The 57,671-nt window shown below is 49.8% G+C and carries 48 protein-coding genes and 2 pseudogenes (1 of these 50 running past the window's edge); 41 read left to right on the top strand and 9 right to left on the bottom strand.

Annotation, left to right across the window (positions count from 1 at the left end; translation table 11 throughout):
• Positions 1–99 precede the first annotated feature (99 nt).
• From RDW05_RS05780 to RDW05_RS05810, 7 genes and pseudogenes are all read right to left on the bottom strand, one after another.
• Positions 100–1,917: pseudogene (locus RDW05_RS05780) on the bottom strand (VirD4-like conjugal transfer protein, CD1115 family).
• Positions 1,914–2,384, bottom strand: a complete 471-nt coding sequence (locus tag RDW05_RS05785) for a PcfB family protein (protein ID WP_012741698.1) — start codon at positions 2,382–2,384, stop codon at positions 1,914–1,916. The pseudogene RDW05_RS05780 and the gene RDW05_RS05785 overlap by 4 nt, the downstream one beginning before the upstream one ends.
• A gap of 91 nt (positions 2,385–2,475) precedes the next feature.
• A complete protein-coding gene (locus RDW05_RS05790) occupies positions 2,476–3,525 on the bottom strand; it encodes a hypothetical protein (RefSeq protein ID WP_374111015.1) in 1,050 nt (349 codons plus the stop codon).
• A 14-nt stretch (positions 3,526–3,539) separates the two neighbouring features.
• Positions 3,540–4,253, bottom strand: coding sequence for an antirestriction protein ArdA (locus RDW05_RS05795; protein ID WP_307978176.1), 714 nt, complete (start codon positions 4,251–4,253; stop codon positions 3,540–3,542).
• Positions 4,254–4,257: 4 nt separating this feature from the next.
• A complete protein-coding gene (locus RDW05_RS05800; RefSeq protein ID WP_307978213.1) occupies positions 4,258–5,331 on the bottom strand; it encodes a DNA cytosine methyltransferase in 1,074 nt (357 codons plus the stop codon).
• The gene (locus RDW05_RS05805) at positions 5,318–5,674 is read right to left on the bottom strand and encodes a hypothetical protein (RefSeq protein WP_307978177.1); all 357 of its coding nucleotides are present in this window, start codon (positions 5,672–5,674) and stop codon (positions 5,318–5,320) included. The genes RDW05_RS05800 and RDW05_RS05805 overlap by 14 nt, the downstream gene beginning before the upstream one ends.
• Before the next feature lie 295 nt (positions 5,675–5,969).
• Positions 5,970–7,310: a ParB/RepB/Spo0J family partition protein gene (locus RDW05_RS05810; protein WP_374111016.1), complete on the bottom strand. Its 1,341-nt coding sequence runs from the start codon at positions 7,308–7,310 to the stop codon at positions 5,970–5,972.
• Between the two features lie 693 nt (positions 7,311–8,003).
• Between RDW05_RS05810 and RDW05_RS05815 the strand changes: the two genes are divergently transcribed.
• Together RDW05_RS05815 and RDW05_RS05820 are read left to right on the top strand one after the other, a co-directional pair.
• The gene (locus RDW05_RS05815; RefSeq protein WP_307978179.1) at positions 8,004–9,800 is read left to right on the top strand and encodes a DUF262 domain-containing protein; all 1,797 of its coding nucleotides are present in this window, start codon (positions 8,004–8,006) and stop codon (positions 9,798–9,800) included.
• A gap of 121 nt (positions 9,801–9,921) precedes the next feature.
• Positions 9,922–11,625, top strand: a complete 1,704-nt coding sequence (locus tag RDW05_RS05820; protein ID WP_307978180.1) for an AAA family ATPase — start codon at positions 9,922–9,924, stop codon at positions 11,623–11,625.
• A gap of 97 nt (positions 11,626–11,722) precedes the next feature.
• Here the strand turns inward: RDW05_RS05820 and iadA are convergent, their stop codons facing one another.
• Positions 11,723–12,892, bottom strand: coding sequence for a beta-aspartyl-peptidase (gene iadA, locus RDW05_RS05825; protein WP_307978181.1), 1,170 nt, complete (start codon positions 12,890–12,892; stop codon positions 11,723–11,725).
• Between the two features lie 171 nt (positions 12,893–13,063).
• Here iadA and RDW05_RS05830 point away from each other — a divergent pair, with 171 nt between their 5' ends.
• From RDW05_RS05830 to RDW05_RS05850, 5 genes and pseudogenes are all read left to right on the top strand, one after another.
• Positions 13,064–13,480, top strand: coding sequence for a DUF6508 domain-containing protein (locus tag RDW05_RS05830; RefSeq protein ID WP_307978214.1), 417 nt, complete (start codon positions 13,064–13,066; stop codon positions 13,478–13,480).
• Positions 13,481–13,629: 149 nt separating this feature from the next.
• Complete coding sequence (locus RDW05_RS05835; protein WP_307978182.1) at positions 13,630–14,436, top strand: SH3 domain-containing protein; 807 nt, start codon at positions 13,630–13,632, stop codon at positions 14,434–14,436.
• A gap of 58 nt (positions 14,437–14,494) precedes the next feature.
• Positions 14,495–15,280 carry a hypothetical protein gene (locus RDW05_RS05840; protein WP_307978183.1) on the top strand — a complete coding sequence of 262 codons (786 nt, stop codon included), beginning with the start codon at positions 14,495–14,497 and terminating at the stop codon, positions 15,278–15,280.
• Positions 15,281–15,461: 181 nt separating this feature from the next.
• Positions 15,462–15,893, top strand: a pseudogene (locus RDW05_RS05845) (peptidylprolyl isomerase); the annotation flags it as partial.
• Between the two features lie 116 nt (positions 15,894–16,009).
• On the top strand, positions 16,010–17,443 hold the full coding sequence (locus RDW05_RS05850; RefSeq protein WP_307978185.1) for a glucose-6-phosphate isomerase: 1,434 nt from the start codon (positions 16,010–16,012) through the stop codon (positions 17,441–17,443).
• Positions 17,444–17,514: 71 nt separating this feature from the next.
• Here RDW05_RS05850 and RDW05_RS05855 read toward each other — a convergent pair whose 3' ends face one another.
• Positions 17,515–18,828 carry an acyltransferase gene (locus tag RDW05_RS05855; RefSeq protein WP_307978186.1) on the bottom strand — a complete coding sequence of 438 codons (1,314 nt, stop codon included), beginning with the start codon at positions 18,826–18,828 and terminating at the stop codon, positions 17,515–17,517.
• Positions 18,829–19,080: 252 nt separating this feature from the next.
• Between RDW05_RS05855 and RDW05_RS05860 the strand changes: the two genes are divergently transcribed.
• The 34 genes from RDW05_RS05860 to alaS form a co-directional block, all read left to right on the top strand.
• Positions 19,081–20,037, top strand: a complete 957-nt coding sequence (locus tag RDW05_RS05860; RefSeq protein WP_040564652.1) for an aspartate carbamoyltransferase catalytic subunit — start codon at positions 19,081–19,083, stop codon at positions 20,035–20,037.
• Complete coding sequence (locus RDW05_RS05865) at positions 20,021–21,316, top strand: dihydroorotase (RefSeq protein ID WP_021719585.1); 1,296 nt, start codon at positions 20,021–20,023, stop codon at positions 21,314–21,316. The genes RDW05_RS05860 and RDW05_RS05865 overlap by 17 nt, the downstream gene beginning before the upstream one ends.
• Complete coding sequence (locus tag RDW05_RS05870; RefSeq protein WP_307978187.1) at positions 21,301–22,380, top strand: carbamoyl phosphate synthase small subunit; 1,080 nt, start codon at positions 21,301–21,303, stop codon at positions 22,378–22,380. Before RDW05_RS05865 ends, RDW05_RS05870 begins: the two co-directional genes overlap by 16 nt.
• A gap of 2 nt (positions 22,381–22,382) precedes the next feature.
• A complete protein-coding gene (carB, locus tag RDW05_RS05875) occupies positions 22,383–25,592 on the top strand; it encodes a carbamoyl-phosphate synthase large subunit (protein ID WP_307978188.1) in 3,210 nt (1,069 codons plus the stop codon).
• 2 nt (positions 25,593–25,594) lie between these two features.
• Complete coding sequence (locus RDW05_RS05880) at positions 25,595–26,362, top strand: dihydroorotate dehydrogenase electron transfer subunit (protein WP_307978189.1); 768 nt, start codon at positions 25,595–25,597, stop codon at positions 26,360–26,362.
• Positions 26,356–27,321 carry a dihydroorotate dehydrogenase gene (locus RDW05_RS05885; RefSeq protein WP_307978190.1) on the top strand — a complete coding sequence of 322 codons (966 nt, stop codon included), beginning with the start codon at positions 26,356–26,358 and terminating at the stop codon, positions 27,319–27,321. The genes RDW05_RS05880 and RDW05_RS05885 overlap by 7 nt, the downstream gene beginning before the upstream one ends.
• 63 nt (positions 27,322–27,384) lie before the next feature.
• Positions 27,385–28,101, top strand: coding sequence for an orotidine-5'-phosphate decarboxylase (gene pyrF, locus RDW05_RS05890; protein WP_304260589.1), 717 nt, complete (start codon positions 27,385–27,387; stop codon positions 28,099–28,101).
• Between the two features lie 4 nt (positions 28,102–28,105).
• Positions 28,106–28,687 (top strand): orotate phosphoribosyltransferase, encoded by a 582-nt coding sequence (gene pyrE / locus RDW05_RS05895; protein WP_210684238.1) that lies wholly within the window; start codon positions 28,106–28,108, stop codon positions 28,685–28,687.
• Positions 28,688–29,156: 469 nt separating this feature from the next.
• Entirely contained in the window at positions 29,157–30,038 is an 882-nt protein-coding gene (locus RDW05_RS05900) for a phosphate ABC transporter substrate-binding protein (RefSeq protein ID WP_307978191.1), read from the top strand.
• 451 nt (positions 30,039–30,489) lie between these two features.
• The gene (pstC, locus tag RDW05_RS05905) at positions 30,490–31,395 is read left to right on the top strand and encodes a phosphate ABC transporter permease subunit PstC (protein ID WP_293724627.1); all 906 of its coding nucleotides are present in this window, start codon (positions 30,490–30,492) and stop codon (positions 31,393–31,395) included.
• Entirely contained in the window at positions 31,392–32,276 is an 885-nt protein-coding gene (gene pstA, locus RDW05_RS05910) for a phosphate ABC transporter permease PstA (protein WP_307978192.1), read from the top strand. Before pstC ends, pstA begins: the two co-directional genes overlap by 4 nt.
• Positions 32,273–33,040: a phosphate ABC transporter ATP-binding protein PstB gene (gene pstB / locus RDW05_RS05915; RefSeq protein WP_298880151.1), complete on the top strand. Its 768-nt coding sequence runs from the start codon at positions 32,273–32,275 to the stop codon at positions 33,038–33,040. The genes pstA and pstB overlap by 4 nt, the downstream gene beginning before the upstream one ends.
• A gap of 310 nt (positions 33,041–33,350) precedes the next feature.
• A complete protein-coding gene (phoU, locus tag RDW05_RS05920; RefSeq protein ID WP_293828839.1) occupies positions 33,351–33,998 on the top strand; it encodes a phosphate signaling complex protein PhoU in 648 nt (215 codons plus the stop codon).
• A gap of 260 nt (positions 33,999–34,258) precedes the next feature.
• Positions 34,259–34,963, top strand: coding sequence for a class I SAM-dependent methyltransferase (locus tag RDW05_RS05925; protein WP_307978194.1), 705 nt, complete (start codon positions 34,259–34,261; stop codon positions 34,961–34,963).
• A complete protein-coding gene (locus tag RDW05_RS05930) occupies positions 34,938–35,726 on the top strand; it encodes a Nif3-like dinuclear metal center hexameric protein (RefSeq protein WP_307978195.1) in 789 nt (262 codons plus the stop codon). The genes RDW05_RS05925 and RDW05_RS05930 overlap by 26 nt, the downstream gene beginning before the upstream one ends.
• An 18-nt stretch (positions 35,727–35,744) precedes the next feature.
• Positions 35,745–36,671 (top strand): 3'-5' exoribonuclease YhaM family protein, encoded by a 927-nt coding sequence (locus tag RDW05_RS05935; protein ID WP_293828832.1) that lies wholly within the window; start codon positions 35,745–35,747, stop codon positions 36,669–36,671.
• Positions 36,668–37,405 carry a SprT family zinc-dependent metalloprotease gene (locus RDW05_RS05940; RefSeq protein ID WP_307978196.1) on the top strand — a complete coding sequence of 246 codons (738 nt, stop codon included), beginning with the start codon at positions 36,668–36,670 and terminating at the stop codon, positions 37,403–37,405. The genes RDW05_RS05935 and RDW05_RS05940 overlap by 4 nt, the downstream gene beginning before the upstream one ends.
• A gap of 208 nt (positions 37,406–37,613) precedes the next feature.
• The gene (locus tag RDW05_RS05945; RefSeq protein WP_374111017.1) at positions 37,614–38,318 is read left to right on the top strand and encodes a response regulator transcription factor; all 705 of its coding nucleotides are present in this window, start codon (positions 37,614–37,616) and stop codon (positions 38,316–38,318) included.
• A 42-nt stretch (positions 38,319–38,360) separates the two neighbouring features.
• On the top strand, positions 38,361–39,869 hold the full coding sequence (locus tag RDW05_RS05950; RefSeq protein ID WP_307978199.1) for an ATP-binding protein: 1,509 nt from the start codon (positions 38,361–38,363) through the stop codon (positions 39,867–39,869).
• Entirely contained in the window at positions 39,866–40,384 is a 519-nt protein-coding gene (locus RDW05_RS05955) for a YqeG family HAD IIIA-type phosphatase (RefSeq protein ID WP_021719567.1), read from the top strand. The genes RDW05_RS05950 and RDW05_RS05955 overlap by 4 nt, the downstream gene beginning before the upstream one ends.
• Positions 40,381–41,160, top strand: coding sequence for a carbon-nitrogen family hydrolase (locus RDW05_RS05960; protein ID WP_307978200.1), 780 nt, complete (start codon positions 40,381–40,383; stop codon positions 41,158–41,160). The genes RDW05_RS05955 and RDW05_RS05960 overlap by 4 nt, the downstream gene beginning before the upstream one ends.
• On the top strand, positions 41,160–42,218 hold the full coding sequence (locus tag RDW05_RS05965; RefSeq protein WP_307978201.1) for a M15 family metallopeptidase: 1,059 nt from the start codon (positions 41,160–41,162) through the stop codon (positions 42,216–42,218). Before RDW05_RS05960 ends, RDW05_RS05965 begins: the two co-directional genes overlap by 1 nt.
• A gap of 554 nt (positions 42,219–42,772) precedes the next feature.
• Positions 42,773–43,114, top strand: a complete 342-nt coding sequence (locus tag RDW05_RS05970) for a YlbF family regulator (RefSeq protein WP_293828821.1) — start codon at positions 42,773–42,775, stop codon at positions 43,112–43,114.
• Positions 43,114–44,016: a UDP-N-acetylmuramate dehydrogenase gene (gene murB, locus RDW05_RS05975; protein WP_307978202.1), complete on the top strand. Its 903-nt coding sequence runs from the start codon at positions 43,114–43,116 to the stop codon at positions 44,014–44,016. Before RDW05_RS05970 ends, murB begins: the two co-directional genes overlap by 1 nt.
• A 132-nt stretch (positions 44,017–44,148) precedes the next feature.
• Positions 44,149–44,547, top strand: coding sequence for a hypothetical protein (locus RDW05_RS05980; protein WP_304260561.1), 399 nt, complete (start codon positions 44,149–44,151; stop codon positions 44,545–44,547).
• Between the two features lie 9 nt (positions 44,548–44,556).
• The gene (locus tag RDW05_RS05985; protein WP_307978203.1) at positions 44,557–45,366 is read left to right on the top strand and encodes a nitroreductase family protein; all 810 of its coding nucleotides are present in this window, start codon (positions 44,557–44,559) and stop codon (positions 45,364–45,366) included.
• A gap of 203 nt (positions 45,367–45,569) precedes the next feature.
• The gene (locus RDW05_RS05990) at positions 45,570–46,403 is read left to right on the top strand and encodes an ABC transporter ATP-binding protein (RefSeq protein WP_307978204.1); all 834 of its coding nucleotides are present in this window, start codon (positions 45,570–45,572) and stop codon (positions 46,401–46,403) included.
• 7 nt (positions 46,404–46,410) lie between these two features.
• A complete protein-coding gene (locus tag RDW05_RS05995; RefSeq protein WP_307978205.1) occupies positions 46,411–48,072 on the top strand; it encodes a hypothetical protein in 1,662 nt (553 codons plus the stop codon).
• A gap of 2 nt (positions 48,073–48,074) precedes the next feature.
• Positions 48,075–49,724: an ATP-binding cassette domain-containing protein gene (locus RDW05_RS06000; RefSeq protein ID WP_307978206.1), complete on the top strand. Its 1,650-nt coding sequence runs from the start codon at positions 48,075–48,077 to the stop codon at positions 49,722–49,724.
• On the top strand, positions 49,693–50,568 hold the full coding sequence (locus RDW05_RS06005; RefSeq protein ID WP_293392908.1) for an energy-coupling factor transporter transmembrane protein EcfT: 876 nt from the start codon (positions 49,693–49,695) through the stop codon (positions 50,566–50,568). Before RDW05_RS06000 ends, RDW05_RS06005 begins: the two co-directional genes overlap by 32 nt.
• On the top strand, positions 50,565–51,974 hold the full coding sequence (locus RDW05_RS06010; RefSeq protein ID WP_307978207.1) for a PQQ-binding-like beta-propeller repeat protein: 1,410 nt from the start codon (positions 50,565–50,567) through the stop codon (positions 51,972–51,974). Before RDW05_RS06005 ends, RDW05_RS06010 begins: the two co-directional genes overlap by 4 nt.
• Entirely contained in the window at positions 51,975–53,690 is a 1,716-nt protein-coding gene (locus RDW05_RS06015) for an ABC transporter ATP-binding protein (protein WP_307978208.1), read from the top strand.
• 118 nt (positions 53,691–53,808) lie between these two features.
• On the top strand, positions 53,809–55,407 hold the full coding sequence (locus RDW05_RS06020) for an AAA family ATPase (RefSeq protein WP_307978209.1): 1,599 nt from the start codon (positions 53,809–53,811) through the stop codon (positions 55,405–55,407).
• Between the two features lie 243 nt (positions 55,408–55,650).
• A protein-coding gene (gene alaS, locus RDW05_RS06025) for an alanine--tRNA ligase (RefSeq protein ID WP_307978210.1) crosses the window boundary here: on the top strand, positions 55,651–57,671 show its 5' portion. It continues 601 nt past the right edge of the window; the window shows 2,021 of its 2,622 coding nt (coding positions 1–2,021); the start codon lies at positions 55,651–55,653; the stop codon falls past the right edge of the window.

Below are 57,671 nucleotides of genomic sequence, written 5' to 3' on the forward strand. Positions count from 1 at the left end.
ATAAGTGCGAGAGTAAAGCAACATACTTTTTCTCTTACACTTATATGGTACTAAAAAGCCGCCCACATCGGCGGCGCTTCGGGTCATCATGGCCCGAAGTTACACAAACTCGTCGCTGTCCAGATCATCGAAGTTCAACAGGTCAGCTTCTTCGTCCGTGTCAGAGCCGTCCACTTCGTACACCGTGTATTCGTCCTCTGGCTTTAGTCTCAATGGCCGGTGGCGGAACAGGCTTTCCAAGCGGAAGGCGTTTTTCTTTTTATCAAATTCGGCTGTGTACTTGTAATTCGGGTGCTTTTTCAAGTCATACTTCGGGGACAGGAAGGGCGGGAGCCCCCTAAGCTACAAGATACATTTATCCCCGGGCATGGTGGTGATCTCACTGGTGGTCATCAGTTCCCGGCCAAGCCTCTGCATATTCTGGCTGTAACTTTCAGACTGTCCACGGCTTCGGCCCTCGGTCTGCATAGAGATGGTGGCCTTGCCCAGTCAGTTTTCCGAAATATCCTTTAGGGTGGAAGCCTCCCGGCCTCCGAGGAATACGATACTGTCCATGTTGCCCATGATGGTTTCGGAATGGTCTTTGTACAATGCCTTGCACTGGCTCATTGCCTGATAAAAAAGCGTCAGGCTGATCTCACGGGAGCGGATGACGGCCACGATCTTTTCCAGCCCCGGCACCTGTCCGGTATTGGCTGCCTCGTCCCACAGCACCTGCACATGGTAGGGCAGACGCCCGCCATAGGTGTTGTCAGCCCGTTCACACAGAAGGTTGAACATCTGCGAAAAAGCGAGGGCAACCAAAAAGTTGTAGGTGGTGTCCGTGTCGCTGATAAGAAAGAACAGCGCCGATTTTTCATCCCCCAGCTTATCCAGCTCGTCATAAGACATGATCTCCCGAAGCTGGGGAATGTCAAAGGGAGCCAGCCTTGCACCGCAGGAAATCAAGATGCTTTTGGCTGTCTTGCCGCTGGCGAGCTTGTATTTCTTATACTGCCTCACGGCGAAGTGCTGGGGGCTGCGACGTTCCAACCCGTCAAACATATAGTCCAACGCATTTTTGAAGGTTTCGTCATCCTCCCGGACTTCCATGCTGTTTATCATTTCCACCAGCGTATTCATGTTGCGTTCTTCCTCCGGCCCCTCAAAGACGATGTAGGCCACAAGGGCGCAGTACAAGAGGGTTTCAGCTTTAGTCCAGAACTCGTCGCCCTCCTTGCCGTCGCCTTTGGTGTTGGCGATCAGAGCAGTAACGAATTTCAAAACATCGCTTTCCGTCTTGATATAGGCCAGCGGATTGTAGTGCATGGATTTTGAAAAGTCGATACTGTTGAACACCCGCACCCTGTATTTCTCCCGTTGCAGAAACCGCCCGCACTGGTCGAGGGTTCCGCCCTTCGGGTCTACCACCACATACGAGGAATGGGCTTGAAGGAGCTGCGGGGTCAGCCAGAACCTTGTCTTTCCCGAGCCGGACGAGCCGATGATACAGGCGTTCAGGTTGCGGGCGTTGGCGGGGATCTTCGGGCGGGTGTTCATGGTAAGGAACTCCGTCCCGGTCAGAATGACATTGTTCTGAAATTTGGGGTCTACAAACGGCTTTATATCCTCCTTTGTTCCCCAGCGGGCGGTGCCGTACTCCGCATCCCGCCGGAATTTCTTTGCCTGCTTGATTTTGGACTGTATCAGCAGATACATCCAGGCCGAACCGGCTAGGCCCACCAGCAGGTCAATGCCGCCCAGCCCCGGCCAGTAGGTTTCAAAGGCTTTGGGGAAGGTGTCGAGCATCCCCATGAGCTTTGTCCCGAAGTCTGCGCCGGGCGCGATACGGTAGGCCGTCCCGATTTTGGAGAAAAACCAGAACACGAAAAGGTACGACAGGTTGGGGAGCACATATTTTCTGATCTTGTCACTCAACGTCCGTCCTTCACCGCCTCTCTGGTCCGCTGCTTTTCCTTTGCCTGTGTCCTGATCTGCTCCGTGAATTTCCGAAGCTGGCCGAGGATGGAAGCCTTGTCCTGCTCTTTGTTCAGCACCTTTGCGCTGTACTTCTGGAAGGCCGCCGTGATAGCGTCCGCCTGATTGGCTTTGAAAAACAGCAGGTAATGACCGGGGCTCACTTTATGGAAAGCGTAGTCCACATGGAACTCCTTCGCGATCCGGTCAAAATCCTTTGGAGCTCCCACATAGGGCATGGCACTTTTGCCGCCATAGTGGTTCATCAGCTTTTTCACGCTCTGGCGTCCCTGCGGGGTCAGCGCCTTCCGGTGGTGCTTTTGCAGCGCCCGAACCACCTTGCCAAGAGCGGCAGCCAGCACTTTTCCTGTGAGCTTCGTTGTCCTGATCGAAAGGGCAACCGTTTTTTGGTTTACTTCTTCCTGCATAAAACCTCCTTTCCGTCGGGGTTCCCGCTATCCGGGAGGCCCCCGTACAGTCTCGGTGAACAGAAAACCTCGGGCCAATGTGGCCCGAGGCTTACCGCTCGGCATCCCTGCCGGACGGAGCTTTCTTTTCCGGCTCCGTCTGGACTTTTTCGCCCTGTTCCCGCATGGTTTGCAAGATAGAGGGCTTCTTTTGAAGCTGGGAGGGCTTTTCGCCGGACAGCGGCTTGATACATTCCAAGCGGTCAGCCGCCCGGATGGCGTTGTCCGTGAGCTGCCTCTGCCATGCGCCCACGCTGGGAGCCCAGCGGAAACCGTTGCTTTTCAGCTCGGCCCGGGTGTCCGCGTCAGGCTTTCCGTCAAAGAACACCTGCAAGCGGTTGTCCTCCCGGTTCATTTCCACACGGCCCCCATCGAGCTCCCAGCCGGAAAATTCCTGCTGTGCCTGTTTGGAAAGCTGTTCGATACGGGCCTTTACCCGGCGGATCTCCGCATTGTTGTTGGTAAGCTGGTAACTTTCAAAGGGCCTCGGGTCGCTCCGCCAGCTTGACGCCATGCTTGCTTTCAGCTTTTCAATCTGGTCCGGCGACAGCAGCGCACAGCCGTCCAGCTTGCCATGCTTGCGGTAATAGGCGTTGACCTCCTTCATAATGAGCTGGGAGCGTTCCAGCCCGTCCAGCTTCTTCTGGAGCTTTTCAATCGCTGTCGGGTCATCGGCGCTGATCCCGCCCATGCCGGTACTGCATATCTTATCCAGCAGCCCTTGAATATACCGCCATTCCTCCATGTTGCTGTCCCGGGCCCGGTTCTGTTTTTCCTTCTTTCCCACCGGGAAATTGGCAGGTCCGGCGATCATCACAGAGGGAACCCTTGCGTCAATGGCAAAGCCCTGGTTCATGTTTTCGGCCAGCTTGCGGGCGTAGGTGTCTAACAGATGGTCGATCTTCTCATGGTACATGGGGTCCACCCGGGATTTCTGCTGTTCCGCTATGGCGGCGGCCTTGTCCACCATTGCCCGGTATTCCGCCGTTGCGCTCCCTTCCTTGTAGTCGGAAAAGCTGTTCATTTCTTTTGCCCGGCGGGCGGCCCCTTCATTGATAGGGTAATAGTTGATGGTATGCACCTCCTTCATGCTTCGGGCCATGCTGGCCCGAAGTCTTACCGTTCTTCATGGGAAGGCTCCGCCTTGTCCTTTTTCGGAGCGGGCGGGGCTTCTTGAAACCGTTTGAGTGCAGTGAGAATGGAGTGGACAGGCTCGGCCTTTTCAGGATAGGCAAATATCCGGTGTTCCGGCGGAATGTCCTGCGGCCCGTGGTAATACTCCTTGAAGCCCTTCGGGACTGCCGAGACATACCCACCGGGAGCGAATACGCCGCCCTCGTTGATACGCACATCCCGTCCGTATGCCTCATAATCGAAGTAGTTCTGAATATGCTCCGGTATGTCGATAGTCCCAAGCTCGTCGGCGTAAAGACGGCCCAGCCCTTCATCATCAGAAATATCCGGGTAAAAGCGGTACAGGTCAAGGTTCTGCGTCAGGTTTATCAAATCCTTCACGCTCCTTGTGTAGTTTCCCAAGACAAGAGCGGCTTCAAAGGTTTCCAGTCCGCCCTTATCCCGTACTTCCAGCAGGGCGTGGCCCAGCTCGTTCAGCTCGTCGATGTTCTCACATTCGTAGAGATGATCGTAGAGCCCCAGCACATCGCTGTCAAAGCTGGTAAAGAACACTTCGCTGTACCGTTTCCCGTCTATCCCGATTTTGGCAAGGGCGGCCTGCAACTCCTGTGTCGTCGTGGGGAAATGTACCGTTGTCCCTACCTCGATCCCCATTAAGGGGTACAGGGCTGTATTGGTTATATAGGCTTCAAACATGGGCTTATTCTTCCTTTCCGGCCCGGTCAGCCAGCACCTCATAGATCCCGGCCATAATGTAATCGGCGCAAGGGAGGGCAATCGCATTTCCCAGCGCCTTGTAGCGTTGCAGAGGCCGGATCTCCATGCCGTCCGCCCCGTACTTTGTCCAACCCTCCGGCAGCCCCATCAGCCGTTCACTTTCTGTTTCCGTCAGAAAACGGATACAGCCGCCCTCATACCAGAAGGCAAAGGGCGTTACATCACTGGCTAAAAGAGTGGGAAAAGGGTCAGTTGGTAATCCGAAGCTGTTTCGGAAGGCCGTTTCTTCCTGCCTTTTTGCCGCTCCCCGCATACGGAAGCACTGAAAGGGGTGGATGACTGGTATCTGCCGCCCTGTTTCAAAAGAAGCTGTTCGATCTCCTTCGGCGGCGGCCCGCCCGCCCTCTCCACAAGGCGGAGGAAGTGGGAGCATTGGACGGGGCTTAAATAGTATGTCTGCGGCACGTCTGCCTCCAAAATCCGCCACGACGAAAATCCGCTGCCTTCGTGCCAGCCTTCGGGAGCCTGCCCAATACTGGGCGTCAATGAGCCGCCAGCACACGTCAGGCGTTCCCCCTCGCACCATTCCGGCGTTTCCCCATCTTCCCGAAGGAGGCATTGGAACTTCGGTGTTCGAGAAGGCGGATAGGACGGCTATAAAGTCCATCCGGTCATTTGTAGAAAACGCTCCCATGACGTTTTCCCAAACAGCGATAGCTGGATATAGGTTATCAGTAGCATCCCTCATTTCCTGTATGATACGAAACGCCTGATAGAACAGGCTTGATTTTGCCCCGGCAAGGCCGGAGCGGTTGCCGATCAGAGAAAGGTTCTGACAGGGAGAGCCGAAGGTTATCACATGGACCGGCGGGATTTTCCAGCCGTCCACCTTCGTAATATCCCCCAAATGCACCATGTCGGGAAAGTGCCTTTTGGTTATGGAGATGGGCGCTTTTTCAATCTCGCTGGCCCAGACCGGACGGATACCGCACCGGGAAGCAGCCAGAGGGAACACGCCAATCCCGTCGAAAAGGCTCCCCAGCTTAATGTCCGGTATGGCCCGGGGTGCCGTGTCCCTTCACGGCAAGCACCCCTTCCAGCGTTGTCGCCGCAATGCCCAGCCGTCCGGCAACCGCAATATCGTTTTTCACATCCTCGTCCACAGCGCTGCCGCAGACGATCAGGGTGTGGGAGCGCCGCAGCATATCCCGGCGCATATCGATCCCGGCCTTATGTTCCTCGGGAACGCTGTCATTCAAAAACAGCGGCAGATACAAGAGCGGGCAGATCGGGGAAAAGCCCGCCTCATAAGCAAGGCGGCAGTAGTGGACCGCCAGCTCCATATCAACATCCGGCTCACCGCTCCATGCGGCGGTCAGGTATGCTAAAGGTCGTTTCATTGGTTGAACCTCCATTTCTGTTTTGGTTTAGGGAAAAGCAAGGTATCGCCCAACCCCTCCGCCCCTTCCCCCGGGAAGGGGAACGGCTCTGGAGAATTTATATCCCCGTCGCTTGACCGGGAAAAAGCATAACCGGGAGTGCCTCCGGCACCGCCTGCGGCGGCGCTGCCCTTGACTGATTTTCCCGGCTATGCTACGGAATAACTGGCGACGGGGAATAATTTATATCTCCAGAGCTTCGGGGCGCGGGGCAGAGCCCCGCAATCCTCGGGCCATGCTGACCCGAAGTTTGGGCTTACTTTTCCTGTTCGGTTTTCTTCTCCGGCTTTTCGTGTTCCTTCTGCTGACCCTTCCAGTCGTCCAGCAACTTGATGATCTGGTCCTTCATTTCCCTCGGCGTAGTTTCCTTGCCGAAATACTTGCTCAGTTCCGCACCTGTCAAAATCACTTTGTCTACCTCCTTCTTGTCCTCCATCATAATGCCGTCGATCACATCCCCGTTGAGCAGCTTCTTTTCGTCCAACTCACGCATACGCTTTGCCTGCGCCTGTGAAGGCGAGGACTGATGGATGTCAATGGCGACGGCGATATAGTTCTGGTTCTTCTTGCCGATATAGGAAAGCTCCACCGCCGTAGTAAAACCCAGCTTTTTTTCATCCATCAGCTTCATCAGGTCGGGAACCAGTTCATTGAGCCGGATATACCGCTGCACCTGTTTGACAGCCATCTTATTGCGCTCGGCCACAATTTCGTTGGAGCGTTTTCCTGCGTCCTTCGGGTTAATCTGGCCCGAAGTGCGGGAGCCCTGGTGCTTGATAGCCTCAAGCTGCATTTTCAAGGCTTTGGCCCGCTCACTGGGTAGGATTTCTTCACGCTGGTTGAGATTGTCCTCGACCATCTGTGTGATGGCTTCATCATCCGTCAGGTTTCGGACGATACAGGGCATATCCGCATACCCGGCAAGCTCGCTGGCTTTCTGGCGGCGGTGGCCGGACACGATCTCATAGCCGCCATCCTCACGTGGACGGACAATAGCGGGCTGGGTCACGCCCTTGTCCTTAACGCTGGACACCATAGCCCGCATTTCTTCATCATCCCGGACTTCAAAGGGATGGTTCTTGAAGGCGTGGAGCTCGTTCAGCTTGATATAGACGATCTGCTCCTTGCCCCGGCGTGGTGCATCCTTCGGCTTTTCGGGTTCCTTCGGAGTGGGAGCGGTCTGCACCGTTGGAGCCGTTTTTTTCTCCAGTTCCTTTTTGACTGCCTTTTCCGGTTTCTGTGCGGGAGCTTTGGACTTCGGGGCTGCGTCCTTGTCCTTATCTGTTTTCGGGGGACGGCCCCGGCGCTTCAGCTGTTCCGGCTGCTTTTCCGGTTTCTCCACTTTTGCCGGGTCAGACTTTTCTACGCCGGGAGCTGTTGCCCGTTCCTCGGCTTTCTTTTCCTTCATAATTTCAGCGAAGTTATAGACGGAAACCTGCGGGTTCTTTACCTCCGGTTCTGTCTTTTTTTCCGGCTCTGGGGAAACGGAAACCTTCTCCGGCTCTTTTGGGGGATTAGGCGGTGTTTCCTTGCCCGGCCCGCTATCCGTTACCGGCTGTTCCGGCGTTTTTGTGGTTTTATCATCTGCCATAAGCATTTACCTCCTGTTTTTGGGCATGAAAAAAGGGGCTCAACTTTTCAGTCAAGCCCCCGTGGGAAGTTCCTCCTTTCTCCGCCATGATACAAAAATACCGCCCGTAGTCTCGTTTGGGCGGTACTTTGTGTAAGATTGGCAGTCCATTATTAAGTTTTTTATTATATTCCCTTTGTACACCGTTGCAAGAAATTCTTTTGTAATAGGATATCCAGAGCTTTCACTTATTGCAGAATCAATTCCATAATAAGGGCATAGAGCAGTGTGACCATTATCCCAATAGAGCCATTCTTTGATTTCGGATGAGTGAAATATGTCTAGGCAGTAAAAACAGCCGCATTTAGAATCTTGTTCAAGCATTTATTTATGATTAGAGCTAAATAGGTGAGCGTTAATATAATCTGCTTCATTGGGATTAATGTTGAAAAAGCTTTCTTTTTCTTCTCTAGTTAGATGATAATCTTGGTAATACTTAGACATTACTGGCCACCTGCCTCTCTTATTTTTCTATTCTTATTATACTTTTTTGGCCGGAGTTGCAATATCGCGAGAAAATAATCCTTGAAGGAGCAGAGATCGATAGAAAGAAATATATTGAAGAGTGCTTTGAGTTATGGGAAATATGATATAATATTGAAAACGACAGATATCAAAACATGACGAATTTTTAAAGTATTTTTTTGATGGGGTGTAACCATGGCTAGATATGAAGTTAACAATTATGCGGTAGAAACATTGCTTGGAAATATAAAAACCGGTGAAATAGCTATACCAGAGATGCAGAGACCATTTGTGTGGGATGCATCGAAGGTACGCGATTTGTTGGATTCATTATATAAAGGGTTTCCCGTTGGATATATTATTGTTTGGCAAAATCCGAAGGTAAAGCTAAAGGATGGGACAACTTCTATCGGAAAGAAGGTTCTTATTGATGGTCAGCAACGTATAACTGCGCTTGCAGCAGCTATTGTGGGGAAGAATGTCCTTGATGATCATTATAAATGGAAACGTATTATTATAGCATTCAATCCATTAGAGGAAAAGTTTGAAGTATCTAATTCTGCTAATCAAAAAAGTAGCAAATGGATTTCTGATGTTGCTGATGTATTTAAGGTGAGTTTTGATCCTTTCAATTTCGTGAATGAATATTGCAGAATTAATGATATTCCAGATCAAGGTTCTAGGGTAAGTGCAGTTATAACTAAACTTCGTTCAATGCAGGCAAATGCTTTGGGCGTTATTAGTTTGAATGAGGATTTGGATATTGATAGCGTAACAGATATTTTTATTCGTATAAATTCCAAAGGTGTCGTATTATCGCAGGCGGATTTTGCTATGTCTAAGATTTCGTCTAACGAAGTATATGGCGGAAATATTACGAGAAAAACGATTGATTACTTTTGCCATTTATTGGAATTGCCAGAGGACTTAAAAGATATTAGCGCGAACGATGCAGAATTTGCTTCTAGGCCGGAATTTGCTGCAATCAAGTGGGCTGCTGGAAAAGTTAAGCCGATTTACAAAACATCCTATACTGATATTTTGCGTGTAGCTTTTACATATAAGTTTAAAAGAGGTAGGTTAGCGGATTTAGTAAGTTTGCTGTCTGGCCGTGACTTCGAAACACGTGAATTCAAAATTGAAATTGAAGAGGAGTCATTCGCTAAATTGCATGATGCTGTACTACATACTATCAATCAAACAAATTATGAACGATTTCTAATGATTGTCGAGTCTGCCGGTATAGTAAAACGCTCTTTGATACGTTCGCAAAATGTATTGAATTTTGGTTATGCACTTTATTTGGCGTTGAGAGAACGTAAGGTAGAAGGTAGTAAGATAGAAAAGATTGTACGGCGTTGGATTGTGCTATCAATTTTGACAGGACGCTATTCAGGATCGCCGGAATCTATGTTTGACTATGATATCAAGAGATTCTTTGCATACGATGATCCGGCAGAGTATTTGGAAGTAACTGAAGCTGGTGATTTATCAGATGCTTTTTGGAATGTAACGCTTTTACAAAAATTGGATACATCTGTGGTAAGCAGTCCATATTTTAATATTTTCTTAGCAGCTCAAGCGAAAGAGCATGATAAGGGGTTCTTATCTGAACATATTGAAGTAGAAAGTATGCTGGAAAATCGTGGCGATATTCATCACCTTTTTCCTAAGAAGTACCTAACTAAAAACGGGCTGGCGAAGAGTATGTATAATCAAATTGCTAATTATGTATTTCTTCAGCAAGATATTAACATTAAGATTAGAGATGATGCTCCATGCTGCTATATGGAAGAGGTTTTAAATCAGTGTGAGACTAAAAATCCAGTTTATGGCGCTATTGTTGATAAGCAGATTCTCATGGAAAATCTTCAACAGAATTGTATTCCTGAAGGTTTTGCTAGTATGGACATTTCCAAGTATCAGGATTTTTTGGTTGAGAGAAGAAAATTGATGGCTGAAAAGATTCACAATTATTATATTGGGTTATGATGGGTAAATGTTGTGCAGTGACAAAATATATTGCCGTATTGGAGAATAACAATATTGGTAACAAGATTGCAGGCGATTAATGAAGAGTAGAATAATTAAGCAGAAGGGAGCGTGTTATGTAATGACTAAGCAATTAAAGCTGCCTGTAGGCATAGACAGCTTTGAGGAAATCCGCAAAAGTGAATTTTATTATGTTGATAAAACAAAGCTTGTTGAGCAGCTTTTGGAGAACTGGGGAGCAGTAAACCTTTTTACCAGACCACGTCGCTTCGGCAAGACTCTAAATATGAGCATGCTCAAATATTTTTTTGAAATAGGCACGGACAGAACTCTGTTTGATGGACTTTATATAGCTGAAAAACAGCCGCTTTGCGAGCAGTATCTGGGGAAATTCCCTGTGCTGTTTATTTCGCTCAAGGGGGTTGACGGCGAGAGCTTTGAGCAAGCAAGCTATGCATTTACTAACATTGTTGCCAATGAGGCCAGACGCTTCGCTTTTTTGCTTGCTAGTGACAAGCTTACCGAAAAGGATAAGGATGAATACCGTGCACTGATTGCTATGCGTGAGGGAATATACACTATGGATGAAAAAATCCTTGTCACCTCTTTGCAAAAGCTGTCAGAACTTTTGTGTAAGCATTATGCTAAGCAGGCTATCCTTCTTATTGATGAATACGATGTTCCTTTGGATAAGGCCTTTCAAAATGGCTATTACCGGGAAATGGTTACGCTGCTCAGAGGCATATTTGGCAATGCGTTAAAAAGTAATCCTTTTTTGAAGTTTTCTGTTTTGACAGGCTGTCTGCGCGTATCGAAGGAAAGCATTTTCACCGGCATGAATAATTTTAAGGTGCTTTCTATAACTGATCCGCGTTTTGATGAACAGTTTGGTTTTACTGAAGATGAGGTGAGCCAGCTGCTTACTGCCTATCATTTGGAGGAGCATTTACCGGAAATCAAGGAATGGTATGACGGGTACCGCTTTGGCGATGCTGATGTATATTGCCCTTGGGATGTAATCAATTACGTGGATTTGCTGCGCTATGATGCTCAGTCAAAGCCACAGGCTTACTGGATTAACACCAGCAGTAATGCTTTAGTGAAGCGTTTTGTGGATAAGGCAGATAAATCAACGAGGGATGAGCTGGAGCGTCTTGTTGCAGGCGAGCAGATAGAAAAGCATTTGCGTCTTGATTTGACATATGATGAGATTGATAATAGTATCGAGAATCTTTGGAGCGTTTTGTTTACGACTGGTTATCTGACTCAGGCAGGCATGACGGAGGATGGTGCTTATAAGCTTATTATCCCTAACGCGGAGGTTAGAGAGGTTTATAAGCTGCAAATACAGGACTGGTTTAAGCGCATTGTTTTTGCCAATACGGAGCAGCTGGAGCTTTTTTGGCAGGCTTTAGCAAAAGGTGATGCCAAGGCAGCAGAAAGATATTTAAACAAGACTTTGAGTAATACTATCAGCCTTTTTGATATCAAAGGACAAACGAAGGATAAGGAAAACAGCTATCACTTATTTTTGGCAGGCTTGCTTATCGGTAATGCTGAGTGGCTGGTGCGTTCTAATAGGGAAGCAGGCGATGGCTTTGCTGATATAATAGTAGAAACCGATGATCCTGATGCCGGACTTGTTATTGAGCTGAAGAGCGTTAGCGGGATTACGGAGCTGGACGGCGCGTGCGCGAGAGCTTTGCAGCAGATACATGAGCGCCATTATTACGAATATTTGCGTGATGAGGGACGCGAGGATATTTGGGCCTATGGCATTGCCTTTTATAAGAAAAGGTGCAGGGTTATGGCAGAGAGGATATAAGCTTCTAAAACCATAGTTTTCCAAAAAAATTAAGGATTCCGCAGCTTACCTGATGCAGGTAGTCTGGCGGAATCCTTTTTTTCAACTCACACTCTTTTTATTTTTCAAAGGTTCCTTTTACAAGTGCTTCACCTGCTGCCACCATAATCTGACCTTTGGCAATTACAGTATCTACGTCATAGGTGTCACTGTAAATAATCAGGTCAGCATCACTGTCAGGCTGCAGGCAGCCCTTTTGCGGATATAAGCCGTTCGCCTGCGCTGGATTGCTGCTGACAACCTTAGTCACAACCTCCAAGGGAACGCCTGCAAGCAGTGCGTCCTTAACCTCCTCCTGGAAGGAATCCGGCGATACAGCAAGCTGCTTTTGCCTGCCGTCAGCAAGCGTTACGCTCATGCAGCCGTTAGCATCTGAGCTCATGGTGATTCTGTCCAGTGGCACGCCTTCTTCGTAAAGAATTTTGATAGCGTCACTGGGCTTGACACAGGCAGGGAAGCCATCCTGCTCCCTGATGCCGGAGGTGATATCCACATAACCACCTAAGCGGGCAAACTCCTTGGCCTGCTCAAAAAGATGGAAAGCGCGGTTGACGTGGGTAGGAATAAAATGACGGGCAGGGATTTCCGTTTCCTTGACAATTGCCAGCAGAACATCCATGCCACGCTTGCCTACGCCCATGTGGAACTGCACAACACCGGCTTTGCCGGAAAGCATGCCGCCCAGACGAGCCTGTGTAAGCACCTTTTCCAGCTCCTCGCGTGTAGGCTGCGAGCTTCTGTGGTCGGATAAGGCAACCTCGCCGATGCCAAGGCATTCGTTAATCAGGATGATGTCGCGGCGCACATCACCGGTCATGTTATGCAGAGGAATTTCGTAGGAGCCGGTGAGCATGTAAGCGGTGATGCCTTCATGCGTCAGACCTCTGGCCTTCGCCAGCAGGCTTTCGTTGTGTCTGGAGGTGCCGTCTGTACCCAAAACGCCTACTACGGTTGTAATGCCAACCTTCGTCAGCTCGCTGAGGTTGATTTCCGGCGTACGGCTGTAGGGACCGGATTCACCGCCGCCGCCGATGATGTGTACGTGCTGGTCAACATAACCGGGGACTGCCTTGCGCTCTTGGGCGTCAAGGATTTGGCAGTCCAGGCCTTGCGGTGCTGTGAGCTGTTGGCCTATTTTGGCGATTTTATCATTGATGATCAGGAGATCGACAATTCCGAGGGGTTGCGGAGCGTAGACGTCCGCATTTTTAATGAGTAAGCATTTCATGTGAGGATTCTCCGTTTCTGAAAAATTATTTATGCTTTAATTATACACTGAATTGTTGAAAATAGCACTTGGGGGAAGAAAGTTTTTGGGTTTCACTGGTATAATAGAGATAATGAAAATGAATTTTCGTGTTATGATAGTGTGGAGAGATTGGAAGAGGGTTAAAGTGTGATGAAAAAATACTCTGCGTTGACAAGATATATCAATCTTTTGGAAAATGATAATGTTGGTGAATGGATTGTTGATAAGGAAAATGATGGGTCTTCGGAAAGACCGATGCACTTTCCTTTCGTCAGTTATTCTATAGCGGTTCATATGTTGGAAGATGATATCTATAAATTTGCCCAAGAAAGTGATGAAATAGTACCGAGTAAATATGCAAAAATTCTTCAGGCTAATGGCATAGAATGGAATTATGATTCCATGATAAAAGCCGATGCTTCTGTATTAGATGCTCAATGTATATTGGCTTTACTGATAGCTTCTTGTAGGGCAGAGCGCTTTTGTGATGGTGTGTTATTAGGCTTTATCAAAAGTGGCGCTGTTATAAGATGGTTGAAACGTTTGCAGAAGCTTGATGAAGCATAAGAAGATTTCCCTTCCTCCCCCAAAAATTTTCCCCACGTGCCCTACCCGAATTTATGCATTCGGGTGGGGCGTTTTGCTTATTTTCACGCTACAATATAATCAGAAAACAACAGCCGGGAGCGCAGACGGCAGGAATAGGAGGGATTAATATGCAAAAGAAATTATTCTTAAGCGCAGCGCTTGGATTGGCAATGTTTGCCAACACTGCCTTTGCCGAGGTTAACACAGCTTATTTAGCCAACGAGCTCAGGTCTTATCCCGGTTGGCCGCTGGAGGTATATTGCAACGCAACTGATGTTAATGTCAGAACACAGCCTAACACCGATTGTGATGTTATCACCATGCTGCAAAAGGGAGATAAATTTTATGTAAGCAGAGTTGTAGATGTAGTAAACAGTGAATACAAATGGCTTCTTGGAACTACTGAAAAGGGCCATGTTGGTTTTATGGCAAGCAAATATCTTGATACAACCCCGCAAGCTGCCAGCGCAGCAGGACGCTTTAATGCTGCCCTTGAAGCAGATTGGATTATGGATCCCGAGATTTTTGCTTCAGGTGCCTATTACCCGGGGCCTGTGGAGCAGAATAAGGACGATACTATCTCCTATGCCGATAAGAAGCTGCAGGTCGGACCGCGCTTGTTCTATATAGATTCGTCAAAAAACAGAGTTAGTGAGGTGAAAATCAATAAGCTTCATGGCATGATGGCAGGCTATGCTGTCGGCCAGCTGCTTAATACTGACGGACAGATTCATTTAGACGGTTACCTGAAAATGAACGGCTGGGAGGACGATCCTATGGGTGTGGGCATTTCGGATACGCATCATATGATCGGTTGGGTAAAATATGCATACAACGCAAGGGGGCAAAAATGCCTGCATAAGAGCTTTTATGTAAAGTTGGATGCTCGTGATGTGATTTCGGAAATTATTTACTGCGAGCATGACGTTCATTAAGCAAAGTAAAGGACAAAGCAATTTTTTGCTAAAGCATCTTTTGACAGGAGGTGGCGTAATGAAGCGGAAGCTGTTTAAGAGCATGTGTCTGGCAATGCTTCTGGTGGCGTTTGCCGGCTACGGTGCGAAGGAAAATACCGTATTACCGCAGATGAATTTGCTTAAGGTGGAGGCCGCTGCCAAAGCTGTACCGCTCTATGAGCAGAAATATGCTGAGGTTGTGGACGGCGTTTATGAATTTATCGCTGACGGTAGGAGTGATAACCTGCCGGAGCAGGGAAAAACAGGCATCTGCGAGGTGCGGGATTTCGCCAGCCGGGAGGCAGCCCTGCAGCAGCTTGGCTACACACTGCAGGATATCAGCGGCGACGGTGTTCCGGAGCTGCTTATCGGTTGGATTAGCCAAAAACGCGGCGCGGGGCATTACGGTAAGGAGATTTATGCGATTTACACCTTTGCGGACGACAGAGTGAAATACGTTGCGGAGGGCTGGAGCCGTAGCAGTCTGCAGCTTATGGCAAATGACAATCTGGTGACACGAGGTGGCACCGGCATTTCGCATCAGGTGCTTGCTGTGGAGCATTTGCAGCCTGACGGCAACCTCGGATGCTATGAGCTTTATTTTACCTGGGCGAAGGATGACGGCCTTTGCGTTTACCGCAACATGAACTGTAGAAGTGAGGCAGATGCTGCGCAGAAAACAGATATGACTGTGGAAGAGTTCAATGAAATGAGGTCTGAATACGCTAATTACAGTGTTGAAATTGAATATTTGCCGTTGAAGGACTTTAAAAAGCAGGGCTTTAAGGGCTTGATGAGGCAGTATCCTTCTGCAGGAAGGTGAATAAAAGGGCTGATGTTATGAGCCTGAAATATGATGGCAGTCGGAATTTAACCGGCTGCCGTTTTTTTGAGGTGAAATAAGGCGAATTTTATAGTATAATATACATAACTGTAACTGATATACGCTTATACCGGCTTTATATCAAATATTTTTATGAGGTGAATTAATAATGAGCAATGAATTAACCGGACGTAATGTAGGAAAAACCTGTCGTGTACACTATAAAGGTACCTTTAATGACGGCAAGCAATTTGATTCCTCCTATGACCGCGGCGAGCCGCTGGAATTTGTTTGCGGCGCAGGCCAGATGATTAAAGGCTTTGATGCAGCTGTTGCTGACCTGGAGGTCGGCGCTGAGGTTGACATCCATCTGCTGCCGGCAGAAGCATATGGCGAGGCTGACCCGCAGGCTATTTTCACCATGCCGATTGCCCAGCTGCCGGGTTCAGAAAAGCTGACCGTTGGTCAGAGAGTTTACCTGCAGAACCAATTTGGTCAGCCCGTACCTGTACTGGTAACCGAAAAGGATGATACCAATATCACCTTTGATGCTAACCATGAAATGGCTGGTAAGGAACTGAACTTCCATATTGAGCTGGTAGAGGTAAAATAAAGCTTCAGTCTTGTTTGCAACAAAATATTACTTGCTCTTATAGTCTATGGAATTTGCACCTATAATATGTTATAATAATATATTATAGGTGCAACTAATATTTGGGAGTGTATATTTTGGAATATAAAATTGTTATGCCCAGTGGTATTGTTTTTGACTTCAGCAATATGGTTGGAGCGGGCAGACTGCAAGCGCAGGAAGTGGAGCAGGCACTGCAGCAGCAGGGAGCCGCAGCCGAAAAGGCTGTGTGCGAGCTGCGAAGTACCGGTTTTTCCAAGAAGCATTTATCTAAGGACGGCACGCCGGAGCATGTTTACTTTCCGCGGATGCCATATATTGCTGACGGCAACCCCAATACGGAGCAGTCGATTATTAAGCTGATGCGCTACAGCAAGCATCTGCGCAGTAAGGATGTCGTAATCTTTTTGGGCGTTGGCGGCTCCTACCTGGGCAACAAGGTGCTGTTTGATGCCTTTGGCGGTTATCATTGGAATACCAGTGCAACACTGCGCCAAGGCCAGCCCTGCATTTATTTTTCCGGCAACAATCTTGACCCGGTGGACTGCAATTCACTGCTGTTCAAGATGCGCCGTATGGCTGGAGTAAGTGCGCAAGAAGGCAAGAAGCTAAAGATTATGCTGGTGCCGATTTCTAAATCCGGTACTACGCTGGAAACAATTTCTGCCTTTACGTATTTCTATGCTAATCTGTCTCAAAACGCAGATATCGACCTTGACTGCACGGTAGTTACTGATTTAAAGGCTCCGGTGGAAAATGCGCCGCTTTTGCAGCTGGCGGAAAAATTTGGCTGGGAGCGCTTTGATATTAAGGAAGGTATCGGCGGACGCTTCAGCATTATGACGGACCCGGGACTTGTTACAATGGCTGCCCTGGGCGGTGATATCGAGGAGTTTTTGCGCGGTGCGCGTGATATGGATATCTATTGCCAGCAGGCGAAGCCTGCGGAAAACCCGGCGCTTCTCAATGCTTTACTGAAATTCATGGCCTATGAGCGCGGACGTGATATTGAAGTGTTCATGCCGTACAGCATGCGCCTGAAATCTTTGAGCGAATGGTATGTGCAGCTGCTGGCGGAATCGCTTGGCAAGCGCTGCAATCGTGAGGGTGTAACTGTTCACTACGGCAGAACGCCGATTGTTGCTGTCGGCACAACGGATATGCATGCACAGACACAGCAGCATCAGGACGGTCGTCTGAATAAGGTGGTGCAGTTCCTGGAGGTTGCCAATCCTGAGGTTGAGGCAGTTTTGCATAATCCCTTTGCCGATGTACCGTTCTTCGATAAATACGAGGGCTTGGATATGGCGAAGGCGCTCAAGGCGGCGCTGAATGCCAATGAAGCGGCGCTGACGGGGGATAACCGTTACAATGCGCGCTTTACGCTGCCGAAGCTGAATGAATATTATCTTGGTCAGCTGATGTACTTTTTGATGCTGACGATTGCCTACGAGGGCGAGCTGGCGGATGTGGATGCATTTGACCAGCCCGGCGTTGAGGTATATAAGAAATTAATGAAGGCTCAGCTGTAAATTTTAAAAGAAAAAAATTAGACGTTGTGTGCTTGAAAAAGCACGCAACGTCTTTTTGCTTTGTATTAAATTCAGCGTTTACCGGTAAACAGCAGCTTTGCCGTACTGCATTTTTCAAATGCTTTCGTCAGCAGAATGCTGAGCGCCAACGAGCCGAGCACCAGCAGCACGTAGGAGAGCGCTACCTTTTTGACGGTCATGATAATGCCGAAATGGTTATAGGCGCTGCTGAGCCAGTCCAAAAGCAACGGATGCACAAAGTAGATGAGCATGGAGTAGGCGGAAAGGGTGCTGATGGCTTTATAGAGAAGGCTAGCGAGGGAACCCCTCTCAGTCACCTTGCGGTGACAGCTCCCCGACGCTAAGACCCAGCTTGTCGTGAGCTTGCGCGGCGACAAGCTGTTGGTCGTGCTAATGTCGCTTGCGACGACAAGGGGAGCCTCTGTATGCGATGCTGCTTGAGGGATAGCTTGCAGTGCATTGGGAGCCTCTGTATGTGCTTTTGCCTGCGCTCTGCGCTCCAGCCAGTCCAGTGCCAGGCAGAAGAAGAGCAGCGAGCCTACAGTGTAGCAGAGCCCCTGCGGGCTGAGCTGGTGATAGGTGTTGGCCAGATCAATCAGCGTGTAGCCTTTGACAGTAACTGCCTCGTAACAGCTTTGCACGTCCCAGGCAACGCTTGCAGCAAAAATTACGCATACCATGGCGCTGTAGCTGCGCAGAAGGGTGATGAATTTTTGCCAATAGCAGGCTGCCAGGCCGCCGCTCATAAAAATAAGCAGATAATGCAAGGGGAGATAGTTGAGGCGATAATCAAAGAAATTTTTAGCCAGAACACTCCAACCCGCTGTATTTAAGCCCGGATGCGTTGTCCACCAGTTGAAAGCAAGTTGGAAAACAAATAAAAGCACTAGCATAAACGGTATGTTTTGATGTATAATTATACGCAGAAGCTGTCGCCAGAGCGGATAGCTTGCATAAAACCACAGCAGGATGACCATAAAATACAAATGGTAGCAGCCAAGGCCGAAGAATAACACATAGGCCACATGCAGCGGATTCCAGCTGACGAAGCCCGGTGGCAGAATCAGCCAGAAGTAGAACATGTAAAAAAGCGACCAGCTGAGATAGGGCAGGCCTGCTCCCCGCAGACGCTTCTTCATAAAGTCGATATAGTTCAGCCGGCTGCCGCTTAATAGGCCTTTATCCGTACAGGCCAGGCCGTAGCCGGAGATAAAGAAAAAGGAGGGGACGCTGTAACGGCTTAAAATCTCCAGTAATAAGTAAAGAGTAAAGTTGTTGGGGGCAAGTGCCAGGCTGCCGATATGAATACCGATGACGCCAAGCATGCAGATGCCGCGCAGATTATCTATAATGGTGTTTCGCATAAGTACCTCGCTAATGTTTAGTCTTCTTTATTATACTATAAGTAAAAAAATCCTGCCAAGATTTTACCTCGAAATATTTGACGTATTCTTCATTAAGGTGTAAAATATATACAATCAATTTGCACCTTTAAATTGGTCCTGTGAGACTGCAAGGTATAAGTTATTATGAAACCTAAGGCCTTTTTGCACCATCATGGGACGAGAAGGCCTTTTATTATGCAATTTTATTATAAAAAACAGGAGGTAAAGCTAATGGCTAAATCAAATGTATCTCTGGGTGGCAGAGATATACTGGATCTGGAAAGCCTCAGCGTTGAGGAAATCGAGCTGGTTTTGAAAACAGCTGAGGAAATGAAGAAGATTATGAAGAGGGATATCAAAAAGGTGCCCTCACTGCGCGGTAAATCTATCATCAATCTGTTCTATGAGCCCAGTACACGTACCCGTACATCCTTCGAGCTGGCAGGCAAATATCTGGGTGCCGATGTAGTAAACATCACTACATCCTCCTCCAGTGTTGTCAAAGGTGAATGCCTGCGCGACACCATCCTGACTGTACAATCCATGGCTTGCGATGCGATTGTTATGCGTCACCCCATTGAAGGCGCTGCAGCATATGCTGCTAAGGTTGCAGACCCTGTAATCATCAACGCCGGCGATGGCGCACACGCACATCCTTCTCAAGGCTTCCTGGATATGTTTACTATCCGTGAGCAGGGCAAAAACCTGAAGGGCCTGAAAATGGCAATCATCGGCGATATTCTCTACAGCCGTGTTGCCCGCACCAATATTGCTGCCTGGACCAAAATGGGCGCTGAGGTACACGTTGCAGGTCCTATGACTCTGCTGCCGCACGACATCGCTTCTCTGGGCGTTACTGTACACAAACGCGTTGAAGAAGCAATCGAAGGCGCTGACGTAATCGATATCCTGCGTATTCAGCTGGAGCGTCAGCAAAAAGGCCTGTTCCCGTCTCCGCGTGAATATGCACGTATCTTCGGTATTAACGAAAACCGCCTGAAGCTGGCTAAGCCTGACGTAACCGTGCTGCATCCCGGCCCGATGAACCGTGGTCTGGAAATCTCCTGGGAGGTTGGTTACTGCGATAACGCCGCAATCCGTACTGAGGTACAAAACGGCGTAGCTGTACGTATGGCACTCTTATTCTTGACTTTGACAGGAGGTAAACACATTGAAAACGTTGATTAAAAACGGCAGGGTAGTAGACCCCAGCCAAAAATTAGATGCTGTAATGGATATCCTCGTTGAGGATGGCAAAATTAAAGCTTTGGGCAAGGATATTGCCGAAGCTGCTGACGAGGTTTTTGACGCAACCGGCCTCGTAGTAACTCCCGGTCTGATTGACGTACACACTCATATGCGTGAGCCCGGCCTGGAGGCTAAGGAAGATATTATCAGCGGTACCAAGGCTGCTGCTGCCGGCGGTGTAACCACCGTTGCCTGCATGCCGAATACCAAGCCTGTTATCGATACCTCTATCGTAGTAAGCGGTATCAAAGAACGCGCTCGCGAGGAAAGCTACGCTAACGTTGAAGTTATCGGCGCAATCAGCAAGGGCGAAAAGGGCGAAGAGCTGGCAGAGATGGGCGACATGGCAGAAAAAGGCGCTATGGGCTTCTCTGATGACGGCCACTATGTAAAGAGCTCCCGCCTGATGGTGCTGGCTGCCAAATATGTAACTGCTTTTGACAAACCTTTGCTGTGCCATGCGATTGATCCAGAACTGGATTCCGAAGGCTACATGCATGAAGGCGCTGTTTCCGCACGTATCGGCGTACCGGGCGTACCGGCAATCAGCGAGGATATCGCTGTTGCACGTGACTGCATCATCGCTGAATACACCGGCGCACATGTACACATCTGCCACGTTGCCTCCAAGGGTGCTATCGACATCATCCGCCAGGCTAAAAAACGCGGCGTAAATGTTACCAGCGAAGTAACCGTACATCATCTGACTCTGACTGATGAGGCTTGCGCAGATTACAATTCCGCAACCCGCGTTAACCCGCCGCTGCGCAGTGCAGACCACGTACAGGCTATGCGTGAGGCTGTTTTAGACGGCACTGTTGACGCAATCGTTACTGACCACTCTCCGCACGCACCGGAAGAAAAGGATGTTGAATTCCGCTATGCTCCGAACGGCTTCTGCGGTCTGGAAACCTCTCTGGCAGTAATGCTGACTGACTTATATCACACCCACGTATTCGACCTGAATACTATTATCAGCAAAATGAGCTGCGAGCCTGCTAAGCTGTTCAAGCTGGCCGGCGGTACTCTGAAAGAGGGCAGTGTTGCTGATATCACTATTATGGACTTAAACAAAAAATGGACTGTTGACAGCTCCAAATTCTATACCCGCGGCAAATTCACCCCGTACGAAGGCAAGGCTTGCACCGGTAAGGCTGTTGCCACTATGCTGCACGGTAATTTTGTAATGAGGGATGGTGTAGTATGCACGAAAAAGTAAGAAAAGGAAAATTAGTTTTAAAAGACGGCAGCGTTTTTGAAGGCTCTCTGTATGGAGGCAAACGCAATGCTGTAGGTGAGGTTGTATTCACCACCGGCATGAGCGGTTACCAGGAGACCTTGACCGACCCGTCCTTCTGCGGTCAGATTGTAGTAATGACCTATCCGCTGGTAGGCAACTATGGCTGCAACCCGCTGTTTAACCAAGGCAAGAAATGCTTCTTCCAGGGCTTCGTTATCGGCGAGCTGTGCGATTGCCCCAGCAACTGGCGCAATGAGCAGAGCCTGGAGGATTTCCTGATTGAACAGGATATTCCGACCTTAGCAGGTGTCGATACACGTGCTATCACCCGTAAAATCCGTAATCACGGCGTACTGCAGGGCGTAATCGTTCCGGCAGAAATGCCTGAGGAGGAAGTACAGAAGCTGCTGGCTTTACCGGCAGTACACAACCAGGTTGAGCAGGTTACCACTCCCGAGGTTTACACCATGGGCGAGGGCAAGCTGCATGTAGCTGTTATGGACTTCGGTATTAAACGCAATATCCTGAAATCCATTGAAGCCTTTGGCTGCCGCCTGACAGTATTCCCTGCTTCCGCTACCGCAGAAGAGGTACTGGCATGCGATCCGGACGGTATCTTCCTGTCCAACGGCCCTGGCGACCCGAAGGATTTGCCTGAGGTTATTGAAAACATTAAGAAATTAATCGGCAAGAAACCGATTTTCGGTATCTGCCTCGGTCATCAGCTCATGGCTTTGGCTAACGGTGCTGATACCTATAAAATGAAATTCGGCCATCGCGGTATCAACCAACCGGTAAAATACCTGGCAACCGGCCGCATCTACATCAGCGCACAAAATCACGGCTACGCTGTAGATGAAAAATCTCTGGAAGGCAAGGGCATCAACATCAGCCATATTTCTATGAACGATGGTACTATTGAAGGCCTGGAATACACCAAGCATCCTACCTTTACCGTTCAATATCATCCGGAAGCCTGCCCCGGCCCTGGTGATCATGATTATTTGTTTAAACATTTTGTTGATATGATGGAGGGTCGTTAATTATGCCGAAACTTAAAGATATTAAAAAGGTTCTCGTTATCGGCTCCGGCCCTATTATTATCGGTCAGGCAGCAGAGTTTGACTATGCAGGCACCCAGGCTTGCCGTGCTCTGAAGGAAGAAGGTCTGGAGGTTGTACTGATTAACAGTAACCCTGCAACCATTATGACTGATGTGCATGTGGCTGACCGTGTATATGTTGAACCTATCAGCGTTGAATTCATTGAAAAAATTATCAAACGTGAGCGTCCTGATTCCCTGTTGGCAACACTTGGCGGTCAGGTTGGCCTGAACATGGCTATGAAACTGGAAGAGCAAGGCATTCTTAGCAAGTACAACGTTCGTCTGCTGGGCACTCAGATCAGCGCTATCAAACGTGGTGAAGACCGCGAAATGTTCAAGGAAACTATGGAGAAAATCCATCAGCCGATTCCTGAAAGCACTATCGTAGAAACCATTGAAGCTGCTTGCGACTTCGGCAAGGAAATCGGCTATCCGCTGATTGTCCGTCCTGCGTATACCCTCGGTGGTACCGGCGGCGGCATTGCTGAAAACGAGGAAGAGCTGATTGATATCGTGCAAAAGGGCCTGGGCTACAGCCCTATCGGTCAATGCCTGATTGAACGCAGCATCGCCGGCTGGAAGGAAATCGAATACGAAGTAATCCGCGACGCTGCTGATAACTGCATCACTGTCTGCTCTATGGAAAACCTGGATCCTGTTGGCGTACACACCGGTGACTCCATCGTTGTGGCTCCGGCACAGACTCTGAGCGATAAAGAAGTACAGCTGCTGCGTCAGGCTTCTATCGATATCGTGCGTGAGCTGGGCGTAGTTGGCGGCTGTAACGTACAGCTGGCTCTCGACCCGTACTCCGAAAACTACTATGTAATCGAAGTTAACCCGCGTGTAAGCCGTTCTTCCGCACTGGCTTCCAAAGCTACCGGTTATCCGATTGCTAAGGTTACCAGCAAAATTGCTGTCGGCTACAACCTGGACGAAATCGAAAACGCTGTTACCAAAAAGACTAAGGCTTGCTTCGAGCCTACCATTGACTATATCGTACTGAAATTCCCGCGTTGGCCGTTCGATAAATTCGTAACCGCTGACCGCACCCTTGGCACTCAGATGAAGGCTACCGGTGAGGTTATGGCAATTGAGCGCAGCTTTGAAGCTTCTATGCTGAAAGCAGTACGTTGCCTGGAAATCGGCCTCAATCATCTGGAAATGCCTGAGCTGAAGGCTTTGAGCGATGAAGAAATTCATGACCGCATCAAGCGCATTGATGACGAGCGCTGCTTCGTTGTTGCTGAGGCTATCCGCCGCGGCATTACTCTGGAAGAGATTCACGATATCACCAAGATTGACATGTGGTTCCTTTCCAAAATCCAAAACATCATTAAAATGGAAAAAGCTTTGGAAACTCACGAGCTGACTCCGAGCCTGCTGCGTAAGGCTAAGAGAATGGGCTTTGCCGATGCTGTTATCGGTAAACGCGTAGGCAAGACAGAGTTCGAAATCCGTGATATGCGTAAGGCTAACGGCATTCTGCCGACCTACAAAATGGTTGATACCTGCGCTGCGGAATTTGAAGCTGCAACCCCGTACTACTATTCCTGCTACGAAACCGAGGATGAGGTTGAAGTAAGCGACAAGAAGAGAGTAGTTGTACTCGGCTCCGGTCCTATCCGTATCGGTCAGGGCGTAGAATTCGACTACTGCTCCGTACACTGCGTATGGGCGTTGAAGGAAATGGGCTATGAAACCATTATCATCAACAACAACCCGGAAACCGTTTCCACTGACTTCGATATTTCCGATAAGCTGTACTTTGAGCCGCTGACTGTTGAGGATGTACTCAACGTTATCGATAAAGAAAAACCGGAAGGCGTTATCGTTCAATTCGGTGGTCAGACCGCTATCAACCTGGCCGGCCCGCTCTCCCGCGCAGGCGTGAAGATTCTGGGCTCCTCCGTTGACAGCATCGACCGCGCTGAGGACCGTGAACGCTTCGATGAGCTGCTGACAAGCTGCAATATCCCGCGTCCGCAGGGCCACACCGTATTTGATACCGAGGGTGCGCTGGTTGCTGCACACAAGGTTGGTTATCCGACTATGGTTCGTCCTTCCTACGTACTGGGCGGCCGTGCTATGGAAATCGTTTATAATGATGACGAGCTGCGCAACTACATGACCTACGCTGTTAAGGCTTCTCACGAGCATCCGGTACTGGTTGACCATTACCTGCAGGGCACTGAGGTAGAGGTTGACGCTATCTGCGACGGCAAGGAAGTATTAATCCCCGGCATCATGGAACACGTTGAACGTGCAGGCGTACACAGCGGTGACTCCATCGCCGTATATCCGCCGCGCAGCCTGAGCGAGAGTGTTATTCGCACCATTATCGAATACACCAATAAAATGGCTCTGGGCCTGGAAGTTAAGGGCATGATTAACATTCAGTACATCGTTCGTGACGAGCATGTCTATGTAATCGAGGTTAACCCGCGTTCCTCCAGAACCGTACCGTTCCTGAGCAAGATTACCGGCATCTCCATGGTAGACGTTGCTACCAGATGCGCAATGGGCATGAGCCTCAAAGAGCAGGGCCTGCAAGCAGGCCTGCGCTTCTTCCCGGACTACTATGCTGTTAAAGCTCCTGTATTCAGCTTCAATAAGATGAGCAACGTAGATATCACCCTTGGACCTGAAATGAAATCCACCGGTGAGGTTATGGCCTGCGACTACCAGTACAGCCGTGCGCTGTATAAGGCCTGCATCGCTTCCGGTATCAATGTACCGCACGATGGTGCAATCCTGATTACTGTTGCTGATATGGATAAGCCTGAGGCAGTTGCTATTGCCCGCGGCTTTGAAGAGCTGGGCTACACCGTTATCGCAACCGACGGGACTGCGGAATATCTGCAGCAATACGGTGTAACTGTTGAGGTTGCTACCAAGGTAAGCGAAGGTCATCCGAACCTGATTGATGATATCAAGAGCGGCCGCATCGGTATGGTTATCAACACCACCAACCACGGTCGTGACGCTGAACGTGACGGCTTCAAAATCCGCCGTTCTACCGTAGAGCATGCAATTGCCTGCCTGACCTCTATGGATACTGCACGTGAGCTGCTGAACGTTATGAGCGCAATGCGTCGTCGTAGCGTTGTACGCGTTACCGCTCTGCAGGACCTGACCTGGGAGGATTGATTATGTCTAAAACTATTGCTAGTGCCAAGGTAATTGGTCAACGAGTTTTAAATAGTACGACAAAATTAATAAATGTTTATGCACCGGAAATCGCTGACGAAGCTGTCCCCGGACAGTTCGTCAACGTGAAGGTGTGCAAGAATACTGCTCCGCTGTTGCGCCGTCCCTTCGGCGTAGCGGGAGTTAACAAGGCTGAGGGCACCATCACCATGATCTATCGTATCATCGGTGAGGCTACTCATATTCTGGCTGAGGTTTGCAGCGGCGACGAGCTGAGCATCGTCGGTCCGCTGGGACACGGCTTTGATATGAGCGCCAAGAAACCGCTTTTGGTTGGCGGTGGCTTGGGCCTGGCTCCACTGCTGTTTTTGGCAGAGGGCTTCGGTGAGGGCAATACCGATATCCTGATGGGCGGCCGCAGTGCCGATGAATTGTTCTGGACCAAGCTTTATGAAAGCCTCAGCAAAAATATTTACCTGACCACCGATGACGGCAGTGTCGGCACTAAGGGTACTGTAATGGCCTTGCTGCCGCAGCTGTTAAAAGAGGGTGGCTATGACTGCGTATACGTTTGTGGTCCTGTACCGATGATGCGCGCAGTTGCCAATGCTTGCATGGAAGCCGGCGTAAAATGTCAGGTATCTCTGGAAAAATATATGGCCTGCGGTCTGGGTGCGTGCCTGTCCTGTGCCTGCGAAGGCATCGGCAAGCGCATCAAGGTCTGCAAGGACGGTCCGGTATTCTGGGCAGAGGAGGTAGGAGAATGGTAAAAGCATTGTATGATGGCCGTCTGGCAGTTGATATTGCCGGCGTGAAGATGGCTACTCCTGTTACTACCGGCTCCGGCACCTTTGGCTTTGGCCTGGAATTTACCGATTTTCTCGACCTGGAAAAGGTTGGCGCTGTTACCGTAAAGGGTACCTCTTTAGAGCCTGCAGCAGGCAATAAGGGCCAGCGTGCGGTAGAAACCCCGTCCGGTATGCTGAACTGCATCGGTCTGGAAAACCCCGGCAGCGAGTACTTCTTGGAGCACACTCTGCCTGAGCTGAAAAAATATAATGTTCCTGTTATTGTCAACATCTACGGCCATTCTCCCGAGGAGTACGGCGCTGTTGCCAAAAAGCTGGATGTAGACGGTGTTGATGCAGTAGAAATCAACATCTCCTGTCCGAATGTCAAAGAGGGCGGTATTGTTTTCGGTACTGTGCCGGAGGCAGCTGCTGAGGTTGTACGTGCTGTTAAGGCCAACACCAGCAAAATGGTTATCGCCAAGCTTTCTCCTAATGTAACGGATATCGTGGTAATGGCCAAGGCTGTAGAGGCAGCAGGTGCAGATGCAATTTCCATGATTAATACGCTGCTCGGTACCAAGATTGATATTGAGCGTCAGCGTCCTGTGCTCGGCAATGTAACCGGCGGTCTCAGCGGTCCTGCTGTACGTCCGGTAGCAGTGCGCCTGGTTTATCAGGTAGCACAGGCTGTGCATATCCCCATCATCGGCATGGGCGGCATTATGTGTGCCGAGGATGCAATTGAGTTCATGCTGGCAGGCGCAAGTGCGGTAGCAGTTGGCACCGCAAACTTTGTACAGCCTGATATTGCTGAAACCATTGCTCATGGTATGCTGGCATATCTGGACAGACACAACGCGCAGAATATTTCCGAAATTGTCGGACTTGCTTTACCGAATGGTAAGAAAAGCATGCCGTTGTTTAACGAAGCTGAATAACGACGATTTATAACGTTATTCTCCGGCGTCTTGGAAAAATATATTTAATAGGGAGATTTTCTCATGCAACATGATGATAGATTAATAGTCGCACTCGACTTTCCTACCCTGGAGCAGGCTAAGACTTGCGTTGTCGAGCTGGGTGACGCAGTAAGCTACTACAAGGTCGGCATGGAGCTTTATTATGCAGTAGGCAGCGAAATAATCCGCTTCTTAAAGGAACAGGGCAAGCATGTTTTCCTGGACCTCAAGCTGCAGGATATTCCTAACACTGTTGCTCATGCACTTACCGTACTCAGCGATTTGGGTGCAGACATGATGAACGTTCATGCTGTTGGCGGCAAAAAGATGATGGCAGAAGCTGTTAAGGCTGTGCATGAGGCTGCTGAGGCAGCTGGTCGTCCGGCACCGAAGCTGATTGCTGTAACCATTCTTACCAGCATGGATGATGAACAGTTTGCTGATTTAAATTATAAAAATACCATTGCCGAGCAGGTAATCAGCCTGGCTAAGCTGGCGAAGGAAGCAGGCATGGACGGCGTTGTTGCTTCTCCTAAGGAAGCTGCAGCTATCCGTGAGGCTTGCGGCCCCGAGTTCCTGATTGTTACCCCGGGCGTGCGTCCTGCGGGCAGCTCTCTGGATGACCAGAAGCGCGTAGCAACACCGGCAGGCGCTCTGCAAAACGGCAGCAGTCACATCGTAGTAGGCAGACCTATTACTAAGGCTGAAGCAAGACAAGCAGCAGCATTGGCAATTGTAGAAGAGATTAAAGGAGTGTAAGCAAATGGCAGTTTTAGAAGAAAAAGATGTTATGAAAATGCTCGAGGAAACCGAAGCAGTTCTCCATGGTCACTTTTTGCTGACCAGCGGTCTGCACAGCCCTATGTATGTTGAAAAATTCAACGTACTGCAGCATCCTAAATATACCGAGCGCCTGTGCCAGGAAATCGCACGTCGTTATGAAAACGACAATGTTGAACTGGTAGTTGGCCCGATGACCGGCGGTATCCTGCTGGCTCACGAGGTTGGCAAGGCTCTGGGCACCCGTGCTATCTTCACCGAGCGTGAAAACGGCAAAATGACTTTGCGTCGCGGCTTCCAAATTCCGGCAGGCACCCGCGTACTGGTTGTTGAAGACATCGTAACCACCGGCGGCAGTGTTAAAGAGGTTATGGAAGTAGTTAAAGAGCATGGCGGCGAGCTCGTAGGCGTTGGCCTGCTTGTTGACCGCAGCGGCGGCAAGGTAGACTTCGGTGTTCGCACCGAAGCTCTGCTGCACCTTAACGTAGAAACCTTTGATCCGGCAACCTGCCCGCTGTGCGCTAAAGGCGTACCGTTCACCAAACGTGGCAGAACTGGCAAATAAGGCCCGATTTGTCGCGAGTGTAACGAAGCGAGAAATCGAAAAGGCCGCGTTGTCCTCGCTTGCGACCGAATAGGGAGCAAGAAAGAGGATAAATGAGACACAGTTTGTCGCAAGCGTAGCGTCGCGAGAAACTGAATGTCGAATTATCCTCGCTTGCGACTGAATAAGGAGCAAGAAAGAGGACAAATAAGGCCCGATTTGTCGCAAGCGTAGCGCCGCGAGAAACTGAATGTCGAATTATCCTTGAAGAGGACAAGTAAGCTAATCTAACCTAAATTTCAAAGCACCTGTTTATCAGCAAATGATAGGCAGGTGCTTTTTTTGCTATTTAACATGCTCTTAACATCAGCATAATACTTCCTTAACAATGATATATTATACTAGCATCATAAACCACGAACACTACTGATAAGGCGCAGAACTTATCGGAAATAAATTATTAGACGATGGTTGAAGGAGGAAATATATTATGAAATTGAAAAAAGTCGCATGTTTAGGTCTGGCAGCTATGGTAGCACTCGGTGCTCTGGGCTGCGGCAGTGATAACAAGGCTGCTGATAACAAAGCAGGCAGCAAAATTACCGGCAGTGTAACAGGCAGCGGTTCTTCCGCACTTTTGCCGCTGGCAAAGGATGCAGCAAGCAAATTCAAAGCTATTAACCCGGATGTTTCCATCACCCTTAACGGTGGCGGCAGCGGCACCGGTCTGAAACAGGTTGCAGACGGTAGCGTTAACATCGGTAACTCTGACGTACCGGCAGAAAGCAAATTGAAACCCGAAGTTGCCAAAGGACTTGTAGACCACAAGGTTTGCGTAGTTACCATGGCTCCGGTTATCAACAAAGACCTGGCAGCTAAAGTAAAAAGCCTGACCAAGGCTCAGCTGACCGACATCTTCACTGCTAAGGTAACCAACTGGAAACAGGTTGGCGGTCCGGACGAACCTATCGTTCTGATTACCCGTCCTGCTACCAGCGGTACCCGTGCTCTCTTCCAGGAGTTCGCTCTGGGCGGTGCTAAAGAAGCAACCAACAAATCTCTGGAGACTGATGACTCCGGCACTCTGCTGCAAAGCGTAAAGGATAACAAAGGCGCTATCGGTTATGTTGCCCTGTCCTACCTCGTAAATAACAAGGACGTTGCAACAGTTGCCATCGACGGTGTAGAGCCTACTCTGGACAATACTTACAGCGGCAAATATCCTGTATGGGGTTATGAGCACATGTATACTAGAGGCGAAGCTACCGGTGCTGTAAAAGCATTCCTGGACTTCATCCTCTCTGCTGATTATGGCAAGGAAATTGAAAAACAGGGTTATGGTGTTACTGCTAAAATGCAGGTTAAACGCTAAGCCGGACTTCGGCTAAGGACGCATCTGCGTCGCGACGACTTCTAGGAGTACGAATATGTACGCCGTCGTCGTCATCGCATAGCATCCTTATCCTGTGTCCGGGGACTTCAGCTAAGGCGCATCTGCGTCGCGACGACTTCTAGGAGTACGAATATGTACGCCGTCGTCGTCATCGCATAGCATCTGCATCCTTATCCTGTGTCCGGGGACTTCGGCTAAGGCGCATCTGCGTCATATCATGAGTCATTAAAATTATTACGCTTCCATCTAAATGGGAAGCAGGAAGACAGCATACGCCAAGAGATGCGTCTTACCGGTCTTCTCATCCCCTTTAGAATAAACATCAAGGCTGTGCCGGGCATGAGCTGGTAAGTTATCAGCTGCGAGCCTTTGCATAGCCTTTAGTTTTACGAAAGAAATATTCACGAGTTACATCAGAGGAGAATAGTTTATGCAACAGGTTACAACAAATGCTTATAGGCAGGATGCGTTGTGGCGCTACATTATTACCGGCTGCGGCCTGGCGCTCATTGTTCTGACGCTGTCTATTGGCGCTTTCCTGTGCTACAAGGGCGTAGGCACGTTTACTACCTACAACCACAGTATTGCAGAGTTTCTTTTTTCGGCAGATTGGGCGCCGAGTGACAGCGCTGAGGGCGGTGGCAGTGTTGGCGCAGCCATCTTCATCTTCGGTTCTGTTATTACCTGCGCGTTGGCGCTGGCGATTGCTACACCGTTCAGCTTGGCAACCGCAATTTTTATGACGGAGATTTCGCCGGAGCTGGGCAAGCGCTTTGTCCAACCGGCTGTGGAAATTTTTGTCGGCATTCCTTCCGTAGTTTACGGCTGGATCGGCCTGACAATTTTGGTACCGCTGATTAAAAACATTTTTAACCTGCGCTTCGGCTTTTCCGTATTGGCTGCAGGTATTGTGCTGGCGATTATGATTTTCCCGACTATTACCAGTTTGGCAGCAGATGCACTGCGCAGCATTCCCAAAAGCTACCGCGCTGCTTCCTATGGCTTGGGCGCAACCCGTTGGCAGACTATTGCCAAGGTGGTAGTGCCTGCGGCAGTTACCGGTCTGATGACGGCTGTTATCCTGGGCCTGGCGCGTGCCTTCGGCGAAGCGTTGGCTGTAGCGATGGTTATCGGTAAGATGCGTGCCTTTCCGAGCTCGCTGCTTGCTCCGACCAACAATCTAACGGCGGCGATTGCGGCGGATATGGGCGGTGCAATGGAGGGCAGCGAATACAACATCGCCTTGTGGACAATGGCGTTGCTGCTGTTTATCATTTCTCTGGCCTGCATCTTTGCCATCCACTTTTTAACTGCTAAAGGAGGGAAGCAGGCATGAACGACAGTATAGCGCGTGCAAAGTTTGTTGATAAGCTGATGACAGCTGTATTTTATTGCGTAGCAGGCTTCTTTATCCTGCTGCTCGTAGCCTTTGCCATGTATGTTATCATTAACGGCTTCAAGGATTTCAGCTGGAGTCTGGTATCCTTTGAGGGCAGCGGCATCGGCAATTTGTTCTTCAACACTATTTATCTGGTTTTCTTGTCGCTGCTGGTGAGCGTGCCTCTGGGTGTCGCTGCCGGTATCTACATGGCGGAATATGCTAAGCAGGGCAGTTTCACCAAGTTCCTGCGTATGTGTATCGAAACAATGTCCTCTCTGCCGTCGATTGTTGTCGGCTTGTTCGGTTACCTGGTATTTATCGTAATGACCGGATCGCAGTGGAACCTGTTCAGCGGTGCGCTGGCAGTTTCTATCCTCAGCATTCCGCTGATTATGACGGTCACGGAGGATGCCTTCAAATCACTGCCGCAGGGCTATAAGCGCGGTAGCCTGGCCATGGGGGCAACTCTGTGGCAGACTATTTACAAGGTGCTGCTGCCGGCGTGCCTGCCGCGTATCATGACTGGCGTGATTTTGGCTGCAGGCCGTGGCTTCGGTGAAGCGGCAGCTCTCTTGTATACCGCAGGCATGAGCACCGATATCAACTGGAACAGCTGGAACCTGCTGTCTCCGACCTGCCCGCTGAACCCCTTCCGTCCGGGCGAAACGCTGGCGCTGCATATTTGGGCATCGCGTACCGAGGCGTTGGCTGCGAATGCGGCGCAGATGGCCAACCTTTCTTCAGCAATATTAATGCTGCTTGTGCTGTCCTTTAGCCTGGGCGCACGTTACCTGAGCACTTATTTAGACACAAAAACCGGAGGTAGCAGAAAATGACGATTGATAACGCTGCAACTAAATTTTTAGTGCAGGATCTGGATTTGTATTACGGCAAATTCCAGGCGTTGAAAAAAATAAATCTTGATATTAAGGAAAAGGAGATTACCGCGCTTATCGGTCCTTCCGGCTGCGGCAAATCTACCTTTTTAAAAACACTGAACAGAATGAACGACCTGGAGGAGGGCGTGCGCATTGAAGGCAGCATCGCGCTGGACGGCAAGGATATTTTTGCGGAGATTGACCCCATCAGCCTGCGTCATCGCGTTGGTATGGTCTTTCAGCAGCCTAACCCCTTCCCGAAAAGCATTTATGACAATGTTGCCTACGGTCCGCGTATCCATGGCGTGACGAAAAAGAGCGAGCTGGACGAGATTGTGGAGCGCAGTCTGCGTCAGGCTGCCATCTGGGACGAGCTGAAGGACAGACTGAGCAAGAGTGCATTGGGCCTGAGCGGCGGCCAGCAGCAGCGCTTGTGTATTGCGCGTACCCTGGCCGTGCAGCCGGAGGTTATCCTCATGGACGAGCCTACCAGTGCGCTGGATCCGATTTCTACGATGAAGATTGAGGATTTGGCTCTGGAGCTGAAAAAGGATTACACCATTGTTATTGTTACGCATAATATGCAGCAGGCTGCGCGTATTTCTGACAAAACAGCTTTCTTCCTTTTGGGCGAGCTGATTGAGTTCAATGAAACGAAGCAGCTGTTTGCTAATCCGTCTAATCCTAAGACAGAAGAGTATATTACCGGCAGATTCGGTTAATGCAGGTGGGGCACGATTTGTAAAGGATATCAGTGGGGAATTTTTAATTAATGTGATTATGAAAGGCTCTCTTTAGAGAGACAAGTTGAATTGTCTGTAGGGCAAAAGAGGGCGCTTGAGGGTGAGTGCATAGCGTGTCGAGGTGGAGAGAGGTTATGCATCGATTAACGCAATCCCCCTCTCAGTCGCCTTAGCAGGCGCCAGCTCCCCCCCAAGGGGAGCCTCTCTTGCTATTGCATTCCGCATTAAAAATATAGTCCTATTTCCGCTTACCTGACTTTTACATAGGATTTTAGAAAGGAATAATAAAATGACACGTAATAAATTCAACGAGGAGCTGAAGCAGCTGCTCAACAGTGTGCGCGTGATGGGTGTAAATTTGGAGGATACCCTGGACAAGGTTATCGCCAACCTGGAGCAGAAGGATGCAGCCTTAGCGCAGCAGATAATCAGCGACGATGATAATTTTGACAACAGTGAGGTCAATATCGAAAAGCAATGCCTGGAGCTGGTGCTGACACAAACTCCGGTAGCAACAGACTGGCGCGAGATTGCCAGCTGCCTGAAGCTGGTGGGCGACATGGAGCGTATTGCCGACCACTGCAGCGACATCAGCCAATACACCTTGAAGCTGATTGAAAAGGAGCCTGTGCCGCTGCCAGATAACTTTATGGCTATGCTGCAGGTTATGCGCCAGATGGTGTACGACAGCATCAGCGCCATCAGCGAAAATGATCTGGAGCTGGCCAATAAGGTTATTGCTACCGATGATGAGGTAGATAATTACTTTGCAGAAATGCGGCAGCATCTGACAACCGTAATGCAGCAAAAACCGCAATATGTACCCCAATATGTTGACTATCTGATGATTGCCAAATATGTGGAGCGCATTGCCGACCATTCCACAAATATCGCCCAATGGGTAATGTTTGTGGTAAAGAACGAACTGAAAAACTGAGCTTTGAATGCCAATCACGGCCTCTGCAGCAATGCGGGGGCTTTTGTTTATGCTACGGTTGTTGCGGCGTTAGCGGGCCGCGTCATTTGGCAGACTGGTTTTCTATATTCGTTGATTTGTGTTATAATATACTATTAGAGTATTTGCGGATAGGGCAGCGTCATGTGTTATTGCAGGCACTATTGCCATGTATAGACGCATGCAGCACTTGTCTCGATTTGAAATGATAATATTTTTAGAGCAAATTCAGGAGGGATGTAATGCATATTGATAGACGATTAGAAACTATTGCCAACCTGGTGCCGCAGGGCTGTGTGCTGGCGGACATTGGCACGGACCATGCGTATTTGCCGGTGTGGCTGCTGGAAAAGCAAAGAATTTCCCGGGCAATTGCCGGTGATATTGCCGCAGGTCCCTGCCAGGCGGCGCGCACTACCGTGGCACAGTTTGGTCAGCATAAGCATGTAGAGGTGCGTCAGGGCAGCGGCCTGAAGGTATTAAGCCCCGGTGAAGCAGACTGTATTGCTATTGCCGGCATGGGAGCTTCTACTATCATCAGCATTCTGGAGAATGATATGGAGGTAGCGCAGAGCGCCAAGCTTTTGGTGCTGCAGCCTATGGCCGGTGCTGCATCCCTGCGCGCGTGGCTGTGCAGCCACGGCTGGCAGCTGGCTGCCGAGGATCTGGTGGATGACGCTCCGCATTTTTATGAGATTATCGCCGCTAAGCGCGGCTCTGCACCTGTTTACAGCGCGGCAGAGTGCGCTGTAGGCCCATTGCTGCTGGCGCAGAAGCATCCGTTGCTGGCTAAGCAGCTGGCACGCCAGCTTGCTACCTGCAGCCAGCTGCTGGAGAATATGGGACGCAGCGAGCGCGCACGCGCGAGCGAAAAGTATAAGGAAGTACAGGCGTTGAAGACAGAACTGGAGGTGCTGCAAAATGGCGAGCGTAGTGACAGTAAATGATATCATCAACCTGCTGGAGGAAATGGCACCGCCGGAGCTGGCGGAATCATGGGATAACGTCGGCCTGATGCTGGGCAGACGCCATAAGCCTGTGCGCAAGCTGCTTTTGGCACTGGATATGACGCAGGAAACGGTGACGCAGGCGTTGGCAAAAAAAGCTGATATGCTGATTACGCATCATCCGGCAATTTTTCACAAGCTGGGCAATGTGACGGACGCTGACTGGCAGCAGGAGCTTTTGCTGCAGATGGCAGAAAACGGTGTTGCCGTTTACAGCGCGCATACGAACCTGGACTGCGTAGCGAATGGTGTCAACAGCGTGCTTGCCAAAAGATTGCGTTTGCTGGAGCCTGACGTACTGGATACAGTAAGCGGACTGGGACGCATTGGCGAGCTGGAAAAGCCGGCTAAGCTGCAGGATTTTGCAATCTTTATCAAAAAGGCTTTGCAGGCTGATTATCTTACCATAGGCGATGCGGGACGCAAAGTTAAGCGTGTTGCCGTCTGCGGCGGTGCCGGTGCCGATTTGATTGGGCTGGCGTTGGCGCAGGGTGCGGACACGCTGGTGACGGGTGATGTGAAGTATCACGAGGCACAGCAGGCTGTCTTCAGCGGTCTGAACATTATCGATGCAGGCCATCAGCCGACGGAGCTGCCGGTGCTGGACGATTTGGCTGACAGATTATCGTTGCGCTTTACGGAAAAGCATTGGGACGTGGCAATTCAGGTAGCACGCGAAACACTGCTGCTGAAGCATATATAGAAAACAGGTGATGAAAAAATGATTAAGGATTTTAAGGCCGGCACTAAGGTATGCCAGGCAGTTTTAGTAAGAGTACAGAAGGTAGGTAATTCCTCTAACGGCGGTGTATTTGCCCGTGGTATGCTGGAGGATAACAGCGGACGCATTGCTTTTATCTGCTTTGATGCAGTGCTGGTAGACAAGCTGCGTGAGCTGGAGGGCCCGACAGCCTTTATGATGGGCGGCAACGTCGACATCAACAAATTTAATAACGATATGTCGCTGCAGGTGATTGTGCAGCGTCTGGAAAACCTGCTGCCGCAGGACGATATCAGCAATTTGCTGCCACAGGGTGATTTTGATGTAGAGGCTTATAAAACTAAGCTGACAAATTATATCAAAGCGGTGCGTACTCCGGGATTACGAATGCTGCTGGAGACTATCTTCAGCGGTGCTACCTATGAGCGCTTTGTGACCAATCCCGCAGGCATGCGCATGCATCATGCTTATCTGGGCGGCCTGCTGCAGCATTCTATTGATGTTACCGGCCTGGCAGTGGCCATGGCGGAGCAGATTGAGGGCGTAGACAAGGACCTTGTTATTGCTGGCGCTCTGCTGCACGATATCGGCAAAATCCGTGAGATTTCTGCGGAAATAGGCTTTCCTTATACCAGTGAAGGCCGTTTGCTCGGACACATTACCATGAGCTGCATGATGGTGCAGGAGGCAGCGGCTAAGTTGCGTCTGCCTGCGTCCCGTCTGGAGCAGCTGCAGCACATTCTGCTGGCGCACCATGGCGATAACGAAAAGGGTTCGCCGGTAGCCTGCGCTACGCGTGAAGCCTTTGTGGTACATTACGCTGACGAAATCAACGCTGTAATGAACCAGTTTGATGTGCATGAGGGCAAGAGTGCCTGGGAGTTCAACCGTATGCTGGGACGCAATATCCTGGTAGACAAGCTGTGAGCAGCAAAATAATACGCCAGACAGCGTTGAAGCTGCACGGTCTGACGATAAACTTACAGTTTAAGCTGGTCAAAAATATTACGCTGCGTATCAAAGAGAATGGCGGCATTTTTCTTACTGCTCCTGTAGGGATGAGCGTAAGCGAGGTACAGCAATTCCTGGAGAGCAAGGAGCAGTGGCTGCGCCAAAAGCTGCAGCTGGTGCTGCAGGCGCAGCAAAAGCAGGATAAGAAGTACAGCATGGGCGAGCTGCCCTTTGACGGGCAGCATGTGTGGCTGTGGGGCAAGCGTTTGCCGGCGCGCTTTTTGCTCAGCGGCAAAAAGCACGGTACCTATGAGGTGGAGGACGAAGCTGTCTGCTTTTATTACCGCAGTGAGCTGAGTGAGGAAGCCCGGTGTGCTTTTGTGGAATTCTTCTATAAGCAGGAAGTGTTCAACAAGGGGGCGCAGCTGATGGCAGCTTGGGCGAAGAAAATGGGCGTGCGTCCTACCGGTATTAAGGTGCATCGCATGAAAACGCGCTGGGGCTCCTGCAACGTGCGCACAGGCGGCATCAATCTAAATACGCTGCTGGCCTGCGGGCCCGAAGAATGTCTGGAATACATCGTTGTGCATGAGCTGTCGCATTTGCAGGAGGCTAATCATTCACCACGCTTCCACGCGATTGTCGAACGCTATCTGCCTCAGTGGCGTGAGCGCAAAAAGCTTCTGGAAGACTTTAAGCCTGTTTTATAGTCGCTTCAAGCATAAGGTATAAGCATTTTCTGTGATAAATAATGCATTTTGCTTTATATTGATGATAAAAACAGTATATATATGTAAATCTTTTGTGAAAGCATACTAAGAAAGCAAGTATTTGTGCTATAATTATAGTAACATCTTGTAGGGCTCTGTCATTTGCTGTGATAAATAAATGACATGAGTCAGTTTGAAGGCAGGAGTGATGATTATGGCAAAACAGAAAATATTAATTGCTGATGATGAGGCGCAGATTCGCGAGATTTTGCGCATATATTTTGAGAAGGAAGGCTTTGAGGTTATTGAAGCTGAAGATGGTGCTGCCGCAATTTTGAAGGTGCAGTCCGAAAAGCCGGATATTTTGCTGCTGGATATTATGATGCCCGTTCTCGATGGTATTGAGGTGTGCAAGCAGGTTCGCAAGATGACGGATCTGCCGATTATCATGGTTACGGCTAAGGACGATGATGATGACCGCATCGCCGGCCTGGAAATCGGCGCTGATGACTATATCACCAAACCGTTTAATTCGCGTGAGGTTGTGGCCCGCGTGAAGGCTGTGCTGCGTCGTGCAGGCACCCAGGAGAAGAAGGGCGAGGTATCGCGCATCACCTATCCTGGTCTGATTATCGATATGGACCAGTATCAGGTAACTGCATTTGGCAATAAAATGACCTTTACAACTAAGGAAATGGAGCTTTTGTGGTGCCTGGCATCTAACCCTGGCAAGGCCTTTAGCCGTAACCAGCTGCTGGAAACCATCTGGGGCTATTCCTATTATGGCGATACCCGTACTGTTGATACGCATATCAAGCGCATCAGACAGAAGCTGAACATTCCGCCTGATTCCAAATGGGATATTACGACTATCTGGGGTGTAGGCTACAAATTTGAGCTAAAGGACAACTAAATTATGAAAAAATCCCTAAGCACACGCCTGATGTATAGTTTTATGACTATCATAATTATCGTCGTTGTGGGGATTACAGCAGGCATATCGTACCTGATTGCCGACTACTTTTTCCAGATTAAGGAGCAGGAGCTGGCGGAAAAGGGAAATGAGATGGGGGAAACGATTGAAGCCTTCATCCGTCTGCAGGACCGCGATATGCTTTACCGATATATTTTAGCTGTAGATAAGCTGGTTGGCGCACGCATCTGGCTGTTTGATGATAATTACGAGCTTTTGGCGGCCTCTAGTTTTGAGTCCGTTAAGGAGACTGGAGAAAATGCCAATATGAAGGAATTTCTCAGGTATGGCGCACCCTCCAGGCAGGTATTGCAGGAGAGCGTCAGAAAACTGGATCAGGATATGAAGAGCAGTAATTTATCGTATCGCATTAAGGTGATACTAAATGATGTTTATGCCGGGAAGTCCTTCAAATCGCAGATTTATCATCCGTATTACAAGGAGCAGGTGATCCTGGTTGGTGTTCCTTATACCTTTGGTAACGGGCACACAGGCGCTATTTTGATGATTGAGCCCTTGAGCGGTTTCGAAAAATTCTTGCGAAATGTTTATATTTATATTATGATTGTAGGTATCGTTGCCATTATTTTCAGTTTGTTTCTGGTTAAGCGCCTCTCAGGTCTCATTATCCGGCCGGTGCTGGATATGAAGGACAATGCGCAGGCGATGGCTTCGGGAGATTATTCCCGCAGGCTGGAGGTGCATGGTGATGATGAAATTGCCGAGCTGGGGAATGCGCTCAATTCTTTAGGCAAGGATTTGGGTGATTACATTGCCAAGATGGAGCGGACGGAAAAAATCCGCCGTGATTTTGTGGCTAATGTATCGCATGAGCTGCGGACGCCGATTACGATTATCCGTGGCTACAATGAGGCAATCTGTGACGGTATGGTAACGGATCCTGATCTGATTCAGCGTTACCGTGGCCTGATAAATGAAGAAACAGTCCGTCTGGAGCGCATGGTACGCGAGCTGCTGGATATCAGCAGACTGGAGTCCAGCGACCCGCTGACTGTAAGCAACATGGATGAGCTGCCGCTGGCCGGTATCATCCGTAATGTCGCCGAAAAATTATCGGTGCGCTGCGTGAAGAATAATGTTACAATTAGTGTTCATGCCGACGATAATATCAAAATTTTGGGCGATGGAGACCAAATGGTACAGTTAATTATGATTTTGTGCGATAATGCCTTGAAATATTCGCCAGAAAATGGTACTGTATCAGTAGGTGCGAATAAGCTTGACGATGGTAGTGTGCTTGTAACAGTTGCTGACCAGGGCAAGGGCATCCCGGAGGAGGATATTCCGTTTATCTGGGAACGCTTTTACAAGGTGGAAAAATCGCATTGCCGCAGTGTTCCGGGAACGGGACTGGGGCTTGCTATTGCCAAAGAAATTATTCGCGTACACGGCGCCAGTGCCGAGGTTATCAGCAAATGTGGTTCTGGTACCACGTTTGAAATAAAATTTCCAAAGGATAAGGTAGTATGATTTTAAAGTATGTTTGCCCCGATTACAGAGTAAAAAGTTTATTTGACATTTCCGCAAAATGGCTGAAGCGCAATGGCTACACCAAAATTGTTGTTGATATTGACAATACCCTGCTGCCGCGCGACAAGAACCTGGTAGGCCCTCGTGCTATGACCTGGATTCGTCAGCTGCATCAGATGGGTATCAATGTGGCATTGATTTCCAATAATGGTGGTGACCGCATTAAGGGTATCACCCGTCAGACTGGTCTTGGCACCATTATGCGTGCCGCTAAGCCTTTGCCGATGGCTTACAAGCAGATTACTAAAGCTATGGGCGGCGGTAAGATTCTTTTTATCGGTGATCAGCTGTTGACCGACGTTTTAGGCGCTAAGGTTGCCGGTCATCCTGTAGTCTTTGTTGAATCCTTAGGCGGTAAGGAGCATTTCATTACCCGTTGCACCCGCAAGCTGGAGAAATTCTTCCTTGGTCGTCTGAACAGCAATAATATGATGCCTAAGGAGCGCGTATTATGAAAATAGCCCTGCTGCAGCTAGAGGTTCTGGAAAAGAATAAGGCGGCCAATGTGGCCCATGGTCTGCAGCTGGCAGCGGATGCTGCCAAGGAGCATGATTTACTGGTGCTGCCCGAGGTGTGGACAACAGGCTATAGCCTGGGACACCTGGAGCAGGATGCTGAACCGCAGGATTCACCTGTGCTGGCGCAGCTCGCGGAGCTGGCGCGCAGCGAGCAGTGTGCAATCCTCGCAGGCTCGGTACCGATGCGTCATGCTGATGGCAAGGTTTATAACACCTCTGCGGCTATCAATAAGAATGGTGAAATTGTTAATCTCTATGATAAGGTGCATCTTTTTGGCCTTTTCAATGAGGAAAATTTCTTTGCTCCCGGCAATAATTTCAATGCCTTTACGTTAGATGGTCTGTGCTGCGGCTCGACTATCTGTTACGATTTACGTTTCCCTGAGCTTTTCCGTCATCTGGCCCTGCAGGGAGCACAGCTCATTTTCTGCCCGGCTGAATGGCCTGAAGCAAGGGGAGATATCTGGCGCTTGCTGGCGCAGGCCCGCGCTGCCGAAAACCACATCTTTGTGGTAGCGGTAAATTGTGCGGGCAGCTTTAAGGGTGCGCCGTTTTACGGTCATTCGATGGTTGTTGCGCCCAGCGGCAGGATTCTTGCCGAAGCAGGTGTGCAGGAGGAGGTTGTTTCCTGCGAAATCGATTTGGCAGATGTTGCGAAAGTACGCAGCAGGCTTAATGCCTTAGCTGATGTACGCAAGGAGCTGATTCAATAGTGAATTACCGAAATTTGCTGGCCGGCCTGGCGGCCGGTCTGCTTTTCTATGTCCAGACGGGAGCGGAGTTTGCTCTTGCTGCTGTGCCTGATGATGCGCCGAAGGATATTAAGTATATTCTTGGCTTTTATTATGGCAATGGCGAGAATATTCTTATCCGTGAGAATAATGGCCGTCTGGAGCTGTTATACCGCACTGCGCAGGAGGACAGGTCCTTTGCTGCGGCTAATCTTTATCCGCTGAGCAAGGTGCATTTTGATTCCTATACGTTGCAGGAGTCCGGTCCGATGAGTAATACTGAGGCCGGTGTGCGTTTTGAGCGTGATACTGATGGCTATGGTATTTCATGTCGCGTTGGCGGCAATACGTACAGCCGTTACTTTTTAGGTACTACTCAGGGCGAAAGGGCGAAGCCCTTCCGCCTGGAGGAGCGCAGTGCTGAGGAGTGGACCAAGCTGCGAACGGAGGCTGCCAAGGCAGCCGTTCCTGCTGCTTTGGCAGCAGGTGAGCAGGCGCAGCTGGTTGATGCTGCTTCTGTTGCCGGTCTGAAGGTTAATTCTGTCTACGCAGGCAGTGATAACCTGTTTGGTGCGCCGCTTTACAGTACGCCGAAGCTTTTTGTTGCTAAGGATGCCGCAGCTGCTTTGGGCAGGGTGCAGCAGCGTCTGGCACCTTACGGCTACGGCCTGGTGCTGTGGGATGCGTATCGCCCCTGGTCGGTGAGTAAGCTGGCTAATCTGGCTTTGCCTGAGGGCAAGAAGGATATGCTGGAGGATCCGGAGGTTAAGGGAAGCGTGCATAATACCGGTAATGCTGTTGATGTGGGCTTGTATAGCCTTGATAGCGGCGAGGAGCTGGATATGGGCTGCGGCTTTGATGAGCCGTCGCTGCGCCAGTACGCCAGCTATGCTGGCGGTACGTCGCGCGAGCGCTATCTGCGCAGCCTGCTGCGTGAGGAGATGGAGCTGCAGGGGTTCAAGGGGATTGAGATGGAGTGGTGGCATTTTGAGTTCGGCGACTGCTCTAAGTTCGCCCATTTGAATGTAAGTAAGCAGTAATAGCGTCGCAAGTGGTATGCCATTCCGCTCAGAGAAATTTTCCGTCAATCGCTTGCTGGGTTAAGTTTTCCTGAGAGGTTTGCAGAAGCGAGTTGACGGACGCAAATTTCGTGTGGAAGCAAGACGAAACGTGCGGCGCCGATCTTGTTCGAGGGTAACCTTTAGGGTTCGGTTGCCTTGTTTAGCGGTTCGTGTCAGACCAATCAGCTACGCTCTTCGAGCTTGCTTCTTGGGACACTATCGCATGGCGCGCATGAGCCAATCAGCGTCGTCCTGCGGACTCGCTTCTTGGATGCGCCCGCATGTGCTTCCAGACACTCATTTGCTAAAATTTATATTCGCTGCACGGCATATCACTTGCTTACGTCAGTGTGTTGCAGTGCAAGTGTTTAGTAATTTGGTAATGAGTAGTAGCGTCGCAAGCGATGTGCCATATCACTTGCTTACATCAGCGTGCTGTGTGACCAATGTGCGACCTGTGTTAATGTGTAGTATTTTTCTATGTTTGTTTCTTACGTTAGTGTAAAAGTATATTATTAGTGAGGTGTTTATTTATGAACGTTTATGATAACGCAAATGATCTGGCTAAGGCTATGCGCGAGAGCCACGAGTACAAAAAGCTGAAGGAAGCTGCTGTTGTTCTGGAGAAGGATCCTGATACCAAGAAAATGGTTAATGAGTATCTGATGGCTGCTCAGGAGGTTGAGTTTGCTAAGCATCAGGGTAAGACTCCGGATGCTGCTGCTATGGATAAGCTGGAGAAGCTGCAGGGTATTTTGAATCTGAACAGTGATGCTATGCAGTATCTGAATGCGTTGATTCGTTTCCAGATGATGCTGATGGATGTTACTAATACGATTCAGGACGTTGTTAAAGAGGCAATGGGAGATAAATAATGACGTTGCAGGAGATTTTCGCAGGCTGTACTGCTAAGCCTTTGCTGGCAGAGGAGCCGATGGCGAAGCATACATCCTTCCGTATCGGCGGTCCTGCTGACCTGATGGCTATGCCGCAGAGCGAGCAGGAGCTGCAGCAGCTGCTGCAGCGTGCCGGTGAGGCGAAGGTGCCTGTTACGCTGATTGGCAATGGTTCTAATCTGTTGGTGCGCGACAAGGGCATCCGTGGCCTGGTTATCAGGCTGGGCAATATGCTCAATGATGTTGCTGTTGATGGCTGCACGCTGACCTTTGGCAGCGGTGTTTCATTGGCTGCTGCTTCCCGCAAGGCGGCAGAGCTGGGACTGAGCGGCATGGAGTTTGCTGTGGGCATTCCCGGCAGCATTGGCGGTGCTGTTTATATGAACGCCGGTGCTTATGACGGCGAGATGGCCAAGGTTGTTACCAGTGTGCGCGTGATGGAGCTTGACGGTAAAACCAGCGAGCTGGCTGCTGCAGCTCTTGATTTTGGCTATCGCCATACTGCGCTGCAGGGCAGCGGTAAAATTGTTACCGCAGTCACTGTGCGTCTGACTGCAGGTGATAAGCAGGCTATTGCCGATAAGATGGCCGATTTCAGCAACCGCCGCATCACTAAGCAGCCGTTGGAGCTGCCGAGTGCAGGCAGTATGTTCAAGCGTCCTCCCGGATATTTTGCCGGTACGCTTATCGACCAGACCGGTCTTAAGGGCTACACTGTCGGCGGTGCGCAGGTTTCCGAAAAGCATGCTGGCTTTGTGGTGAACATCGGCGGAGCTACGGCGGCAGATGTGCTGCAGCTTATCTGCGATGTGCAGGATAAGGTGTTTGCGGCGCATGGTGTGCATCTTGAGCCGGAGGTTTTGGTCCTCGGCGAAGAATAAATTAGGGGAGAGCGCCTATAAGACGTCATCTACGTCGTCAGGACTCCTAGGAGTATATGAGTGGCGCTTTCTAAAGAAAAAAGTATTGGTAGGCTTTACTGGTTTACCGATAGTTTACAGGAGAAGAGAATTTTGGAGCAGCAGCTTTTAACAGAGCAGGAAATTCACGAGCTTGGCTTGCAGGCTCTCGTTCCCTGGCTGGAAAGTCATAATTTTAAAATTGATTATATGCAGACTGATATGAATACTGTGCCGCATATTTTTGCCCTGAGCGGCAAAATCCTGACGGTTATCGTCGCAGCGACATCAATGTACCCGCATAAGGGAGTTGTCGGTGAAGCAGACAAGGCTTATGCTATGCGTGTAGCAACACAGCTTGGTGCTCTTTGTGCTACCGCTTCTATCGGTCTGGTAAATGTAGATGGTTTGCCTGACGATAAAAAGCTCATGGGTACGCCTATGCGCAATGGTCATTATAAGGCAGATTTTAGTGGACTGGAATACATTCACTATACCGATAATGCACTGTGAGGTGACGTTATGGACTTGTTAACAGTTAATCAGGAGAAATGCCTGCGTTGCGGCATTTGCGTAGAATGCTGTCCTTCCTGCATTCTTTCTATGGGTGAAAACGGACCGGAGTGCAATTTTGACCGTGGCTGTATGAGCTGCGGCCAGTGCGTTGCTATCTGTCCTGTAGGAGCGTTGGATAATAAGTATACGCCGCTGGCAGAGCAGCGTCCTGTGACGATGCCGCTGCCGATGCCTGAGGTTGCTTATGAATTTTTGCGCATGCGCCGCAGTGTGCGCAACTTTAAGCCGCAGGCACCGACGGATGAGGAAATTACCCGTATGCTGGATGTGGCACGCTATGCGCCGACTGCCGGCAATTCACAGGGTATGTACTATATCGTTATCCGCGATAAGGAGCAGATTCGTGCGATTGCCGATGCTGTTGCCAACTGGATGGAGGACGAGGTTGCGGCAGGCACTGAAAACAAACGCTATTTTCAGGTGGTGCTGCGCGCTTACCGTGAGCGTGGACAGGATATTATCGCCCGTAATGCACCTTGCCTGATTTTTGCGCTGGCACGCCGTCTGAACATTACCGGTGTGAGCAATGCAGAGCAAAGCTGGGCCTACGCTGAGCTGTTTGCCCCGACCATTGGCCTGGGTACAACAATTGCCGGCTTTATCCAATCCTGCGGCATTGCAGGCTATCAGCCGCTGCTGGATTTGATTGCGGTGCCGCCGAAGCACAAGATTGTGGGTACGCTGATGGTTGGTTATCCCAAATATAAATATCAACGGATGCCTGAAAGACAGCATCTGAAGGTTGATTTCCGTTAGTTTATTTAAGCATGAACTATTGCCGTGGTTCATGCTTTTTGTTTTGAATTTTATCTGAGAAAGGATTCTTGATTAAACAGAGTGCGGTCTGCGATTTATTGTAGCGGATGCCTCTATGTGGTATAATATATAAGATTGAGTAAAGTATAGTATACCTAAATTTATTTGAATTTTATGATGAAGTATGAGTATGAGGTGTATGTATGTCAGAAGCAGTTTTGAGTGTTAATCATTTATCTATAGGCTATGGCAGCCGCTGCGTTATCAGCGACGCCAGCTTTACTATCGGCAAGGGCGAGCTTGTGGGTATTATCGGCTGTAACGGTGCCGGCAAGAGTACTCTCTTGAAAACAATCCGCGGTATGCTGCCGAAGCAGAGCGGTGAGGTTTTGTTCTTTGATAAGCCGATGGATGAATATACCGACAGAGAGCTGGCGCGTGAGGTTGCGTATCTGCAGCAGCAGGTAGAGGTAGGCTTTGGTTATACAGGACAGGATATTGTTATGGCGGGCCGTTATCCTTACCTGAAATGGTGGGAGCGCGAAAGCGAGGACGACAAGCGTCTGGCGCTGGACTGCATGGAATATACCGGTACGCGTGAGCTGGCGGAAAAGCCGGTGACGGAGGTTTCCGGCGGTCAGAAGCAGCGTATCCTGTTGGCGAAGGTTTTGGCGCAGCAGACTCCTGTACTGTTCCTGGATGAGCCTACTACCGGTCTGGACATGGTTTATCAGGAGGAGATTTTCCGTTTTGCGCGTGAGCTGGCGCTGATGGGCAAGACGGTGCTGATGGTTGTGCATGAGCTGAATTTGGCAGCCAAATACTGCAGCCGTATCCTGCTTTTAGGCGAGGGAAAGCTGTTGGCAGACGATACTCCGGAGCGCGTATTTACGGAAGCTTTGCTGAGCAGAGCATATGCGGCTGATATTGCCGTAAGCCGTAATCCGCTGAATAATAATCTGGAGATTACAACGCGTGTAGATGAGGCAAGCAAAGAAAAGGATGCAGCATTGCTGAAAAAGATTTGCTGCGAATAGGTGAAGTATGAGAATCTTATATATTCTGCTGGCACTGCTGTGCTTCGCACAGCAGGCCCTTGCAGGCGTGAAGCTGGAGGCAGTGTACCCCTATAATCTTGATAAGAGTGCTGCGCATGTAGTACATGGCGGCAGTACAATGCCTTTGTTTATTAATATCAGCAGCTTTGATGTGCCGCATGAGCAGCAGGCGCATCTGCGCGTAATTTTGCCGGAGGGCTTTAAGGCGCTTGTCAATGACAAATGGCATTTGGACAGCGCTGACGGCAAGCAGACGGCAGAAACGGATTGGGTGCTGCCGGCAGATTTCGGACAGAGCTTTGATTTGCTGTATATTCAGCCGCAGGCAGACCTTGCACGTGGCGCAAAGCAGCTGACGGTGGAGGTCAGCGGTGACGGCTGGCATGAGCGCAAGGAGCTGAGCTTCAGCTATGAGCCGGCGGCGGCAGCAGCGGTAGCTGCGGATCCGACGCAGGGGAAGAAGCTGGACCGCAGCAAGTTCAACTGGTATATCCAGAGTGTTACTCTGCCGGTAGATAATTTGGGCAATAAGGATGACCGCGCGGCAGAAGGCGTGGTTTTTATCCGCGATACTACGCTCGAAGGCTTCCGTAACCGCATGACGGGCGATGGTGCGACGAACTGGTCGGCCGTGTTTAACCATCCTGCGACTTTTCTGGTGCTGGATATGCGCAATCCGCAGCGCGATGTGCGCTTGCTGAAATTTAAGGCGGAACTGATTGATAAAAAAACAGGCAAGGTTATGCCCGGTCTTTGTACTGCCGGCAAAAACAATGAGGATTCCGAGCATGGCTGGGCCGGTGAAACCGGCAGCGTCAACGAAACTACGGCGCTGATTTCGCTGGACGGCAAGAAAACTCAGGCCTTTATCATTCCGTTATATGTAGATTATTTTACAGTGTTGGAGGGTGATTACAGCCTGCGTGTGACCGTAAGCGGCAATGGGCAGGAGAAGGTGCAGGAGGTACCGCTGACAATCGCCAAAAAGCATAATCTGGGACTTTTGGCAGTAGGCTTTTCCTTTATCTGCCTGCTGGCTGTGCTGGCCTGCAGCTATAAGCTGAAGGGCTGCATTTACCGCATCGGTGCGCGTGGTGCTATTACGGTGGCACTCTTTGCGGCGCTGGCTTTTGGCGGTATCACGCTGCCGACGACACTGATCGGTGATTTGCTGCATGTATTCTTAGGGCCTTTCTCCGGCTTGGTGACAGGTATTCTGAGCGGCATGCTGCTGTATCTGCTGGTGGTGGCGCTGCTGGTGCTCTTCCGTGCGCCGGGCGTGCTGACACTGATGTATTTTGTCAAATATATGCTTGCCGGTCTGATGTTCGGACATTTTACGCCGTTAGGACTTTTGAGCATGTGTGTAAATGTAGCAATTCTGGAAACGCTGCTGTATCTTTCCGGCTTCTACCGCAAAGCGGTGCTGAGCAAGGGCTATATGCTGTTCATCTGCCTGCTGATGGGCGTGGGCGATGCGCTTGTTACCTTCATCAATATGGAGCAGATGATGTTCTTCTACCGTTTGTATTATGCAGACTGGTATCTGGCGCTGTATATGCTGGTCAACGGTCTTTTATACAGCAGCATCGGTGCCTGGCTGGGTGCTAAGACTGGCAGCAAGCTGCAGCAGGTTATGGGGGAATAAAGATGCTGAAAATAGACAATTTATCTTATCGCTATCCCTCAAGGAAGCAGTTTACCTTAAAGAATATCAACCTGACGTTGGCGGACGGTGAAATGCTGCTTTTGGCAGGACGCAGCGGCTGCGGCAAGTCGACGCTGATTAAGGCAATCAGCGGCCTGTTGGGCAGCGAGGAGCGCGGCGAGCTGCAGGGAGCAATTTACCTGCAGGGTGAGGATATCAGCAAATGGCCGCCGGAAAAAACAGGCCAGCTGGTAGGCACTGTGTACCAGTCGCCTGATGACCAGCTTTTTGCAATGACGGTGGCCGATGAAGTAGGCTTTGCATTGGAAAACCAGGGCGAGGAGCCTGAGGTTATCGCACGCAAGGTGAGCGAAACTCTGGAGCTGGTAGGCTTGGGCGGCTTTGAGGATTACAGCATCCACAAGCTGAGCGGCGGCCAAAGGCAGCGCTTGGCACTGGCGTCGATTCTTGTTACCAGACCGGGACTGCTGATTTTAGACGAGCCTGTGAGCCAGATGAATCCGCAGGGCGTGCAGAGCTTTATGCAGCTTTTGGTGCGCCTCAACCGCGAGGCCGGCATTGCTATTTTGATGATAGAGCATCGTGTAAACGAGCTTTGCAAATATTTTTCGCGTCTGGCTGTAATGCAGGAAGGACGCATTGTTTATGACGGCCTTGTTGCCGATGCCTGGCAGGCGATGACAGGTCGCGGTGATTTGGGCTTGCGTGAGCCGCAGACAGTGAAGCTGTGCCGCGCACTGCAGCTGTCGGAGCTGACGACGGACGAGGGCAGAATTGTGCAGATGTTGCGCCATGAATGCGAGCCGCTGCCTGCTGCTGTGCAGGCACAGCCTGCAGGGCAGCAGCAGCCTCTTCTCGAAGCGCGCGATTTGTATTACACCTATCCCGGCAGTAAGGAGCCAACGCTGAAGAAGCTGCAGTTTACGCTTTACCAGGGGCAGATTACCGCAATCATGGGCTTCAACGGCGCCGGCAAGAGCACGCTGATGAACCTTTTGGGCGGCCTGACACAGACGCAGCAGGGAAGCATGCTGCTGGCAGGACAGCCTGTAGACAAGCAGCTGGGCAAAATCGGTTATCTGCGGCAGGAGCCTGACCTGATGCTTTTGGCAGACACAGTACGCGAGGAGCTGTGCTGGAAGAACCACACGATTACGCAGCAGGAGCTGCAGCAACTCTTAGAGCATATGAATTTAGCGGAATATGCCGATGATTTTCCGTTGGCGCTGAGCAAGGGACAGCGCTTACGCGTTGTTTTGGGAGCAATGCTGGCGAAGAAGCCGGCACTGCTGCTTTTGGACGAGCCTACGACAGGACAGGATGAACAGAGTCTGGCGGAAATCCGCCGTCTGCTTTTGGCCTACAAAAAGCAGGGGGGCAGTATTTTCATCTGTACGCATGATATGGAGCTGGCGGCACAGGTGGCCGACCGTGTTATTGTATTGTGTGCCGGGCGGATTATTGCCGACGGCACGACAGAAGAGGTTTTGAGCAATAAGGAGCTGGTGGAGGCCGGCGGTCTGACACCGTCAGTGCTGCTGCCGGTATGCGAGCAGGCGGGGCTTCCTCCCTGCATCACGGTAGAGGGGGTGAAGTGCTATGTCCGTAAGACAGCTGTGGGAAGGAACTGATGCCGCAGGCTGGGCACAGAAGCTCAACGGGCGTACTAAGCTGCTGTTCCTCTTCCTATTTGCTATTCTGATGATTACCGTGGATAATCCGCGGACGCTCTTTATTTTATTTACGTTTACCTTAATACTGCATCTGGCAGCAAAAACCTCTATCTACAAATGGAAGGTGATGGCGATTCTGCTGCTCTTGGGCCTGTGGGGTTCCATGTTCAGCCAGGCGCTGTTTTTTGCGCAGACACCGCGTACACCGCTTTTCGTGCTGATTGCTCCGGAGGCAGGCTTCATCGGCCAGCTTACGGGCGGACTTTTCATCTATCGCGAGGGCATTCTGTACGGTGCGGTTCAAGGCTTGCGCAGTGCAAGCATGCTGGCGCTGGGACTTTTGGTCTGTTGGACGAGTGACCCGCGACAGCTGCTGCAGGCCTTGCTGGCCTGGCGACTGCCGCCGCAAATGGCTTTCATGCTGGTGACGGCAATTCGCTTTTTGCCGGTGCTGGCGGCAGAAACAGGCGAGGTTATCACAGCGCTGCAGCTGCGCAGTGACAGCCAGAGCGGACGCACTGCCGTTCTGCGTCATTTGCCGTATATCGCCAAGCCACTTTTGGCGCGCTGCCTGAGGCGTGCGCAGACGCTGGCGCTTTCGGTTGTAAGCCGCGGCTTTTTCGCAGGCGGCGCTGCAAAGCGACGCCAACAGTGGGATGCACGCGAAAAGGCAAGCTGCCTGCTGCTGTTTGCAGTAGTGGTGGCAGTTGTTGGCAGTAAAATTATTTACCTGCTGTCGGAGCAGGGCTTCTACTTTGGCGTTTTCCGCCAAATCTATGATTGGACGGTGCTATATCTATGAACAAGATTAAAGGCTGGCTGGCACTTGTGCTGCTGCTGCTTTCCTGGTGCGCACTGTACTGGATTACCGGCAGCAGAACGCCATGGAACCAGCTTCATGTTAATAACGATGGCTCCGGCGTGAGCGTCTATCTGGGTGATATCCCGACGCAGAATTATGACCGCATGGGCTTTACGAAGGCGGTGGTGCGCTACGCCGCTGAGGAAGAAGGCTGGATTGTCGGAACGGAGCGCGGCGAGCTCTTCCTCTTCGACAACGAGGGACGCCAGAAATGGAAGCGCTCCCTGGGCGTCGGCAAGCTGATTGCACTGTGCCTTACGCCTGACGGCAAGCTGGCGATAGTAGGCGAGCAGAGCGCGGAGGGCAGGCTTTACGCCGTTGATGTGCACACAGGCGATATCCGCTGGCAATACAAGGGTGCTGACTTTGTCGGCTCGGATGCTTCGCAGCGCTCCTATCCTTCAGTGGTTCATATTGCAGTCGATAAGGAAAACAACGTTTATGCCAACGCTTACCGCTTTTTGATGCGCAAGGACGGCAGCAGGGGTTATAACGCCAAAATGCTGGCGGTTAACGAGGAGGGCAAGCTGCTGTGGCAGTTCCCGAAAAATGAGGTTATCGACAGCTGGATAAACTGGTGCGATGTCAACGACAACAACGGCAGAGCGGTGTTTTCGACATCTGCTTACGATTTCCGTGAGGATATGAAGTATAAGGATACGATGTATTTCCTCGATAAAAAGACTGGCGAGCTGCTCAATTCGACGCATGTACCGCCGATTCCGCCCTTTGATAACACAGTTATGCGCGGCAGCCCCAACTACAGCGCGGACGGCAAATATCTGGCAGCAGCTGCCAGTGACGGACGCGGCATGCTGTTTGACGAGGCAGGTAAAATCCTATGGACGCGTTCTATTTCCAAGCCGCAGGATGTTGATGGCGCTTATGTCAATGCCAGCGGACGCGACGGCTTCGTAACACCCTACGGCGTGCTCTTTACCACGATTAACACCTTTAACCGTGAAAACTGGCAGCTGCCGACGCCTGTAGAGCACCCGAGCAATAACAGTATTTTTGTATTCAATACAGACGGTACCTTTCGCTATCAGTATATGGCAGACGGTACGATGGAGGAGATAGACTTCGCCGGCAGGCTGGCGGCCTGCGCGGTGGGACGCAACGTGCGCACGCACAATTACAAGGCGCATGGGGCGCTGGTGCTGGACTTGGAAACAGGCAAAAGGTACAGCTATTTCCCGACCGAAGGACCTTGCCAGGCAATTGGCATCTCGCCGGATGGCAAGTGGTTAGCAGGCGTGGAAGCGCCGGCACTGACTCCCGAGGGCAAGATTATCGGTGCTTACCGTTTACATATTTGGAAAAATAACGCAGGAGGAGCAAAGTAAATGTTAGAAAAAATAATTCATTATTATAAGCCCTATAAGCTGATTTTGCTTTTGGTGCTGCTTGGCTCGTGCTTCTCGGCCTTGATGGAGCTGGTGTTCCCATACATAGTAAGGCAGATGCTGAACGTCGAGATTCCCCAGAAGAATATCGACGAGCTTTTTTACTGGGCAGGCATACTGGTGGTACTGTATGTGATAAACTTTGGCCTGCTTTTTGTGATTAACTATTACGGCCGTGTGATGAGCTCGGGCATTGAAAATGATATGCGCCGTGATTTATTTGCGCATATGGAAAAAATGTCCTTCCGCTTTTTTGATAATGCCCGCACAGGCCAGCTGCTGTCACGCATTACCAGCGATATCGTGGAAATCAGCGAGCTGACCTTTAAGGGGCCGAATGATCTGCTGGTTTGCAGCATCAGCATGCTGGGTACGATTTTCATGATGCTGTATCTGAACCCCTTCCTGGGTTCTATAATCGGCGTGCTGCTGCTTTTCAAGGCAGCGCATTCTGTTTATGTCAACAGGAAGATGAAGAGTGCCTTCCGCCGCAGCCGTGTAAAATCCGGTGAGGTTTCCGCACAGGCAGAGGAGGCGCTGAGCGGCATTCGTCTGGTGAAGGCCTTTGCTAACGAGCCGCTGGAGCTGGAGCGTTTTATGCGCAAGAGCAACGAGCTGATGCAAGTGCGCAATGAATCCTTTGGTATTCTGTCGTATTTTACCGGCACGATTACCTTCTTTACCAATATCACCAATCTTGCGGTATTAGTCTGTGGCGGCATGATGGTTGCTGATGGACAGCTGCCGCTCAGCGATTTTGTTGCCTTCTTCCTTTATGTAAATATCTTTATGAAGCCTGTTTTCCGTCTGCTGATGTTTACGGAAATGTATCAGCGCGGTATGGCCGGTTACAATCGTTTTAATGAGATGATGCAGCATGAGGTGGAGATTGACGATGCGCCTAATGCGATTGCTGCAGGTAATATTAAGGGCCGCATTACCTTTGAGGATGTAACCTTTGGCTATCTGCAGGATAAGCCGGTACTGAAGCATTTTGATCTTGATATCGCTCCCGGTGAAAAGGTGGCCTTTGTGGGTGCTACCGGTGCAGGCAAAACGACGCTGGCAAGCCTTTTGCTGCGCTTTTACGAGCCGACGCAGGGCAGAGTGCTGCTTGACGGCGTGGATATCAAAAAGTATAAGCAGAGCTATTTGCGTAACCATGTCGGCCTAGTGCAGCAGGACGTCTTCCTCTTCAGTGATTCTGTTAACTTTAATATTGCGTATGGCAAGATCAAGGCGAGTGAGCAGGAGATTGAGCAGGCTGCCAAGCTGGCGGCGGCAGACGACTTTATCAGCGCGCTGCCTGAGGGTTACGAAACTAAGGTCGGTGAGCGCGGCGTGAAGCTGAGCGGCGGCCAGAAGCAGCGTATTGCTATTGCCCGTGCCTTTTTGAAGAATCCGCCGGTAATGGTGTTTGACGAAGCGACCAGTGCGCTGGATACCAAGACGGAAAAGCAGATTCAGAAGTCTTTGGATAAGCTGGCTGAAAGTCGCACTACGCTGATTATCGCACATCGTCTGTCGACGATTATCAACGCTGACAGAATTGTGGTGCTGCATAACGGTGAAATTGCGGAAATCGGCACGCACAAGGAGCTTATGGCTTTGGATGGCATTTATAAGCGCCTTTATGAGCTGGATGAGCAGGATTAAGGGTGTTTTTCACTTCAAAAAATACATAACTTGATGCTTATGGTTGCAGTATACGATGATATAGCTTTGTGCTATAATGCTGTATAGAGGAGTAGTCAAAACGGAGGAGGTAATGGAAATGGGCTTATTTCTTAATCCTGATAACAGAGCCTTTCAAACGGCGATAGATTCGGAAATTTACGTTGATAAAACCGGACTCATAGAATTTACCAACAAGGTTTTGGGGACGCAGCAGGCTTTTATCTGTAACAGTCGCCCACGCCGTTTTGGTAAATCAATTACAGCCAATATGCTGGCTGCCTATTATAGCAAGGGCTGTGATTCGCAGGAGCTTTTTGCCGGATTGGCTATCGAAAAAAGTCCTGCGTATCAAAAGCAGCTCAATAAATATGACGTTATCCATTTTGACGTGCAATGGTGCTGCAAGGAGGCAGGCGGTGCAGAAAAGACTGTAGGCTTTATTTCACAGGTGCTTATGGAGGAGCTGCGTGAGGCCTATGGCGCATATATACCGGAAAAGGTGACTAAGGTTTCCAGTGCTTTGGCTTATATCAGCGATGCGACTGGTAATCGTTTTGTGATTATTGTTGATGAATGGGACGTGCTGATTCGTGACGAGAGCACGAATAAAATTGCGCAGGAAGAGTATATTGATTTTCTGCGCAGCCTTTTTAAGGGAATTGAGCCGACACGCTATATAGCTTTAGCCTTTATGACAGGAATTCTGCCGATAAAAAAATTCAAAACGCAGTCTGCGTTGAACAACTTTGATGAATATACCATGCTTGATTCTGGCGTTCTTGCTCCATATATTGGTTTTACGGAAGACGAGGTTCGTACCTTGTGTAAAAGATATAATAAGGATTTTTCAGAGGTGAAGCGCTGGTATGATGGTTATCAGCTCGGCGGCTATCATGTGTATAACCCTAGAGCTGTGGTAGGCGTAATGCTGCGGGGAACCTTTCAGAGCTATTGGTCACAGACGGGTACATATGAATCCATCATTCCGTTAATTAATATGAATTTTGATGGCCTGAAAACTGATATTGTAACCATGCTTTCCGGTGATGCGGTTTTGGTGCGCACCAATTCATATCAAAATGATATGGTGACCTTTAAGAATAAGCATGATGTTATGACGTCGCTGATTCATTTGGGCTATCTGGCATATGAGCAGCAGGAGCAAAAGGCCTATATACCTAACGAAGAGGTCCGCAGTGAATTTGTTAATGCTTTAGAGGAAACAGCCTGGGATGAATTTGCTGATTTTCAGAGGCTGTCACGCGAGGTATTAAATGCTACGCTTGACATGGATGCAGCTGCTGTGGCGTCTATGATCGAAAAGGTGCATATGGAATATACATCTGCGATTAAGTATAATGATGAAAATTCGCTTAGCAGCGTTTTGACCATCGCATATCTGAGCGCTATGCAGTATTATTTCAAGCCTGTACGTGAAATGCCGTTAGGTCGCGGTTTTGCTGATTTTGTATTTATTCCTAAGCAATATTATGCTCATAGCTATCCTGCTTTGCTGGTGGAGCTGAAGTGGAATAAAAATGCAGATACTGCCATGAAGCAGATGAAGGAAAGGAAGTATCCGGTAAGCCTGCAGAATTTTGCTGAGGAAATTTTATTGGTAGGTATCAATTATGATAAGAAAACCAAGGAGCACACCTGCAGTATTGAAAAATATATTGGAGGAAGCAATCAATAAAATAACCAAATAAGCTTATGTATAATGCTGTAGCTGCAGATAGCGGTTGCAGCATTAGCTTTTCTGAAACAAAAAATGCGCTTGCTGCTCCGTTTTTTCTGCCAAGCAGGCGCTCTCAATTGCTTTGCGCTTATTGACATTCACAGGCAAAAATTATATAATTTTTTTATATGCAATCTTTGTTTGCTGCGGCATTTTCCGCAGTAATGCAGTATTATTTTTCGAAGGAGCGAATGAACTACTATGAAATACATGACTGGTAACGAAATCCGCGAAAAGTTTTTGAAATTTTTCCAAGATAGAGGCCATCTTATGCTTCCGAGTGCTTCCCTGATTCCTCAGGATGACCCGACTCTGCTGATTATCGGTGCTGGCATGGCACCCTTTAAGCCGTTTTTCACCGGCAAAATGAAACCGCCTGCTACCCGTATCACTACCTGCCAAAAATGCGTGCGTACCGGTGATATTGAAAATGTTGGCCGCACTGCGCGCCACCATACCTATTTTGAAATGTTGGGCAACTTCTCCTTTGGCGATTACTTTAAAAAAGAGGTTATCCCCTGGAGCTGGGAGTTCCTGACCAAGGAGCTTGGCCTGCCTGCTGATAAGCTGTACATCACCATCCACACTGAGGATGATGAAGCTTTTGATATCTGGCACAATGTTGTAGGTGTTCCTGAAGACCACATTGTACGCCTGGCAGATAACTGGTGGGAGATTGGCAGCGGTCCGTGCGGCCCTGACTCCGAAATCCACATCGACCTCGGCCCTGAACGCGGCTGCGGCAAACCGACCTGCGGCCCCGGCTGTGACTGCGACCGCTTCCTGGAAATCTGGAACTTGGTATTCACCCAGTTCAACCAGATGCCGGATGGCACCTACCCGCCGCTGAAAAACAAGAACATTGATACCGGCGCAGGTCTGGAGCGTCTGGCAAGTGTTGTTCAAGGCAAGCCGTCCAACTTTGAAACTGACCTGATTTTCCCGATTATTGAATATGCAGCTAAAATTGCTAATGTTGAATATGGCAAGGATAAGGCTACCGACGTTTCCCTGAAGGTTATCGCTGACCATGTACGCAGCATGACCTTTATGATCGGCGATGGTATCCTGCCGTCCAACGAAGGCCGTGGCTATGTGCTACGCCGCATCCTGCGCCGTGCTATCCGTCACGCTCGTCTGCTGGGCATCAACGAAATGTTCCTGACCGGTGCTGTTGACGTTGTTATCGGCATGTTCGGTCACGCTTACCCCAACCTGGTAGAGAAGGCTGACTTCATCAAAAAGGTTGTGGAAATGGAAGAAAACAGCTTCCTGCGCACTCTGAAGCAGGGCTGCGAGCTGCTGAACGAAGAGATTGAAAAGCTGAAGGCTGCTAACAAAACCGTTCTCGACGGTGCAACTGCCTTCAAGCTGAACGATACCTTTGGCTTCCCCTGGGAGCTGACTGAAGAAATCCTGGAAGAAGCAGGCATGACTATGGATAAAGAGGGCTTCGACGCTGCGCTGGAGGTTCAGCGTAAAATGGCGCGTGAAGCACGCAACGATAAAGAGGGCCGTCCGGTTGTTTATAACACCAGCGGCATCAATGTTGCTGAGCTGAAGGTTGACGAAGCTGCAACTGAAGCTAAGATTGTGAAGATGTACCCTGCGCATGATGCACAGCCGATTGAAAACGCTGCTGACGGCACTGATGTTGCTGTTATCTGCGACGTTACCGCTTTCCATGCTGAGGGCGGCGGCCAGCTGGGCGATATCGGTACTATTACTGCTCCGACCGGCGTTATTGCTGTAAATGTTACCAAAAAGCTGCCTGACGGCGCTGTTATTATGATCGGTTCCGTAACCGAAGGCACTGTTGCTGTAGGTGACGCTGTTACCTTTGCTGTAGACAAGGCCCGCAAGATGGATATCGCGCGTAACCATACCGCAACCCATCTGCTGCATGCTGCTCTGAAACAGGTTCTGGGTGCCCATGTTAACCAGGCCGGCAGCTATGTCGGTCCGGACCGTCTGCGTTTTGACTTCTCCCACTTCTCTCAGGTTACTGCTGAGGAGCTGAAGAAAGTAGAGGCTATTGTCAACGAGCAGGTGCTGGCTGGCAAAGCTGTTAATATTGAAGAGCTGCCGATTGAGGAAGCTAAGAAGAAGGGTGCTACCGCGCTCTTCGGTGAAAAGTATGGCAACATCGTGCACGTTGTTACCGTTCCGGACTTCTCTATGGAGTTCTGCGGCGGCAGCCATGTAAGCAATACCGCACAAAT

This window comes from uncultured Phascolarctobacterium sp., assembly GCF_902463975.1.
Classification (GTDB): domain Bacteria; phylum Bacillota; class Negativicutes; order Acidaminococcales; family Acidaminococcaceae; genus Phascolarctobacterium_A.

What these genes read in the sequence shown, in the direction of transcription:
- RDW05_RS05785 (WP_012741698.1), bottom strand. Translation starts at nt 2,384, where the DNA reads ATGCAGGAAGAAGTAAACCAAAAAACGGTTGCCCTTTCGATCAGGACA.
- RDW05_RS05790 (WP_374111015.1), bottom strand. Translation starts at nt 3,525, where the DNA reads ATGGCCCGAAGCATGAAGGAGGTGCATACCATCAACTATTACCCTATC.
- RDW05_RS05795 (WP_307978176.1), bottom strand. Translation starts at nt 4,253, where the DNA reads ATGTTTGAAGCCTATATAACCAATACAGCCCTGTACCCCTTAATGGGG.
- RDW05_RS05805 (WP_307978177.1), bottom strand. Translation starts at nt 5,674, where the DNA reads ATGAAACGACCTTTAGCATACCTGACCGCCGCATGGAGCGGTGAGCCG.
- RDW05_RS05810 (WP_374111016.1), bottom strand. Translation starts at nt 7,310, where the DNA reads ATGCTTATGGCAGATGATAAAACCACAAAAACGCCGGAACAGCCGGTA.
- RDW05_RS05815 (WP_307978179.1), top strand. Translation starts at nt 8,004, where the DNA reads ATGGCTAGATATGAAGTTAACAATTATGCGGTAGAAACATTGCTTGGA.
- RDW05_RS05820 (WP_307978180.1), top strand. Translation starts at nt 9,922, where the DNA reads ATGACTAAGCAATTAAAGCTGCCTGTAGGCATAGACAGCTTTGAGGAA.
- iadA (WP_307978181.1), bottom strand. Translation starts at nt 12,892, where the DNA reads ATGAAATGCTTACTCATTAAAAATGCGGACGTCTACGCTCCGCAACCC.
- RDW05_RS05830 (WP_307978214.1), top strand. Translation starts at nt 13,064, where the DNA reads ATGAAAAAATACTCTGCGTTGACAAGATATATCAATCTTTTGGAAAAT.
- RDW05_RS05835 (WP_307978182.1), top strand. Translation starts at nt 13,630, where the DNA reads ATGCAAAAGAAATTATTCTTAAGCGCAGCGCTTGGATTGGCAATGTTT.
- RDW05_RS05840 (WP_307978183.1), top strand. Translation starts at nt 14,495, where the DNA reads ATGAAGCGGAAGCTGTTTAAGAGCATGTGTCTGGCAATGCTTCTGGTG.
- RDW05_RS05855 (WP_307978186.1), bottom strand. Translation starts at nt 18,828, where the DNA reads ATGCGAAACACCATTATAGATAATCTGCGCGGCATCTGCATGCTTGGC.
- RDW05_RS05860 (WP_040564652.1), top strand. Translation starts at nt 19,081, where the DNA reads ATGGCTAAATCAAATGTATCTCTGGGTGGCAGAGATATACTGGATCTG.
- RDW05_RS05870 (WP_307978187.1), top strand. Translation starts at nt 21,301, where the DNA reads ATGCACGAAAAAGTAAGAAAAGGAAAATTAGTTTTAAAAGACGGCAGC.
- carB (WP_307978188.1), top strand. Translation starts at nt 22,383, where the DNA reads ATGCCGAAACTTAAAGATATTAAAAAGGTTCTCGTTATCGGCTCCGGC.
- RDW05_RS05880 (WP_307978189.1), top strand. Translation starts at nt 25,595, where the DNA reads ATGTCTAAAACTATTGCTAGTGCCAAGGTAATTGGTCAACGAGTTTTA.
- RDW05_RS05885 (WP_307978190.1), top strand. Translation starts at nt 26,356, where the DNA reads ATGGTAAAAGCATTGTATGATGGCCGTCTGGCAGTTGATATTGCCGGC.
- pyrF (WP_304260589.1), top strand. Translation starts at nt 27,385, where the DNA reads ATGCAACATGATGATAGATTAATAGTCGCACTCGACTTTCCTACCCTG.
- pyrE (WP_210684238.1), top strand. Translation starts at nt 28,106, where the DNA reads ATGGCAGTTTTAGAAGAAAAAGATGTTATGAAAATGCTCGAGGAAACC.
- RDW05_RS05900 (WP_307978191.1), top strand. Translation starts at nt 29,157, where the DNA reads ATGAAATTGAAAAAAGTCGCATGTTTAGGTCTGGCAGCTATGGTAGCA.
- pstC (WP_293724627.1), top strand. Translation starts at nt 30,490, where the DNA reads ATGCAACAGGTTACAACAAATGCTTATAGGCAGGATGCGTTGTGGCGC.
- pstA (WP_307978192.1), top strand. Translation starts at nt 31,392, where the DNA reads ATGAACGACAGTATAGCGCGTGCAAAGTTTGTTGATAAGCTGATGACA.
- pstB (WP_298880151.1), top strand. Translation starts at nt 32,273, where the DNA reads ATGACGATTGATAACGCTGCAACTAAATTTTTAGTGCAGGATCTGGAT.
- phoU (WP_293828839.1), top strand. Translation starts at nt 33,351, where the DNA reads ATGACACGTAATAAATTCAACGAGGAGCTGAAGCAGCTGCTCAACAGT.
- RDW05_RS05925 (WP_307978194.1), top strand. Translation starts at nt 34,259, where the DNA reads ATGCATATTGATAGACGATTAGAAACTATTGCCAACCTGGTGCCGCAG.
- RDW05_RS05930 (WP_307978195.1), top strand. Translation starts at nt 34,938, where the DNA reads ATGGCGAGCGTAGTGACAGTAAATGATATCATCAACCTGCTGGAGGAA.
- RDW05_RS05935 (WP_293828832.1), top strand. Translation starts at nt 35,745, where the DNA reads ATGATTAAGGATTTTAAGGCCGGCACTAAGGTATGCCAGGCAGTTTTA.
- RDW05_RS05945 (WP_374111017.1), top strand. Translation starts at nt 37,614, where the DNA reads ATGATTATGGCAAAACAGAAAATATTAATTGCTGATGATGAGGCGCAG.
- RDW05_RS05950 (WP_307978199.1), top strand. Translation starts at nt 38,361, where the DNA reads ATGACTATCATAATTATCGTCGTTGTGGGGATTACAGCAGGCATATCG.
- RDW05_RS05955 (WP_021719567.1), top strand. Translation starts at nt 39,866, where the DNA reads ATGATTTTAAAGTATGTTTGCCCCGATTACAGAGTAAAAAGTTTATTT.
- RDW05_RS05960 (WP_307978200.1), top strand. Translation starts at nt 40,381, where the DNA reads ATGAAAATAGCCCTGCTGCAGCTAGAGGTTCTGGAAAAGAATAAGGCG.
- RDW05_RS05970 (WP_293828821.1), top strand. Translation starts at nt 42,773, where the DNA reads ATGAACGTTTATGATAACGCAAATGATCTGGCTAAGGCTATGCGCGAG.
- murB (WP_307978202.1), top strand. Translation starts at nt 43,114, where the DNA reads ATGACGTTGCAGGAGATTTTCGCAGGCTGTACTGCTAAGCCTTTGCTG.
- RDW05_RS05985 (WP_307978203.1), top strand. Translation starts at nt 44,557, where the DNA reads ATGGACTTGTTAACAGTTAATCAGGAGAAATGCCTGCGTTGCGGCATT.
- RDW05_RS05990 (WP_307978204.1), top strand. Translation starts at nt 45,570, where the DNA reads ATGTCAGAAGCAGTTTTGAGTGTTAATCATTTATCTATAGGCTATGGC.
- RDW05_RS05995 (WP_307978205.1), top strand. Translation starts at nt 46,411, where the DNA reads ATGAGAATCTTATATATTCTGCTGGCACTGCTGTGCTTCGCACAGCAG.
- RDW05_RS06000 (WP_307978206.1), top strand. Translation starts at nt 48,075, where the DNA reads ATGCTGAAAATAGACAATTTATCTTATCGCTATCCCTCAAGGAAGCAG.
- RDW05_RS06005 (WP_293392908.1), top strand. Translation starts at nt 49,693, where the DNA reads ATGTCCGTAAGACAGCTGTGGGAAGGAACTGATGCCGCAGGCTGGGCA.
- RDW05_RS06010 (WP_307978207.1), top strand. Translation starts at nt 50,565, where the DNA reads ATGAACAAGATTAAAGGCTGGCTGGCACTTGTGCTGCTGCTGCTTTCC.
- RDW05_RS06015 (WP_307978208.1), top strand. Translation starts at nt 51,975, where the DNA reads ATGTTAGAAAAAATAATTCATTATTATAAGCCCTATAAGCTGATTTTG.
- RDW05_RS06020 (WP_307978209.1), top strand. Translation starts at nt 53,809, where the DNA reads ATGGGCTTATTTCTTAATCCTGATAACAGAGCCTTTCAAACGGCGATA.